This is a genomic window from Butyricimonas sp. DFI.6.44 (assembly GCF_022132345.1).
Taxonomy (GTDB): domain Bacteria; phylum Bacteroidota; class Bacteroidia; order Bacteroidales; family Marinifilaceae; genus Butyricimonas; species Butyricimonas muris.
The window spans coordinates 57,672-115,342 of the sequence record NZ_JAKNJD010000015.1; the positions used below are offsets into that span (position 1 = coordinate 57,672).

51 protein-coding genes and 1 tRNA gene (2 of these 52 cut by a window edge) are annotated in these 57,671 nt (G+C 46.2%); 29 read left to right on the forward strand and 23 right to left on the reverse strand.

Annotated elements, in window-relative coordinates:
* The 8 genes from L0M98_RS18985 to L0M98_RS19020 form a co-directional block, all read left to right on the forward strand.
* Positions 1-196 carry the end of a glycosyltransferase family 2 protein gene (locus L0M98_RS18985; RefSeq protein ID WP_227217292.1) on the forward strand. Its footprint begins 557 nt before the window's first position, so 196 of the gene's 753 nt are visible here — the last part of the coding sequence; its start codon lies off the left edge, out of view; it ends in the stop codon at positions 194-196.
* A gap of 46 nt (positions 197-242) precedes the next feature.
* Positions 243-851, forward strand: a complete 609-nt coding sequence (locus L0M98_RS18990; protein ID WP_099289812.1) for a sugar transferase — start codon at positions 243-245, stop codon at positions 849-851.
* A 4-nt stretch (positions 852-855) separates the two neighbouring features.
* A complete protein-coding gene (locus tag L0M98_RS18995) occupies positions 856-2,016 on the forward strand; it encodes a DegT/DnrJ/EryC1/StrS family aminotransferase (protein WP_227217291.1) in 1,161 nt (386 codons plus the stop codon).
* Positions 2,017-2,127: 111 nt separating this feature from the next.
* Complete coding sequence (locus tag L0M98_RS19000; protein WP_227217290.1) at positions 2,128-2,406, forward strand: hypothetical protein; 279 nt, start codon at positions 2,128-2,130, stop codon at positions 2,404-2,406.
* Positions 2,407-2,442: 36 nt separating this feature from the next.
* The gene (locus tag L0M98_RS19005; RefSeq protein ID WP_227217289.1) at positions 2,443-2,742 is read left to right on the forward strand and encodes an RteC domain-containing protein; all 300 of its coding nucleotides are present in this window, start codon (positions 2,443-2,445) and stop codon (positions 2,740-2,742) included.
* 153 nt (positions 2,743-2,895) lie between these two features.
* On the forward strand, positions 2,896-3,528 hold the full coding sequence (locus L0M98_RS19010; protein WP_227217288.1) for a hypothetical protein: 633 nt from the start codon (positions 2,896-2,898) through the stop codon (positions 3,526-3,528).
* Positions 3,525-3,662: a hypothetical protein gene (locus L0M98_RS19015; protein WP_227217287.1), complete on the forward strand. Its 138-nt coding sequence runs from the start codon at positions 3,525-3,527 to the stop codon at positions 3,660-3,662. Before L0M98_RS19010 ends, L0M98_RS19015 begins: the two co-directional genes overlap by 4 nt.
* On the forward strand, positions 3,659-3,796 hold the full coding sequence (locus tag L0M98_RS19020) for a hypothetical protein (RefSeq protein ID WP_227217286.1): 138 nt from the start codon (positions 3,659-3,661) through the stop codon (positions 3,794-3,796). The genes L0M98_RS19015 and L0M98_RS19020 overlap by 4 nt, the downstream gene beginning before the upstream one ends.
* Positions 3,797-3,847: 51 nt before the next feature.
* On the opposite strand, the gene L0M98_RS19025 is transcribed toward L0M98_RS19020, so the two are convergent.
* From L0M98_RS19025 to L0M98_RS19100, 16 genes are all read right to left on the reverse strand, one after another.
* Positions 3,848-4,840 carry an electron transfer flavoprotein subunit alpha/FixB family protein gene (locus L0M98_RS19025; RefSeq protein ID WP_099289817.1) on the reverse strand — a complete coding sequence of 331 codons (993 nt, stop codon included), beginning with the start codon at positions 4,838-4,840 and terminating at the stop codon, positions 3,848-3,850.
* A gap of 129 nt (positions 4,841-4,969) precedes the next feature.
* Positions 4,970-5,752: an electron transfer flavoprotein subunit beta/FixA family protein gene (locus L0M98_RS19030; protein WP_227217285.1), complete on the reverse strand. Its 783-nt coding sequence runs from the start codon at positions 5,750-5,752 to the stop codon at positions 4,970-4,972.
* A 12-nt stretch (positions 5,753-5,764) separates the two neighbouring features.
* Complete coding sequence (locus L0M98_RS19035) at positions 5,765-6,904, reverse strand: acyl-CoA dehydrogenase (RefSeq protein ID WP_099289819.1); 1,140 nt, start codon at positions 6,902-6,904, stop codon at positions 5,765-5,767.
* 47 nt (positions 6,905-6,951) lie between these two features.
* Complete coding sequence (locus tag L0M98_RS19040) at positions 6,952-8,154, reverse strand: acetyl-CoA C-acetyltransferase (RefSeq protein ID WP_227217284.1); 1,203 nt, start codon at positions 8,152-8,154, stop codon at positions 6,952-6,954.
* Positions 8,154-8,813, reverse strand: coding sequence for a 3-oxoacid CoA-transferase subunit B (locus L0M98_RS19045; protein WP_099289821.1), 660 nt, complete (start codon positions 8,811-8,813; stop codon positions 8,154-8,156). The genes L0M98_RS19040 and L0M98_RS19045 overlap by 1 nt, the downstream gene beginning before the upstream one ends.
* 82 nt (positions 8,814-8,895) lie before the next feature.
* Positions 8,896-9,684 (reverse strand): OAM dimerization domain-containing protein, encoded by a 789-nt coding sequence (locus L0M98_RS19050; RefSeq protein WP_227217283.1) that lies wholly within the window; start codon positions 9,682-9,684, stop codon positions 8,896-8,898.
* A 143-nt stretch (positions 9,685-9,827) separates the two neighbouring features.
* Positions 9,828-11,384, reverse strand: coding sequence for a lysine 5,6-aminomutase subunit alpha (locus L0M98_RS19055; RefSeq protein ID WP_227217282.1), 1,557 nt, complete (start codon positions 11,382-11,384; stop codon positions 9,828-9,830).
* 12 nt (positions 11,385-11,396) lie between these two features.
* Positions 11,397-12,797 (reverse strand): MutS-related protein, encoded by a 1,401-nt coding sequence (locus L0M98_RS19060; RefSeq protein WP_227217281.1) that lies wholly within the window; start codon positions 12,795-12,797, stop codon positions 11,397-11,399.
* Positions 12,798-12,849: 52 nt separating this feature from the next.
* On the reverse strand, positions 12,850-13,860 hold the full coding sequence (locus L0M98_RS19065) for a hypothetical protein (protein ID WP_227217280.1): 1,011 nt from the start codon (positions 13,858-13,860) through the stop codon (positions 12,850-12,852).
* An 88-nt stretch (positions 13,861-13,948) separates the two neighbouring features.
* Entirely contained in the window at positions 13,949-15,193 is a 1,245-nt protein-coding gene (gene ablA / locus L0M98_RS19070) for a lysine 2,3-aminomutase (RefSeq protein ID WP_099289824.1), read from the reverse strand.
* A gap of 67 nt (positions 15,194-15,260) precedes the next feature.
* Complete coding sequence (locus L0M98_RS19075) at positions 15,261-16,298, reverse strand: zinc-binding dehydrogenase (protein WP_099289825.1); 1,038 nt, start codon at positions 16,296-16,298, stop codon at positions 15,261-15,263.
* A 102-nt stretch (positions 16,299-16,400) separates the two neighbouring features.
* Entirely contained in the window at positions 16,401-17,444 is a 1,044-nt protein-coding gene (locus L0M98_RS19080) for a zinc-binding dehydrogenase (RefSeq protein ID WP_099289826.1), read from the reverse strand.
* A 31-nt stretch (positions 17,445-17,475) separates the two neighbouring features.
* Positions 17,476-18,303, reverse strand: a complete 828-nt coding sequence (locus L0M98_RS19085; RefSeq protein ID WP_186977520.1) for a 3-keto-5-aminohexanoate cleavage protein — start codon at positions 18,301-18,303, stop codon at positions 17,476-17,478.
* Positions 18,304-18,313: 10 nt separating this feature from the next.
* Positions 18,314-18,700: a hotdog domain-containing protein gene (locus tag L0M98_RS19090; protein ID WP_099289828.1), complete on the reverse strand. Its 387-nt coding sequence runs from the start codon at positions 18,698-18,700 to the stop codon at positions 18,314-18,316.
* Positions 18,701-18,764: 64 nt separating this feature from the next.
* The gene (locus L0M98_RS19095) at positions 18,765-19,412 is read right to left on the reverse strand and encodes a CoA transferase subunit A (protein ID WP_227217279.1); all 648 of its coding nucleotides are present in this window, start codon (positions 19,410-19,412) and stop codon (positions 18,765-18,767) included.
* 516 nt (positions 19,413-19,928) lie between these two features.
* Positions 19,929-20,465, reverse strand: coding sequence for a flavodoxin family protein (locus tag L0M98_RS19100; protein WP_099289830.1), 537 nt, complete (start codon positions 20,463-20,465; stop codon positions 19,929-19,931).
* Positions 20,466-20,635: 170 nt separating this feature from the next.
* Between L0M98_RS19100 and L0M98_RS19105 the strand changes: the two genes are divergently transcribed.
* A complete protein-coding gene (locus L0M98_RS19105) occupies positions 20,636-21,331 on the forward strand; it encodes a hypothetical protein (RefSeq protein ID WP_099289831.1) in 696 nt (231 codons plus the stop codon).
* Here L0M98_RS19105 and L0M98_RS19110 read toward each other — a convergent pair.
* Entirely contained in the window at positions 21,293-21,847 is a 555-nt protein-coding gene (locus L0M98_RS19110) for an RNA polymerase sigma factor (protein WP_227217278.1), read from the reverse strand. The genes L0M98_RS19105 and L0M98_RS19110 overlap by 39 nt on opposite strands.
* Before the next feature lie 102 nt (positions 21,848-21,949).
* On the opposite strand from L0M98_RS19110, the gene L0M98_RS19115 reads away from it, so the two are divergent.
* From L0M98_RS19115 to L0M98_RS19165, 11 genes are all read left to right on the forward strand, one after another.
* Complete coding sequence (locus tag L0M98_RS19115; RefSeq protein ID WP_227217277.1) at positions 21,950-23,092, forward strand: FecR family protein; 1,143 nt, start codon at positions 21,950-21,952, stop codon at positions 23,090-23,092.
* 117 nt (positions 23,093-23,209) lie between these two features.
* On the forward strand, positions 23,210-26,644 hold the full coding sequence (locus L0M98_RS19120) for a SusC/RagA family TonB-linked outer membrane protein (RefSeq protein ID WP_227217276.1): 3,435 nt from the start codon (positions 23,210-23,212) through the stop codon (positions 26,642-26,644).
* Positions 26,645-26,673: 29 nt separating this feature from the next.
* Entirely contained in the window at positions 26,674-28,113 is a 1,440-nt protein-coding gene (locus tag L0M98_RS19125) for a RagB/SusD family nutrient uptake outer membrane protein (RefSeq protein WP_227217275.1), read from the forward strand.
* A 15-nt stretch (positions 28,114-28,128) separates the two neighbouring features.
* A complete protein-coding gene (locus L0M98_RS19130; RefSeq protein WP_222621202.1) occupies positions 28,129-28,914 on the forward strand; it encodes a DUF4843 domain-containing protein in 786 nt (261 codons plus the stop codon).
* A 15-nt stretch (positions 28,915-28,929) separates the two neighbouring features.
* The gene (locus L0M98_RS19135; RefSeq protein ID WP_227217274.1) at positions 28,930-30,435 is read left to right on the forward strand and encodes a PKD-like family lipoprotein; all 1,506 of its coding nucleotides are present in this window, start codon (positions 28,930-28,932) and stop codon (positions 30,433-30,435) included.
* Between the two features lie 22 nt (positions 30,436-30,457).
* Positions 30,458-31,213 carry a hypothetical protein gene (locus L0M98_RS19140; RefSeq protein WP_227217273.1) on the forward strand — a complete coding sequence of 252 codons (756 nt, stop codon included), beginning with the start codon at positions 30,458-30,460 and terminating at the stop codon, positions 31,211-31,213.
* A 5-nt stretch (positions 31,214-31,218) separates the two neighbouring features.
* Positions 31,219-31,848 carry a hypothetical protein gene (locus tag L0M98_RS19145; RefSeq protein ID WP_227217272.1) on the forward strand — a complete coding sequence of 210 codons (630 nt, stop codon included), beginning with the start codon at positions 31,219-31,221 and terminating at the stop codon, positions 31,846-31,848.
* Positions 31,849-31,850: 2 nt separating this feature from the next.
* Positions 31,851-34,109, forward strand: a complete 2,259-nt coding sequence (locus tag L0M98_RS19150; RefSeq protein ID WP_227217271.1) for a zinc-dependent metalloprotease — start codon at positions 31,851-31,853, stop codon at positions 34,107-34,109.
* 15 nt (positions 34,110-34,124) lie between these two features.
* Entirely contained in the window at positions 34,125-36,299 is a 2,175-nt protein-coding gene (locus tag L0M98_RS19155; RefSeq protein ID WP_227217270.1) for a DUF5117 and DUF5118 domain-containing protein, read from the forward strand.
* A gap of 27 nt (positions 36,300-36,326) precedes the next feature.
* Positions 36,327-37,601, forward strand: coding sequence for a thioredoxin family protein (locus tag L0M98_RS19160; protein ID WP_227217269.1), 1,275 nt, complete (start codon positions 36,327-36,329; stop codon positions 37,599-37,601).
* A 7-nt stretch (positions 37,602-37,608) separates the two neighbouring features.
* Entirely contained in the window at positions 37,609-38,847 is a 1,239-nt protein-coding gene (locus L0M98_RS19165; RefSeq protein ID WP_099289841.1) for a thioredoxin family protein, read from the forward strand.
* Positions 38,848-38,910: 63 nt separating this feature from the next.
* Here L0M98_RS19165 and kbl read toward each other — a convergent pair whose 3' ends face one another.
* The 5 genes from kbl to L0M98_RS19190 all read right to left on the reverse strand — a co-directional run bounded on the left by kbl (position 38,911) and on the right by L0M98_RS19190 (position 43,963).
* Positions 38,911-40,101, reverse strand: a complete 1,191-nt coding sequence (gene kbl / locus L0M98_RS19170; RefSeq protein ID WP_227217268.1) for a glycine C-acetyltransferase — start codon at positions 40,099-40,101, stop codon at positions 38,911-38,913.
* 211 nt (positions 40,102-40,312) lie between these two features.
* Complete coding sequence (locus L0M98_RS19175) at positions 40,313-41,476, reverse strand: aminotransferase class V-fold PLP-dependent enzyme (protein WP_186977492.1); 1,164 nt, start codon at positions 41,474-41,476, stop codon at positions 40,313-40,315.
* 185 nt (positions 41,477-41,661) lie between these two features.
* Positions 41,662-42,984: a (Fe-S)-binding protein gene (locus L0M98_RS19180; protein WP_227217267.1), complete on the reverse strand. Its 1,323-nt coding sequence runs from the start codon at positions 42,982-42,984 to the stop codon at positions 41,662-41,664.
* Positions 42,981-43,634: a hypothetical protein gene (locus tag L0M98_RS19185; protein WP_227217266.1), complete on the reverse strand. Its 654-nt coding sequence runs from the start codon at positions 43,632-43,634 to the stop codon at positions 42,981-42,983. The genes L0M98_RS19180 and L0M98_RS19185 overlap by 4 nt, the downstream gene beginning before the upstream one ends.
* 11 nt (positions 43,635-43,645) lie before the next feature.
* Positions 43,646-43,963, reverse strand: a complete 318-nt coding sequence (locus tag L0M98_RS19190; RefSeq protein WP_186977488.1) for a TusE/DsrC/DsvC family sulfur relay protein — start codon at positions 43,961-43,963, stop codon at positions 43,646-43,648.
* A 430-nt stretch (positions 43,964-44,393) separates the two neighbouring features.
* Here L0M98_RS19190 and L0M98_RS19195 point away from each other — a divergent pair, with 430 nt between their 5' ends.
* The 3 genes from L0M98_RS19195 to L0M98_RS19205 all read left to right on the forward strand — a co-directional run bounded on the left by L0M98_RS19195 (position 44,394) and on the right by L0M98_RS19205 (position 47,917).
* The gene (locus tag L0M98_RS19195; protein WP_227217265.1) at positions 44,394-47,036 is read left to right on the forward strand and encodes a sensor histidine kinase; all 2,643 of its coding nucleotides are present in this window, start codon (positions 44,394-44,396) and stop codon (positions 47,034-47,036) included.
* 508 nt (positions 47,037-47,544) lie between these two features.
* Positions 47,545-47,712 (forward strand): hypothetical protein, encoded by a 168-nt coding sequence (locus tag L0M98_RS19200; RefSeq protein ID WP_227217264.1) that lies wholly within the window; start codon positions 47,545-47,547, stop codon positions 47,710-47,712.
* Positions 47,699-47,917: a hypothetical protein gene (locus L0M98_RS19205; protein ID WP_227217263.1), complete on the forward strand. Its 219-nt coding sequence runs from the start codon at positions 47,699-47,701 to the stop codon at positions 47,915-47,917. The genes L0M98_RS19200 and L0M98_RS19205 overlap by 14 nt, the downstream gene beginning before the upstream one ends.
* A 48-nt stretch (positions 47,918-47,965) precedes the next feature.
* Here L0M98_RS19205 and L0M98_RS19210 read toward each other — a convergent pair.
* A tRNA-Asn gene (locus L0M98_RS19210) sits at positions 47,966-48,042 on the reverse strand.
* Between the two features lie 234 nt (positions 48,043-48,276).
* Here L0M98_RS19210 and L0M98_RS19215 point away from each other — a divergent pair.
* From L0M98_RS19215 to L0M98_RS19240, 6 genes are all read left to right on the forward strand, one after another.
* On the forward strand, positions 48,277-48,849 hold the full coding sequence (locus L0M98_RS19215; RefSeq protein ID WP_186977480.1) for an RNA polymerase sigma factor: 573 nt from the start codon (positions 48,277-48,279) through the stop codon (positions 48,847-48,849).
* A gap of 204 nt (positions 48,850-49,053) precedes the next feature.
* Positions 49,054-50,217, forward strand: a complete 1,164-nt coding sequence (locus L0M98_RS19220; protein WP_186977478.1) for a FecR family protein — start codon at positions 49,054-49,056, stop codon at positions 50,215-50,217.
* Between the two features lie 103 nt (positions 50,218-50,320).
* Positions 50,321-53,731 carry a SusC/RagA family TonB-linked outer membrane protein gene (locus L0M98_RS19225; RefSeq protein ID WP_237961881.1) on the forward strand — a complete coding sequence of 1,137 codons (3,411 nt, stop codon included), beginning with the start codon at positions 50,321-50,323 and terminating at the stop codon, positions 53,729-53,731.
* A 15-nt stretch (positions 53,732-53,746) separates the two neighbouring features.
* Positions 53,747-55,315 carry a RagB/SusD family nutrient uptake outer membrane protein gene (locus L0M98_RS19230; protein ID WP_227217261.1) on the forward strand — a complete coding sequence of 523 codons (1,569 nt, stop codon included), beginning with the start codon at positions 53,747-53,749 and terminating at the stop codon, positions 55,313-55,315.
* A gap of 20 nt (positions 55,316-55,335) precedes the next feature.
* A complete protein-coding gene (locus L0M98_RS19235) occupies positions 55,336-56,076 on the forward strand; it encodes a DUF4843 domain-containing protein (protein WP_227217260.1) in 741 nt (246 codons plus the stop codon).
* A 19-nt stretch (positions 56,077-56,095) separates the two neighbouring features.
* Positions 56,096-57,671 carry the 5' portion of a PKD-like family lipoprotein gene (locus tag L0M98_RS19240; RefSeq protein WP_227217259.1) on the forward strand. 8 nt of this gene lie beyond the right edge of the window, so only the first 1,576 of its 1,584 coding nucleotides appear in the window; it begins with the start codon at positions 56,096-56,098; the stop codon falls past the right edge of the window.

Below are 57,671 nucleotides of genomic sequence, written 5' to 3' on the forward strand. Positions count from 1 at the left end.
AGGTTTTAAGGCGTATGGATTAAAGGAGTGTCTGGCAACTTATAGACTTGTTGCAACTTCTAATACTTCTAAAAAATGGAAAGCGGCAAAAGACGTATGGAAAGTGTATCGAGATATAGAACATTTGTCTGTTTTTTATTCCATGTATTGTTTTTGTGGATATACATTTAATGCGATATGCAAAAGGGTGTTGTGAAATTGTATTTGCGGTGATGTAATAATGTTGAGTTAATCTTTTTATTATGTTTCTAAAAGAGGTGTTTGACCGTTTCATGGCATTGCTCGGCTTAGGTGTGTTATGGCCTTTTTTATTAGTCGTCGTAATTTTGATACGGGTGAAAATGCCGGATGGTCCGGTGATATTTAGGCAGAAACGGATAGGTAAGGAGGGACGATTATTCACGATGTATAAATTTAGAAGTATGACAGTAATGCATACTGGTTCATCTGTGTCTGTGGCGGGAGAAAGTCGTATAACTCCATTAGGGGCGGTGTTAAGAAAATATAAATTGGATGAATTGCCGGAGTTATGGAATGTGTTGAAAGGAGATATGAGTTTCGTAGGGCCTCGACCGGATGTTCCCGGATACGTGGATTGTCTAACTGGGGAGGAGCGGGAAGTGTTGAAATTGAAACCGGGGATAACGGGACCTGCTAGTTTGAAGTACCGATGCGAGGAAGAGGTGTTAGCTAAGGTAGAAGATCCTCAAAAATATAATGATGAAGTGATTTTTCCGGATAAGGTGAGGATTAATAGAAATTATATTAAGCATTGGAGTTTCGTGTTGGATATGAAAATTATTATTTACACGATTATTAGAAAAGATTTGGAAGAAGAATTTTTGAAATAATGGTATGAAAGATAGAATTTGGCTTTCTCTCGCTCACATGGGTGGACGAGAGCAGGAGTTTATACGTGAGGCATTTGAAACGAATTGGGTGGTACCGCTGGGACCGAACGTGAATGCCTTCGAGAAATCCTTGAGGGATTTCTTAATTGAGAATGGAGAATTGAAAGTTGAAAATGAGGATAAGTGTGTGGTGGCGTTGAGTGCAGGGACGGCGGCGTTGCACCTGGGGTTGATACTTTTAGGTGTGGGAGAGAGGGATGAGGTGATTTGCCAGAGTTTCACGTTTTCGGCATCGGCGAACCCGATCGCTTATCAGGGGGCAACTCCGGTGTTCGTGGATAGTGAGGCGGATACTTGGAATATGGATCCGGTGTTGTTGGAGAAGGCGATAGAGGACAGGTTGAAGAAGACGGGGCGGTTGCCGAAAGCGATTATTCCAGTGCATTTGTACGGGATGCCGGGGAAGATGGATGAGATTTTGGAAGTTGCTGATAGATATAAAATACCCGTGTTGGAGGATTCGGCGGAGGCGTTGGGTTCGGAATACAAGGGACGGAAGTGCGGTACTTTTGGGGAGTATGCGGCGTTGTCGTTTAACGGGAATAAGATTATCACGACTTCGGGCGGTGGGGCATTGGTTTGCCCTTGTGAAGAGCGGGCGAAACGGGCGTTGTTTTACGCCACGCAGGCGAGGGAACAGGCTCCGCATTACCAGCACGAGAAGATCGGTTATAATTACCGAATGAGTAATATATGTGCGGGGATAGGTCGGGGGCAGATGTTCGTGTTGGAAGAGCACGTGAGGAGAAGGCGAGAGATACATGATTTGTACGTGAGGTTGCTGGAGGGGGTGAAAGGAGTGAACGTGATGTGTCAGCCGGGGGGTGGAGATTTTAATTCGAATTATTGGTTAACGTGTATCACGGTGGAACCGGAAAAGGCGGGCTTCACACGTGAGGACGTGAGGTTGGCTTTGGATGCGGATAATATAGAGAGCCGCCCGTTGTGGAAGCCGATGCATTTGCAGCCGGTGTTCAAGGATGCGCCTTTTTACGGGAACGGGACAAGCGAGAGGTTATTTGAGGTGGGGTTGTGTCTGCCTTCGGGACCGATGTTGACGGATAAAGATATTGAGAGTGTGGTTGGGGGAATTTTAGATTTATGATTTTGGGATTTAGTGATTGCTGACGATTTGATTAATTGATGAAGATAGAGGATACGCCTCGGGAGATGAGTTCCCGGGGCTTTTTTGTTTTATAAATTAAAATATAGAATTATGAGAAATTTAATGAAAGCGAGGTTATTCTCTTGGTTGGAGGATACTCAAGAAGAGATGACAAGGGAAGAGATTGGTTTGATGGTACAGGAGTTCATGGGGGATTTGGAGAGGTGGCTTGACGAGGGACGGGATTACAAGGTGGTTGCCCGTGGGTTGGAGCGGGTACGGGGCCGATTGGCGGTTTCGTGCGAGATGTTCCGGTCTGGTGACGAGATGGAAAAAAAAGAAGATAGTCAGTCGGTGTGCGGTTGCCGTGTTGGAATTGGTGGAACGTGAGAGCCAGCTGGTGCGGGAAGGATTGGAGTACCCGGAGTGGTTCGGGGCGAGGTTGAAGGGGGACCGCTTGCCGTTTGGCGCTCGGGTTCGTTTAAGATGGAGATTGTTGAATTGGCCTTGGGGCTTTTCTTGGCAAAGGTGTTGTGGACACCGGGTGGCAAGTTGATGGAATATGACGAGATTATCAAGTTGATGGAGTCTGTATTGGGAATAGAGTTGCCTAATTACCGGGAATTGAAGCGGGATATATTTAACCGGAAAAAAGAGTTGACGGTGTTCTTGAAGCGGTTGATCGTTTTGATTGAACGGGAAAGAGATGAGAAGGATGGTTTGTAGGGGTGAAAAATAGTGTTGATAGATAGTGCGTTATAAAGTAAGTTACTACACGTGTACTTCACGTGTAGTAATGAAGTATCAGGGCGGGTGTAATTTTGCATTCAGTAAAATGAGAGAGAATTAAAATTAGTATTCATTTAAAGCGAGAGTATTATGGCAGAAGTAAAAAATTGTTTGGGAATTAGGGGACGGATAGGGGATTATGTTCTGTTCCGGTTGGGGGGCAAGACGTTTTTAAAAAGGAGGGTGAAAGAGAATAAATCCAACACGGAAAAACAACAAGCGATGAGAGCAAGATTTCGGGCGGCAGTGTGTTTTTACCAGCGGTTGAAAGAGACGCCTTTGAAACAGGTGTTGAGTGTGGCGGCTAGAGGGAGATGTGTTAGCGGGTATGCTTTGTTCATGAAAATGAATCTGAAAGCTTTTGGGGCAGACGGGAGAATTGCGGACTTCGCATTGTTACAGTTCACGGTGGGAAAGCGTCAACGGGCTTATAGTTTGGAGGGATGGATTGATCCGGCGGGGAGGGTGACGTTGGAATGGAGAAACGGGTGGATTAGCGAGTTGAGAGAAGGACAGGCTCGATTGGAAGTGGTGGTATTGAAAGAAGAGTGTTCGTTTTCTCCGGAGTTGGTGAGCGAAGGTGTTACCCGGAATGACAGAGGAGCGTGTTTTTGGGTGGCGCATAAGCCGGGGCGGAAGGTACACGTCTATTGTTATTTTGTTTCCCCGGACGGGAAGGAGTTGTCGCAGAGTCAATATGTTTGTTTGAAAGAAAGAGTATGAATCCGGTGCAAGGTATGGTTAGTGCGGTCAGCGAGTTGATTGGGCGGCTGACCCTCCCGGCGAGGGAGAAGAAACAATTGGAAACGGATCTGTTGAAGGTTTTTATTTTTTTACCGGAATATTTTTCACGTTGAGTTTGAATGCATTTTTCACGCAATTGGCGGATAATTTGGTGGCAGGAATTTTGAGCGTCGTGGGAGGTGTGAGCAGTTCGGTTGTGGTGGCTTGGTGCAAATACCGATGGGAACGGAAGCGTTCCGGAAGGTGAGAAAGGGAGAATGAAAATGGAGCCCGTTACAGGCTCCATTTTTTATCGGTTTTATTTTTTCAGTCTTTCGGTGAGAAGAGGAACGATCTTGCGAACATCGCCAACGATACCCAAGTCTGCCACGTTGAAGATCGGGGCAAACTTGTCTTTGTTGATGGCGATGATGAAGTCGGATTCTTCCATACCGGCAAGGTGCTGGATGGCTCCGGAAATACCCATAGCGAAGTACAAGTCGGGACGTACGGTTTTACCGGTTTGTCCTACCTGACGTTCGTGACCGAGAACTCCGGCGTCAACCATTGCACGGGAAGCGGATACTTCCGCACCAATGGTACCTGCCATTGCACGCAACATATCGAATCCTTCGGCATTACCTACTCCGCGACCTCCGGAGATAAGAACTTTAGCCTCGGTGATGTCGATCAGATTTTTAGATTCTTTCACGGTTTCGATAACACGTACACGGAATTTAGATTTGTCGAAATTGATTTTCACGTCTTCAATGTTGCCTTTCCGGTTCAAGTCACGTTGTGCCATGCGCATTACCCCGGGACGTACGGTTGACATCTGCGGGCGGTGTTCTTTACAAATGATGGTGGCCATGAGGTTTCCCCCGAACGCGGGACGAGTCATTAACAGACCGCCGTCCTCGGCTATTTCCAATCCGGTACAGTCTGCCGTCAATCCGGTTTCAACCCGTGCGGACAGGCGGGGACCCAAGTCACGACCGATCGTGGTGGCTCCGATTAACACGATGCTCGGCTTGTTCTCGATGATGATTTGGTGGATTGCTTGGGCATAAGGTTCCGTCGTGTAGGTTTCGAGTTCCGGTGCGTCTACACGCAACACGGTGTCGGCACCGTAAGCAATACATTCTTGGGCTTGCGTGGAAAGGTTATGACCTAATAGCATGGCATACACTTTCTCGTTCAAGGCATCAGCTAATTCTCTGGCTTTGCTCAACAATTCCAGAGCCACGTTTTGGATAATGCCTTCTCTTTGCTCGATGAAGACATAAACGTTTTTATATTGTGCTTTATCCATCTTTCAATTTTAGATTTTAGATCCTATTAATTTCTTGATTTATGATTTTAGATTTTAGATTCCGGTCGCACAAATTCAATGTTTTGTTCAATCGTAAATCATAAATCATAAATCATAAATCCGAAATTTTTAAATAATAAATTTCTCTTTCAACTTGTTGATAATGATATCTGCGGCTTCCGCGGGCTCTACCTCGTAGATTTGTCCTGCTGCTTTCACTCCTTTCGTGAATGATTTGAATACACGGGTGGGAGAGCCGTTCAGACCGATCTTTTTCTCGTCAACAGTGATGTTGTCGAAGCCCCAGACTTCTATTTCTTTGTCGTAAGCTTCCACGATTCCTTTCACGGACATATAGCGGGGTTTTACGCCTGATGCCAAGGCGGTTAACACGCACGGGGTGTCAACTTCCACCATTTGGTAACCTTCTTCCGTTGACTTTTTCACGGTAAGGGTTTTATTACCGTCGAAAGTCAGTCTTTCCACGTAGGTTACTTGCGGTAAATCGAGGTGCTCCGCGATTTGCGGTCCTACCTGTGCGGTATCCCCGTCGATTGCCTGACGTCCGGTGATTACCAGATCAAAATCCAAAGTTTTTAAAGCGGCGGCAATGGTATTGGAAGTTGCCAATGTATCGGCTCCACCGAATTTCCGGTCGCTTAACAAGATGGCACGGTCTACCCCCATGGCGTAAGCCTCTCTCAAGATAGCCTCTGCCTGTGGCGGTCCCATGGTAAGAACTGTCACGTGTGCATCGTATTGGTCTTTTAATTGAAGGGCAAATTCAAGTCCTCCTTTATCGTCAGGATTCATGATACTGGGTACCCCGTCTCTGATAAGGGTTCCTGTAACGGGATCCAGTTTGATTTCCGTGGTATCCGGAACTTGTTTAATACAAACAACTATCTTCATTTCAATCTTCTTTTACTTTAATAAATTTGCAGCGATCACCATTCTTTGAACTTCTGATGTTCCCTCGTAGATTTCGGTGATCTTGGCATCTCTCATCATTCTTTCAACCGGGTATTCGCGGGTGTACCCGTATCCCCCGTGGAATTGTACCGCTTTGGTGGTAACTTCCATGGCTGTTTCGGCTGCAAATAATTTACACATAGCAGCATCCGTGGAATAAGCCTCTTTTTGGTCTTTTTTGTAAGCGGCTTGTCTTACCAGTAAACGGGATGCTTCAATTTTGGTCTGCAGGTCTGCCAGTTGGAATTGTGTATTCTGGAACTGACCGATGGCTTTCCCGAATTGTTTCCGTTCTTTCACGTATTTCACGGTTTCGTCCATAGCACCTTGTGCGATACCTAATGCCTGAGAAGCGATACCGATACGTCCGCCATCAAGTGTTTTCATGGCGATGCCGAATCCTTTACCTTCTTGCCCTAACAGGTTTTCAGCCGGAACGATGCAGTTTTCCATGATCAATTCGCAGGTTGCAGAACCGCGGATACCCAATTTTTTCTCTTTTTTACCCACGGAGAATCCCGGGAAATCTTTTTCCACGATAAACGCGGAGATTCCTCTGGTACCCTTGGATTTGTCGGTCATTGCCATGATGATGTACACGTGAGCGTAACCGGCGTTGGTAATGAATATCTTGGAGCCGTTAAGCACGTAATGATCTCCCTCTTTCACGGCAATGGTCTGTTGTGCGGACGCATCCGTACCGGCGTTTGGTTCGGTTAACCCGAATGCTCCGATCCATTCCCCGGAAGTTAGTTTGGGAAGATATTTGGCTCTTTGCTCGTTGGTTCCGTGTTCCATAATCGGGGCGCAGCACAATGACGTGTGTGCGGACACGATTACTCCCGTGGTGGCGCATACGCGGGACAATTCCTCTACTGCCATCGTGTAGAGTATGTTACTGCCTCCGGCTCCGCCGTATTCCACCGGGAATGGAATACCCATGATACCCAATTTCGCCATTTTTTCAACGGTTTCTATGGGGAATCTTTCTGATTCGTCCACTTCTGCCGCCAAGGGTTTTACCTCTTTTTCTGCGAACTCTCTTATCATTTGTAAGAAGAGTTGCTCTTTTTTTGATAGACTGAAATCCATTATTATTAATGTTTTTTTAGTTGAACGAAGCTAGTTGTAATTCTAAATCAGCATTTTTTTAGAATCAATGCCGTCCCCATGCCACCCCCTATACAGAGAGAGGCAAGCCCTACTTTAGCTTCACTGTTTAGCATTTCATATACAAGTGATACGATGATACGATTGCCGGATGCTCCGATGGGGTGCCCCAGAGCAATGGCACCACCGTTGACGTTTGTACGTTCGTTTATCCATTCTCTCGTTACGCCGTGTTGTGCCATCAACTCGTGAATTACTCCCAGTGATTGTGCCGCAAATGCCTCGTTTAGTTCAATCACGTCGATGTCGGATAATTTTATTCCGGCATTCTTCAACGCGTTGGCGATTGCGGGCACGGGTCCCATGCCCATGATAGCAGGATCCACACCACCCTGTCCGACACCGATGATCTCGCATAGAGGAGTCAGGTTGTTTTGTTTAACAGCCTCTTCCGAAGCGATCATCACGAAGGATGCACCGTCGTTGATTCCGGACGCGTTACCGGCTGTGACGGAGCCCTCTTTTTTGAAAGCGGGACGTAAAGTCGATAATTTTTCCAGAGATGTCTTTCTGTTGGGAAATTCGTCTGTGTCGAATTGTAAAGTCTCTTTTTTGACTTTATACTCGATAGGCACAATTTCAGCTTTGAAGTTACCGTTATCGATAGCAGCTATAGCACGCTTCTGCGATTCCATGGCAAATTCATCCTGTTCTTCGCGGCTGATAGAATATTTTTCCGCTATATTCTCTGCCGTTATTCCCATGTGGTATCCTTCGAAAGCATCCGTGAGGCCATCGAATACCATGTGGTCGATAACGGTTACATCTCCCATGCGATGTCCGTCACGGACATGCCCGGGGAGAATATATCCCGCTTTGGACATGGATTCGGTACCTCCCGCGATGATCAGATTCGCCAATCCCGCTTTGATAGCGCTTACACCGTTTAACACGGCTTTCATTCCGCTACCGCATATCATGTTGATACCATAGGCCGGTACTTCCTGAGGGATTCCCCCTTTGATAGATGCCTGACGGGCTACACCTTGACCCTGTCCGGCGGATAGTACGTTACCCACGATTACTTCATCGATATTTGCAGGGTTTACTCCGGTTTCCGCGATTATATTTTTGATTACCGCTGCACCGAGGTCTGCTGCTGATAATGAAAGAGTACTTCCTAAAAATTTGCCGATCGCTGTTCTTTTTGCTGCTACGATATATGTCTTCATTATTGAGGCATGGGTTTTAAGTTTTTAGAAACGATTAATTCACAGCCTGTTGCTGCTTTGATGTCATCTAATGTAAATTCACTGTTCAATTCTACCAGTTCGATTCCTGCCGGGGTTACGTTCATCACGCCCATCTCGGTGATGATCATGTCAACTTCGCCCGCGGCGGTCAACGGTAGGGTACATTCTTTTAGTATTTTGTGATTTCCTTTTGCCGTGTGTTCCATGGCAAGGATTACTTTTTTAGCGCCTACCAGAAGGTCCATGGCTCCACCCATACCCGGTGCTTTTTTGCCGGGGATAATCCAGTTTGCCAAGTTTCCTTTCTCGTCTACCTGTAAAGCACCAAGGATAGTTACATCCACGTGTCCGCCCCGGATGATGCCGAAAGAAGTGGCGCTGTCAAAGCTACAAGCTCCGTCTACAGCCGTGATGTATCCACCACCGGCATCCGTCAATTCCGGATTTTCTTTTCCTGCTTCCGGTTTCGGTCCCATGCCTAACAATCCGTTTTCGGATTGCAGCACCACGTGTACGTCACTTTGCAAGTAATTAGGAACCATTGTCGGTAATCCGATACCCAAGTTTACCACGTCGCCGTCTTTTAATTCGAGAGCTACCCGTTTGGCGATAACTTCTCTTACTTGATCTTTATCCATAACCGTTTTAATTTTTGATTTCAGATTTCGGATTTTAGATTAATGGTAATCATAAATCGTAAATCTCAAATCGTAAATGTAATTATTTATTTTTTCTTCTAACAAATTCCTGTGCGATAAATGAAGCCACGTCATCGGCATAAGTATTCATACCGAATCCGGCATCATAACCCAGTTCTTTCGCTAATTCGTGGGAGATACGGGGTCCCCCGCAAGCCAAGATTACCTTGTCCCGCAAGCCTTCCGCTTCGAGCATTTCCACGAGTTCAATCAAGTTTTGGATGTGAACGTCTTTTTGCGTAACGGTTTGTGAAACCAGAAGAGCGTCCGCTTTCAACTCGATAGCCTTGGCGATAAACTCTTCGTTGGGTACTTGACTTCCCAAGTTGTGAGCCTCTACCATCTCGTACCGTTCCAAGCCGTAGTGTCCGGCGAAGCCTTTCATGTTCATGATGGCGTCGATTCCCACGGTATGGGCGTCGGTTCCGGTACTGGCACCCACGACAATCAACGGGCGTCCGATGTTTTCACGGATAAATTCGTCCGTTTCGTGCATATCCCATTTCGTCCCTTCCACTTTAGGCACATGAATATTCGTGAAGTCCACAGTGTGCGTGCAACTTCCGTAGCAGTTGAAGAAGGTGTATCCTTCGGTCAATTCCTTGTGGAATACGACTTGCGGGTTCTCGAATCCCATTTTCTTCAATAATTGTTTAGCGGCTTCGATAGCCTCATCCCCGGCAGGTACGGGTAACGTGAAACTCAATTGAGTTTTCCCGTCGTTCATCGTGTCACCGTAGGGTTTTATTTTTTTCAGATCCAGTGTCTGGTCAAAATCATTTTTATCGGTAGAATATAATCCTCCACTCATAATTAATTGAAAATTGAAAATGCAAAATTGAAAGTTATCAATTGCATAATTGGTTAAATTTTATTTTATTCACTCTTTTGAAAACTTGAAATTAAAAATGATAGTCATAGGACATCTCATTTTCAATTTTCAATTCTCAATTTTCAATTGCTTTTCAGCATTAGCTCAATAAATGGGTTATAGTAATTGGCACCCTTGGCGGCAACTCCGTCAAGTCCTTTACCACCATTCTTCGGGCGTTTCACGTCACCGAAGATACCTTTTTCCAGCGCGGTGAAAAGTCCTTCACGCTCGATGTTTTCGAGTAGAGCGATTGCGTTGTCCAATACTTCTTTGGCACGACTCTGGATGATACCGTCCTTTTTAAATTCTACCTCGTCGCCGATGTTTTTCATGTTACTGAAAATGTATTTGGCATTCTCGATAGAGAGGTAACGGTCGGACATGAAAGGCGTGTGGATTGCTTCTGTCGGCATTCCCAACAATTGGATACCTTGTGAAGTCCATATTCCGATCATGTTGAAGAGTGCATCCTGTATGTGTCCGCGGAAGATATTTCCCGTCATGAACTTGGTTGGAGGCATATATTTTAACGTGGCTTTCGGGAAAATTTCACGAGTCATTTGTGCTTGGGAAAGCTCCAGCAGGAATCCGTTTTCCAGTGACGGGTCCATCTCAAAAGCGTGTCCCAATCCCATTTGTTCTTCTTTCAGTCCCGCGAGTAAAGCCAATTGTTCGTTGATAAGGTCAGAAGCCAGCACGGTATGCGCTTGCTCCACGGCATCGGCGGTAGTCAGATAGTTGTCCTCACCCGTGTTGATGATCACTCCGGCAAACCCGTTGATTACACGTGACATGAACTGGTCAACCAGCGTGCGTTGCATGTTGATGTCGCGGAAAAGAATCCCGTAAAGAGCATCATTCAACATCACGTCCAAGCCTTCCAAGGCTCCCATGGCGGCAATTTCCGGCATACATAACCCGGAACAGTAGTTGCACAAGCGGATGTAGCGTCCGACTTCTTCGCCCACTTCGTCCAGTGCTTTACGCATGATGCGGAAGTTTTCCTGTGTCGCGAAAGTTCCCCCGAATCCTTCTGTTGTTGCTCCATAAGGCACGTAATCCAACAAACTCTGCCCTGTTGTACGGATTACGGCGATAACGTCAGCACCCTGCCGTGCGGCTGCTTGAGCTTGTACCACGTCTTCGTAGATATTTCCGGTAGCGACGATCACGTACAGGTAAGGTTTCGGGCCTTCGCCTATCGTTTTCAGGTAATGTTCTTTTTTCGCCCGCCGGTCACTGATACGCTTGATACTTGCATCCACGTATGGTTTCAAGGCCGCTTTGATTTTCTCCATCGAGTGAACGGGTAACGTGGTCATATCCAGCTGTCCCTCCGCGACTTTCTCTGCTATTTGTTGCGGGTTCATTCCGGTTTCCACGATGGTGTTCCCGAGGAAAAAGAGAATACCTTGTCCCAATACTCCTTTGTCTTTGATCTCGTCTACCAACACGTTGGGGAGCGGTACCGTGTTGGCATCCACGCCATCGATGCCGAGTAAACGGCATAAAGTACGCTCAACGGCAACGGTCGAGTACTGATCCACGAATTTCTGTACGTCGTCGGCTATCTTTCGTGACACTTCTTTTGCGTGTGCCACTTTGTTGAAATCTAACCCTAATTTACTGTTCTGCATATTTTTGTTCTGTTATAAATTCTGTTCCAAATAGTTCTCCGCTTTGTCCAACAATTCCTCGTCTACACCCAGAATACGGGCAATTCTCATCGCTTCATGCGGCACGGAGTCTTGAGTCTCCTCGATTAGCGAATAATCGATAAACTCGTTTATGTTATTGATGGTCAACCGACCGTCTGTTTTGTCTTTAATAAATCCTTTTACCCGCATCTTTTTGCATCCGGCTTTGATGCCGCTGTAATGTGAGGTAATGAGGGAACGGACACCTTTACCCGTGAGAAAGTCGAGCACCGCGTTGACGATGGCCTTTCCTTCCGTGGGATTGGTTGTTCTTGCCAGTTCATCAATCAAGATAAGAGCGTTTTTCCCTGCTTTTACATCTTGAATGATGGTATTGAGCCTTAGCATCTCCGAGGCAAATGAAGAGAGGCCGCTAAGTTCCGATTGCTCGTCACCGATGCACAAAAGAACTTCGTCTACCAAAGCGATTTCAGCGTGTTCTGCCGGAACGTAGAAACCGAATTGGAATAAGGTTTGTGCCAGAGCCACGGTTTTGAGGATGACACTTTTACCTGCCATGTTTGCCCCGGTAATCAAGCATGCCCCGGGGGCGATGTCAATGTCGATAGCTTGAAATTTCTTACCTTCCGTCTTCAGGACTTCTTTTACCTGCGGGTTGAAGATGTTTTTGTAACGGGTGACTGTTTCCGAAATCTCCGGTTTACACAATTGCATCTCGATGGCCTGCTTTGCTTTGGCGAGCAAGATGTCAAGCGTGGCAATATTGGCGAGCGCTTCGTTGATTTCAAGTTTATACGGGTGTATTCGTGCGGACAATTTTTCCCGGATGCGGTCTTCCAGCACGGTATGCTCGAATTGTAACTGCTCCAGCACCTTGCTGTCGGTTCGCTCGTTCATTTTTAGCGTTTTTATTTTTACCCGCAAGGCTGCCAGTTCTTCGGAATAAGCATCATAAACGTAAAAATGAGGTATACGCATTCTTTCCGGGTCCAGCGTGTTGACTACCGGTTCCAAGTCCGGAAGTGATACCACGTCGATACGGGCGGCAATGAGCAGTTGCCGGATATCCATAACGAGTAAAGAGAATGCCTTTAATTCAAACAGTTCAATGTCGTCCAATGCTTGTGCTTCTGTTATCCGGTTTGCTGTACCCCGGATATCTTTCACTTGCATGAGCTTTACATTGATCTTGGTAATGGTGTCCGTCAACAAGGAATCACGCGAGATGTTGATTGTCGCTTCCGTTTTATCCAATTCGGCGATAATCTCTTCCCTCGTGTGTAAGTACGGTAGTGTGTTCAATACACGTTTTGCCAGACCGGATTGAATTTCCAGTTTGTCGATCATGTATCTGAACCCGTTTACTTCTTCTATTGCGCCGCGTAAAAACACCTTAATTCAATTTTAGATTTAATGATTTTAGATTTTAGATTGAGAATTATTTTCAATTTTCAATCCTTTTCACATCGTATACCGGGATGCCTAAACTCGTTTGCATGGCGACCCGTAGTTCGTCCGAATCCAGACAATATCCATCCGGTGATTGGGGATTTATACAGACTGCCAGTAGTTTACTTTTTTGCAAAACCTGTATGGTACCGCCTTTTTTCACGAAGGCGTAATAGGTTTCCATGGAAGCGAACATTTTCGTGAAATCCCGCATGATTAGAGTGATTTCCCGGATTTGTTTTTGCTGCCGCAGGAATTGCAATAATTTGTCACTTATGGCGCCTGCCACGTATAACGTGTTCCCGTGCTTGAAAATATCGTCTTTTTTATTTTCAAGCATAAACACGGAGGGGATGTCTAAATCGTAGATGTTCCCTTCATCATCTATCGACCACACACCTTGCTCGATTGCCATCAGCTTCCGCACGATGTCGGGTGCTGCTTCATTCAGGCAGATGAGGTCGTAAACGTATTTTGTTTTTCTTACCAGTTGAGGAATATTACAGGATAAAGCTGCTCCCGTGGCAAGTACCATCGCTTCAGTCACTGCCGGAGAGCTCAGACTGAGGCGGGAGAGAGCTCCGTCCACGATTGTCGTGTCGACATCCCAACGCTTCATATCATGAATCAAGGTACGCAGCGAACCCGTGTCAGCGGGTCCGGATAGCAACACTTTTCCCGACGAAACGGCTCTGGCGGTAACCAAGCGTCCCAAAGAGGTTTGTTGTGTGCTGACATCCATGATTTCTGCCACCAGCCTTTTGTCTCGGTAGTGCATCTCGGACGTGATGAATATCATATCCTCGAATACCTCTATTTCCGGTTTGGGCGTTTGGCAGACCTGATCTCTGCTTTCCCCGTCAATGCCTATGGAGGTGAGGGCAAAACGCTTCCCCGTATTCTTCACTCGCCGAAGAATGTAGTTCAAGCATTCTGTCTTACCGGCGTTTTTTGCCAGTCCCACGATTGCAATACTGTTGTATTTTAATATTTCCTCGATAAACACGGTTTCAATTTTAGATTTTAGATTTTAAATTTTAAATTTATTATTCCGTGAAGAATTTAAAATCTAAAATTTAAAATCTAAAATTAGTTTATTCGTGGTGATTTCTCTCGTTACGTGCCAAATGTTTCGGCTCGATAGAGAGGGCATCACCATTTAACAGGGCGGCTACCCCTTCTTTGCGAGCTTTTTCGCATTCCGGGCAGTGGCACTCTTCTTCGTATCTTTCCGGTTCCGTGTAAGTGGTAATAACACCCTCGTAGTTTCTCAACACGATGCGTTTGGGTGATTGAGAAAGGATATACGTCGGCATTACCGGGGTTTTACCTCCTCCTCCGGGAGCGTCAACCACGAACGTGGGAACGGCATATCCGGAAGTATGTCCTCGCAAGTTCTCGATGATCTCGATACCTTTGGATACAGGAGTACGGAAGTGTTCGATACCCATGGAAAGGTCACATTGGTAGATATAGTACGGGCGAACACGCATTTTCACCAATTCGTGCATCAATTTCTTCATCACGTAAGTGCAGTCATTGATACCTCTCAGTAACACGGTCTGGTTTCCTAGAGGGATTCCGGCGTCAGCCAAGCGGGCGCATGCTGCCTTTGACTCTTCCGTAACCTCGTTCGGGTGATTGAAATGAGTGTTCAACCAGATCGGGTGATATTTCTTCAGCATGTTTACCAGTTCCGGGGTAATACGTTGCGGTAATACAACCGGGGTACGGCTTCCGATACGGATAATCTCCACGTGCGGGATAGCTCTCAATTTGCTGATGATGTATTCCAAACGGTCGTCGCTAACCAACAGGGCGTCACCTCCGGAAAGCAATACGTCGCGTACTTGCGGGGTTTTCGCGATGTAATCGATACATCTGTCGATGCGCTCGGTCGGGGATGCACAGTCATGTTGTCCCGCGAAGCGTCTGCGGGTGCAGTGACGGCAATACATGGAGCATTGGTCGGTAATCAGGAATAATACCCGGTCCGGATAACGGTGTGTCAATCCCGGGACAGGAGAATCGCTATCCTCGTGTAACGGATCTTCCAGATCGGCTGCTGATTTGTGCAATTCGAGAGCCGAGGGTACGGATTGTTTCCGTATCGGGCAATGCGGATTGTTCTTGTCAATCAAGCTCAAATAGTAAGGGGTAATCGCCATTCTCAGCGTCTTTAAAGACTCGCGTATACCATCCTCTTCTTCTTTGGTTAACTCGATGTATTTCTTTAATTGATCGAGTGTTTCAATTCTGTTTTTCACTTGCCATTTCCAATCGTTCCATTGTTCGTCGGTAACTTCCGGGAAAAACTCTTTTCGTCTGCTTTCTGACATCACTTTATTTATTTTAGATTTTAAATTTTAGATTTTAGATTCCAGCCGCACAAGGCTGGCACTTTATTTATTTTACATACAGTTTTTCAAATAACTCGCGAATTTCTGCGGACTCTCGGATAATATTCAGGGTTAGTTCCGCATGTCCTTTCGCGTATCCGTTTCCTACGATTAAATTTATATCTTTTCCTACTCCCTCGGCTCCCAACGCCGCTTTCGTGAAGCTGGTCGCCATAGAGAAGAAGTAAACACATCCTTGTCCTTTGGTGACTAGAATAGAGGTCATTTCTGTCGAGGGCACGTTCACGTTGTTGATTGTCACCTCGCAACCTCTTTCGCCCGCTATGGCGGTCACTTTCTTATACACGTCCATCACTTTTGTCGCATCGGCGACAATCACGTGAGTGGCGAGATTCATTTCTTTTATTCTTCGGGCGTTCTCTTCCGAGTATTCCACCACGATGACCTTTCCGTAAGGTCCCACGTTTTTCATTGCCTGATAGCAGCAAAGTACTCCTGACTTGCCGCCTCCCCCGATGATACATACCGTATCACCTTCTTTTACCAGACGAGCCACTTGAGCCGGGGCTCCTGCCACGTCCAACACGGCTAATGCCAGTTTTTCCGGTATATCGTCAGGCAGTACGGCGTACAAGCCGCTTTCGAAAAGAATGGCTTGCGCTTCCACGTCGACCTGATCCGATGCCGGGTCAAGATTCTTGATTTTATTAATTTTCAATGGGGTAAGGGAAAGAGAAACCAACGTGGCGATTTTGTCGCCCACTCTTAATGATTTATCCGGGAATGCCGGACCTATTTCGTTTACCGTACCGATTAACATTCCCCCCGAACCGGTCACCGGGTTTTGCATCTTGCCCCGTTCTTCCACGATGGAAAGAATCATTTCTTTCATTTTTGACGCATCCTTTCCGCAAGCACCTTTGATCTGCGTGTAACTGGCAGAGTCTATATTCAGTGTTTGCACGTCTATCAACAACTCGTTGTCATAAATGCTCATCGTGTTATCCAGCTTTTGTGCCGGTTGAGGAAGTGTTCCTTCCGGGATAATTACCCTGTGTGTACCGTATCTACAACCCTTGTCCATCGAATAATTTTAGATTTATGATTTTAGATTTCAGATTATGATTTACGATTGATAATTACCGTGAAAGCAATCATAAATCGTAAATCATAAATTGTAAATTAATTAAGCGTAAAGTTCCGTAAAGATTTTTCTTAAAGCTTCTGATTCTCTCAGTTCTTGAAGAGTGATCTCGGCATGACCTTTCGTGTAGCCGTTACCCACGATCATGGTTACGTCGCTTCCCACTCCTTCGGCACCTAGAGCTGCTTTCGTGAAGCTGGTCGCCATAGAGAAGAAGTAAACGACACCCGTGTTTTTCGTGCAAAGGATAGAGGTCATTTCAGTGTCGGTGATGTTCACGTTGTTGATGGTCACGTCGCACATCTCGCCATTCGTCAATTCCTCGATTTTTTCCATCACGGGAACGGGTTGAGTTGCGTCTGCGGAGAATACATAGTCGCAGAAACCGAGTTTCTGTAAACGTTCGGTACTCTTCTGGCTGTGGCACAATCCGATTACTTTACCGGTAACTCCTGCACGTTTTTTTGCCTCGTAACAGCACAACATACCTGATTTACCACCCGCGCCGATGATTAAAACGGTATCACCCGGTTTAACCAATTTGGCAGTCTGGGCGGGAGCTCCGGCAACGTCCAATGCTGACAGTGCCAAATTCTCGGGAAGGTCTGCCGGAATCTTGGCGTAGATACCGCTCTCGAAAAGGATTGCTTTCCCGTCGATGTCAACTTGGTCAATGTCCGGACGGATATCTTTAATCTTGTCGATGCGTAGCGGAGTTAAAGAAAGAGAAACCAAGGTCGCGATTTTGTCGCCTTCCTTCAAGTCGATTTTACCTTTCAATGCATCACCTATTTTTTCAACCGTACCCAACAACATACCGCCTGATCCGGTTACCGGGTTGCGGTGTTTACCTTGTTTTGCCACGATGTCCAACATGATTTCGGCAATCTTGGCTTTGTCGCCGCCTGCTTGTTGCTCGATCTGGGTGAAGCTGGCTGAGTCGATATTCAAGGTTTGTACATCAATCAAGATCTCGTTGTCATAGATCTCGTCCATGTTGTTGTCAATCTTGTTAGCGGGTTGGGGTAACACACCTTTCGGTTCAATCACACGGTGAGTTCCGTATTTGTTTCCTTTCTTTTGCATAGTATTTAAAATTTATAAGTTTGAAAATGAATTACTTTAAAGGTTTTAATCCTAAAATTTCTCTTGCTTCGGCGGGAGTAGCGATTCCGCGGCCTAATTCTTTGGCTATGCGAACCACTTTCTCTACCAATTCGCCATTGGATTTAGCGAGTACTCCTCTTTCGAGATACAGGTTATCTTCAAAACCTACTCTCACGTTACCGCCCATGGCAATAGCCGCAGCAGCAAGAGGGAAAGCGTGACGTCCGATTCCGGTTGCCGTCCAAGTAGAGCCTGCCGGAATAGCGTTTACTAACCAGCAGAGATTCGGTACAGTGGCAGGGGTACATCCGGGAACGCCGAGAACGAAATTGAATTGCATGGGAGCCCCGGGAACCTGACCTTTTCTGGCCATGGTTAGTATCGTGTCGAGATGTCCCATTTCAAAACATTCGTATTCCGGTTTGATATTGTTTTCTATCATTCTCTTGCCAAAATCCCGCATCATGGGCATGGTGTTCTCGAAAACATCGTCACCGAAATTGCAAGTACCGCAATCGAGGGTAGCCATTTCGGGGAAAAGTTCAGTCGGTTGAAGACGTTCTTCAGCGGTCATACCTACGGCGCCTCCCGTGGAGGGGATAAGGATCACATCGGGGCATACCTTGTAGATAGCGTCGATGCACTCTTTGAAGCGTGCTTTGCTTTGGGTAGGAGTACCGTCGTCTTCACGAACGTGAATGTGAACAATGGCTGCTCCCGCATCCACTGCTGATTTGGCTTCTCTCACGATCTCTTCTACCGTGTATGGAACGGCGGGATTTTGTTCTTTGGTTACTTCAGCCCCGCAAATGGCTGCTGTGATAATTAATTTCTCCATAAATAGTCATTTAATTTTTTCTCTGGTCTTCTTTTTTGACAACGCAAGTCCCACTGGCACGGCACACCACGATCGGTTCTTCCAACACGTCGGCGGCGGAAGCCGAGATGTCCGGACGGGCTACAACCACTTTCTTTGCCTCGAAAACCATCTTGCGAGAAGTGTTTCCTACTTTCACGATTTCTCCGGTAGCCTCGATGTAATCCCCGGCGTAAACCGGCGCAAGGAATTCGATGTTGTCGTAAGCAACAAACAGGCCTTCGTCCCCGTCATGCATGATTAACAATTCCGTGGCAACGTCACCGAACAAGTGAACCATGTGTGCACCGTCTACTAAATTTCCACCATAATGAGCATCTTTAGCACTCATTCTTAAACGTATCATTGTTTTTTCCATTTTTCTTGATTTTAGATTTTAAATTTTAGATTTTAGATTGAGAAGCATTTTCAATTTTCAATTCTCAATTTTCAATTATATAGTCTACCATGATAGACGGCGTCTTCACGTTTTCGGCAGCGATTTCTCCTACTTCCACGAGTTCATTCACCTCGGCAATCACCAAATCGGCGGCGGCAGCCATCAGCGGATTGAAGTTTTGCGACGTTCCCCGGTAGACCAGATTTCCGGCTTTATCCCCGAGGCTCGCGCCCACGAGGGCGATGTCCGCTCTCAACGGTTTCTCGAGCAAATAATCTTTGCCGTCCACGTTGATCACTTGTTTTCCCTCGGCAACGATGGTTCCCATTCCGGTTTGAGTCAGGATACCACCCAATCCGCAACCGCCTGCACGCACGCGTTCAGCTAAAGAACCTTGCGGGCAAAATTCGATTTCCAGTTCGCCGCTATTCATTTGCTCGCTCGTGCAAGGGTTTGTCCCGATATGTGACACGAAAAGTTTTTTTACTTGCTTGTTAGCGATCAACTGACCTACCCCTCTGTCCGGGAATGCCGTGTCGTTGCAGATTAACGTAAGGTTCTTCACGCCGGACTTTGCCAAGGCGTCAACGAGCTTGTTAGGGGTTCCGTTTGCAAGGAATCCGCCAACCATAATGGTCATACCATCCTTTACTTTTGATACAGCCTCTTCGATAGAAATAAATTTACTCATAAGGAAGCATTTTTATATTGTTTCAGTTAAATATTTAACACATTCACATTGATTTGTCAAATTTATATCGTTTTCGGGAATAAATGAAATATTTTCAACACAAAAACGGAAAAAATTCTTTATTGAGAATCATTTTACGTAGTCGAAAACATCCTTTACCCGTTCTCTCACACTTCACGGCTATAAATTTACACAATTTGTAACGTGTTTCCAATTTTTTTTCGCGTATTATTTTATTCGAGCAAAAAGGGAGTAATACGGAAGAAAGCAGGATAATAGTAGGATAACTTACGGGTATTTGGCATGTCGATAGGATATATTCTAGTGCGAAGATACAGTAGCAGGTAGCGAATTTCCAAATAACAGGCATGAATATTTTATGCTGATAGGAGGTTGATAGGGGTTTCGTGGGAGTATCATAGAAGTATTTCCCACGAAACCCTAATGGAAATGTATTTTATATTGTGCGAAAAGGTATTTCTTCTCCTGTATATCCCTTGATTGTTGGTAGGAATATCAGCATCGCTTGCCCATCGTCAAGGCTTGTTCCATGGCTTTCGTTTGTTTGATTTCGCCGATTTGCCAAGCTCCCACGCCATAGATTACTCCTTTTTCTTTTGCCTCTTCCAGACAATCGGTAAAGCCCCGGAAGCCTTCGACGGTGCGTTCCATGGCGGGGATGCTCGTGTCGGCAGCTGTCACGATAAAGTAGAATTCCTTGTTACTGATTTCGGTGTAACGGGAACATGTCCGGTCTATCAGGGTTTTCATCTGGGCATCCATCGTGTAGAAATAGACGGGAGTGGCCATTACGATGACATCTGCGGCGATCATCTTTTCCAGAATTTCGGACATGTCATCCTTTTGCGGGCAAGGCTTTCCCGCGTTACAGATGCCGCAGCCCGTGCAATAATGAATCGTCCGGTCTTTTAGAAATATCTTTTCTACTTGGTGTCCGGCCTCTTGTGCGCCTTGCATGAATTGGTCGCATAATAAGTCGGAGTTTCCGCCTTTCCGTGGGCTTCCGGATAAAATAAGTACTTTCTTGTTCATGTCGTTTTTGTTTTTTACAAAGATATGGAAAAATAGGGTGTCGGTTGTTATATATATTACGGGTATATATACCCTAATTACTGATTCCTGTTAATAATAAGGGGATGAGTGATGACATCTTGAAACGATTTCTTAGATTTGCATGGTTGATTAAGAGTTAATGAAACGATATGCGAGAAGTAATGGTTCAATATTTACAACACCGTCTGTTACGGTGGTTTGATGAGAATCAGCGGGTGTTCCCGTGGAGGGAAGCTCGTGCGACGAAGTATCAGCAGATCGTATCCGAGATTCTGTTGCAAAGGACGAAGGCGGAGACCGTGGCGAGATATTATGATACTTTTTTCTCGAAATATCCGGATTGGGAAGCTCTTTGCGGCGCAACGCTGGAGGAATTGGAAGAGGTGATGAGGCCGTTGGGATTATACCGGCATCGAGCGCGGAGGCTTTATAAGCTGACGGAAGATTTGCGTCGCAGGGGAGGGCAACTTCCGGGGGACGCGAACGAGTTGAGGGATTCCGGTTTCGTGGGTTTATACGTGACGAACGCTTTCGAGTTGTTTATATTGAGAAATCGTAAACCGTTGCTGGACGTGAATATGTCCCGTTTATTGAAGCGTTATTTTGAACCGGGTGATTTTATCGACGTGCGTTTTGATAAAGAAGTGCAGGAGTTGGCGAATGACATAATCGAGGTGCGGCGCTGCAAGGAGTTGAACTGGGCGATACTGGATTATGCCGCTATGGTATGCCGGAAGAGAAACCCGTTGTGCGGGGAGTGCGTGTTGAACAAGTATTGCAAGTATTACGCCCAGAGCCGGGAGAGGTCAGATCAATCCGGTCGTGGTGAACACGAAGCAGGATAATGTCCCGAGTGATTTTTTTAGCTTCTCGATACCGAGTGCTTTCAATCTTTTCACGTTGGCGACGGTGACTTCCATTTGTTCGGCAATTTCCTCTTGTTTCAGTCCTTCCAGACTGAGCCGGATCACTTCTGCCATGCGGGGTGGCAGTTGTTCGATGGATTCATTCAAGAGGCGCAAGGCTTCTTCCTGTATGATATAGTTTAACGTGGACGATTCGTTTTCTTCCGTGAGGTGTTTATAGCGTTCGTTTTCTCTTTTTGCGGAACGGATATAATTGTATACCAAGTTTCGAGTGGACACGTAGAGCAGGCTTTTCGTGGATTCCCCGAAGGTGATCTTTTTCCGGTTTAGCCATAGATTAACGAATACATCCTGCACGATATCTTCCGCTGCTTCTTTGTCTTTGAGAATGTTGAATGCGAAAGCGTTCAGCGATTCGTTGTATTGCAAAACGAGTTCGTCAAAGGCTTTACGGTTATCCTTTTGTATTTCTTGTAAGAGGGTGTCCAACTCCATAGTACGAGGGGATTGTAAATATTACAATACAAATGTATAATTTTTTTTTATTCGATGTATACTTTTTCTGAATGGTGGTGTTTTAGTGATAAAAAATGAGATATGAATTATTTGGACGGAATCGAACTCGCCGAGATCATGGTAAAAAAGGTGGTTGGGAATATTTCCCCGAGGGAGGAGGAGCGTTTGCAGCGTTGGTTGGACTCTTCCCTCGAGCATCGGGAGATGTATGAGGCGTTCGTGTCCGGGCGGAGTTTCGCGGAGCGTAAACGGAATTTCGGACATCTGAAATACGAGAAGACGATAGGGGCAATTCATGAAAAGATTCGTCGTAAGGTGCGGCGCAGACTGTACATGAAGATTTCTTCGGTGGCGGCGGTGTTGTTGGTTGCTGTTTTGAGTACGGTTATTATTTTTTCGCTTCGGACGGAAAAAGCGGGGATGCAGCCTATTCTTCCGGTGGAAAGTAAGCATTACGCGTTTTTATCCGTGGATGACGGGTGCAAGGTAGTGTTGAAAGAAAATGACACGGGTACGGAGTGGAAGGAACACGTGAAAGAGAAGGCTGGCGAGAATGTGGTCGCGGAGGAGAAGGTGCAGATGATCCGTGTAGAAGTTCCGAGGGGAAGCGAGTATTGGTTGCGATTGAACGATAGTACCGAGGTTTGGTTGAATTCGGAAACGGTGCTGACATATCCGGATCGGTTCGCGGAAGATAAACGGGAGGTGACGTTACGCGGAGAGGCTTTCTTCAAAGTGAGGACTAATCCTATCCGCCCTTTTGAAGTGCGGACGGATGAGAATTTGCAGATATGGGTGACGGGGACGGAACTGAACGTGCGGGATTATGCCGATGAACAATTTTTGAAAGTGACTTTGTTGAAAGGTGTCGTGCACGTGGGGAATGATTCGATATACAAAATATTGTCGCCTAGTGAACAGGCCGTGTTTGACAGGGAAACGGGAGATCTTGAAGTGGTAGAATTGGATGATCCGTCAACTTGTGTTGCTTGGCGGGATGGTATGTTTGCCTTTGAGGGAGAGCCTATAGGGGTGATTCTTGCAGCTATGGCGCAGTGGTATGATGTAGAATTTGTTATCGAGAATAAAGTTGCCACGCCCGGTGGTAGTGTGACTTTCCACGCCATGCGTGACGAGAAAGTGGAAGAGTTATTGAGTGTGTTGCAGAGTTTAATTGATTTTAAATATAGAATAGAAGGAAAGAAAATATATATCCGTTTCTAAAGGTATAATCAAAAAAACGGGGAAGAGTCTAGCCCACTCTTCCCGATGTTTCAAGATTATTGATGAATCTGTTAATTTAATAACCTTAAAAACAAAGGTATGGAAAAAAATCATTTTATGAGAAGGAAAGGACGAAAAAAGATGGTTTGGAAGGGTCTTTTTCTAATCTTTTACATTTTCGCGAGTAGTTTTTGGTGTCCGGGGATGGTTTCTGCCCAGACGGACCAGCGCGTGACATTGAGCATGAAGCAAGTGTTGGTGGAAGAGGTATTTAAGCGGTTGCAGGAAACGACACGTTATCGGTTTACTTATCTGAAAGAGGATTTGCCTGATGCTCCCCGGAAAGATTACGAGTTCAAGGATGCCTCGATTAGCGAGGTAATGGACGAGTTGTTGAAAGGAACGAAATTACAATGGAAGTTCCAAAGTGGCGCTATCGTGGTAAGTAAGGCGAAAGAAACATCGGTAACTAAAAAGGTGATACAACGAGTGCGTGGTCGGGTGGTGGATGCCAAGAACGAGTCGATTCCCGGAGTGACGGTTTCAGTGGTGGGCGAGTACCGGGGAACCACGTCGGATATTGACGGGCATTTTATGTTGACGGAGGTTTTCGAGGGAAGTAAGATTGAATTTAGTTTTATCGGTTACGAGAAGAAGACGTTGACAGCCAAGGCGGAGATGGGTACCGTGATTCTGGATTCTCTGGCCTATGCTATCGAGGAGGTGACGGTAATCAATAACGGTATTTTTACCCGTCCGAAAGAGAACTTTACCGGTGCCGCAACTCAATACACGGGAGAGGATATCCGTGCGATCAGTAAAACGAGTATTCTGAGTGCCTTGAAGGTGTTGGATGCCTCGTTCCAGATGCCGGACGACGTGGTGAACGGTTCCAACCCGAACGTGTTGCCGAAGGTACAGTTGAGGGGTACGAACAGTATCATGCAGACGGACATGGAGAGCGAATACGGGTATATCAGCAACCCGCCGTTGATTATTATTGACGGTTTCGAGTCCGATTTGCAGACTTTGTTTGACATGAGTCCCAATATCGTGAAGTCAGTCACGTTGTTGAAAGATGCTGCTGCGACAGCGATTTACGGTTCCAAGTCCGCAAACGGGGTATTGGTTGTGGAAACGATTCAGCCGGAAGAGGGAAAAACGCAAGTGTTTTACACGGGTACTTATGGAGTGAATATACCGGATTTATCTAGTTTTAACTTGATGAATGCCAAGCAAAAGTTGGAGGTTGAGGAGATTGGTGGTTACTATCGTAGCCGTGATTTTTCGACACAGAAGCAGTTGGATGATTTGCACAACTTGGTCAAACACAATGTAGCCCGAGGCATTAATACATATTGGTTGTCCCAACCTTTGCGTACGGAATTTACTCATTCCCATACAGCGCGGGTTTCTTACGGGACCAAAAAAGTGTTGTTGCAGGGAACGGTGAATTATTCCAATAACGGCGGTATCATGAAAGGTTCTTACCGGAATGTACTCGGGGGTGACGTCCGGGTAAAGTACACGACTTTGGATAAGAAATTAAGTTTCCAGTATGCGCTAAAGATCAGTTCTTCCAAGGGGTCGGAATCACCTTACGGGGATTTCGGTCAATATGCCCAGATGAATCCTTACTGGCTACCGAAGGATGAGAACGGTAATGTCACTAAATACGTGGATATTTATCCCACGGAGGGGAGTAATGGTTTAATCTCTTCATCCCATACCCCTGCCGAGAAGAATCCGCTTTGGAATGCCCATTTGCATATGGTGAATACAAATTCCAGTCTTTCTATCGGTAACGAGTTCTGGTCGGAAGTGACTTTCGTGAAAGGTTTGAAGTTGAACACGACGTTTACCTATACACACGGGACAACGGAACGGGATAATTTTATACCGGGAACGGCGTCCGAATTTTTCACGTCGGCTTTTTCCGAAAGAGGATCTTATACCAAGAATAATGGAAAGACGAAAAAGTGGCAGCTGACTTCCACGTTGAATTACGGGCAAAACTTTGGGAATCACACGATTTATATTTCTGCGGGAGCGCAGTTGAATCACGATGAGTCCAATTCTTTCGGGTTGGTGGTTAAAGGATTCCCGAATGACCGCTTGGATGATTTGTTGTTCGGGCTGCAATACAGTAACACGAAACCGTCCGGGAGTTATAGTATGAAACGAACGGCGGGTTTTTACGGGAACTTGAGTTATGCTTACGGTAATCGTTATTTGTTGGATGGTTCTATTCGGGCGGACGGTTCATCCGTGTTCGGGCGGAAAAAAAGATTCGGGGATTTGGGCTCTGTCGGTATCGGTTGGAATTTCCATAACGAGAAATTTATGCTGGGGCAGAATATTATCAGCCAGTTGAAGTTCCGGGTTTCATGGGGATTTACCGGAAGCGTGAATTTCCCGGCTTATGCGGGAGCCACAACGTACAAGTATCAAACGGACGGACGATACCTTGATTTTATCCCTGCTACGTTGATGGGGTTGGGGAATACGGCATTGAAGTGGCAGCAAACGCAAAAATGGAATTATGGTGTGGATTTGGGATTGTTCGATGGACGGGTGACGGCGAACTTCAATTATTACCGGGAAACCACGGACGATTTAATCATGTCGACTTCCACGGTTCCTTCCAATGGTTTTGATTCTTATCACGATAATTTGGGTAAGAGCCAGAACGTGGGATTCGATTTGGGGGTTCGGGTGGTAGTGCTGCAAGCACCTAAAAGAGAGTTGTTTTGGGCCGTATCTACTTCATTCTATCATAACGAGAATAAATTGTTGGAGATCACGGATAATTTGAAAGCACAAAATCAAGCTGCCTTGAATCAACAGATAACAAATGGAGCCACGACTCCGGTGCTTCAATACGTGGAAGGTACCAGCGTGAGCGGATTGTATGCCGTGCGTTCTTTGGGAATTGATGCGAGTAACGGTTACGAGGTATTCCTGACGAAAGACGGGCGGCAAACTTACGTGTGGAGACAGGAGGATATGGTGTATATGGGAGATATGCAACCGAAATTGAACTTCACGATTTATAATAATTTCCAATACAAATGGATCCGTTTGAACTTCGGGTTGACTTTCCGCACGGGAGGTGTGTTGTATAACAGTACGCTGGCAAGTAAAGTGGAGAATTTCAATTTGAAACAAAATATGGATAAACGGGTGTTGAAAGATCGTTGGATGGAACCGGGTAAACCTGCTGATTATAAAGGATTGGTGGATTTGGAAGGTTATACGCGTACGGAAAAATCGACGAAAGTGACTTCTCGTTTCGTGCAGAAAGCAAATTCGTTCGAGATTACGGGATTGACGATTGACCCGGGTATTTTGGTGGAGCGTTGGTTGAACCGGTTGGTAACCAAAGCTGTGCAGAAAGTGAATGATACATCGAGAGAAGCGATTAACAGCGACCGTTTTAGCGTGAGTTTTTCGATGCAGAATGTATTGCGTATTTCAAGTATGAAACGCGAGTCCGGTACGTCTTACCCGTTCAATCGTAGTTTCCTGTTTACGCTGTCGGCTAGATTGTAGTGTTTGTAAAAAATGAAAAAAGGTAGATTATGAAGAAATATATTTTTTATATCATGTTGGTTTTCGGGCTTTCCTTGGGGGCGTGCAACGATTGGTTGGATGTACCCTCGAAGACGGAAGTGATTGATTACGAGATGTTCGAGACGGAACAGGGATTTATGGACGGCATGGCGGGTGTGTATTACCTAATGACGGACGATGCCTTGTACGGGGATATACTGAGTATGACTTATCTGGATGTGTTGGCTCGGCGTTTTAAAATATTCGACACTTATGATGTCAGTGGTTTAGGAAAAGATCTGGGGGAAGTCAATTATTATCAGGGGTCTGAAGTTGTCAGTGTGATTGATAATATTTGGAGCAAAGGTTATAATGTTATCGCTAACGTGAATAGCCTGTTGGAACAGATTGAAAATTACAAATCGGTATTTACTTATGACAATTACCGGATGATAAAGGGGGAAGCGTTAGGCGTCCGTGCTTTTATGCATTTCGATTTGATGCGGTTGTTCGGGAAGCCGTATGCGTTGGCTGGGGATGAATTGACGATTCCTTACGTGACGAAACTATCCGGGCGTGAATGGCCTTTGTTTAATACGGAGGATGAGGTGATCGGGTTGGCTCTTCGGGATTTACAGGAGGCGGATAGTTTGTTGTCGGTAGACAATATGTATTCGTCTTCCGTGGAGAATAGTTGGTTGAACAGCCGCCGTTCTCATTTTAACCGTTGGGCGGTATATGCGACGATGGCTCGGGTTTACCACTGGAAGGGGGACACGGAAAATGCTTTGTTGTATGCCCAAAAAGTGATAGAGTCGCAACAATTCAGGTTTATGGATCCGTTGGTGGACTGTAAAGATTTGCAATCAAGGGATGTTGCATTTTACACGGAATGTATATTTACTTTGAATAAAACTAATTTGAAAGACGTGTACAACAAAAGAGTAGGGCTTGATCGAAATGGCTTGCTTAATGATGTGGAAGATATCGAAAAACTTTATGGAAAAACGTCGGGGGGAAGTACGGATTATCGGTTCACGTACTTGTGGTACCTTACTGAAACTAATCAGGTGGGCGGTCAGAAGTATACATTTTATAGGTATAACGGGGGTGTTGCCAGCAGGGGAGATTTGGTTACTTTGATGCGTTGGTCTGAGATGTATTATATCGCCGCCGAATGTTGTGGTAACACGGCGGAAGGGCGTGCTTATCTGAACAAGGTTTTGGTGAACAGGGGATTGAAAAAGATAGAAGATTCCATATCGGACGAAGAGTTCCGGAACGGGATACTGAACGAGTACAAGAAAGAATTTTTCAGTGAAGGGCATTTATTCTATTATTATAAGCGGTTGAATATAACGAAGGTTTTGGATCACGATCAAGAAACATACGTGGATGTTGCGACTCCCGGTTACGTGTTCCCCATACCGGAGAAAGAGCTTGAATTAAGGCGTGGAGTTACAGAATAATCAACAAGAACAGTTATGAAAATGAAAACGTTATATAATATACGAATCATGTTGGCGGTGATGTTATTCGGGATTGTTGCCGCTTGTGAAGATGATGACAAGATTCCCGGAGCTTCTTATGATGCAGGGGTGTGGTTTTACGGAACGGGAACTGTCATTAAACAGAATAAATTTGACATGGACGAGTTCAACAAGATATTCAGCGGTTTTTATTCGTTCTATTTTTTCCCGGGGGTAGAGGAACATACTTTTGAACTTCCGGAGATTCGTTTGATGGGGAAGCCCGTGGATTACGATCGTGAAGTGAATTTAGTTGCGGGAGAGGGAAGCACAGCCGTGGAAGGCGAGCATTTTATAATTGAGGATAACGTGTTACCTGCCAATGCGGTTTCATTTACCCCGAAGGTGCTGTTACTCAAAAAGAATTTGGGTGACGAAGAGAAAATTGTCAAGTTCGTGCTTGAACCTTCCGAAGAATTTCCCGCACGGGTGTTCGGGGATACGGTATCGGACGACAAGACATTTTTGATTTCTTTGCGCTACGAGTTGAAGTTTTCCAACTTGGTGTCGGAGCCGCCTTATTGGTCACAGTGCGGTATTTTTGGTGATTGGAGCCGGGTGAAGTTTGATTTCATGTACGAGAAATTGGGGAAATACTGGGGTGTAGAACCGGTGTCCCCCGCGGATAGAAATTATATGTATGATGACTTGTTGCGTATGCGTCGTGAATTACAATTGTGGCAAGAAGAACATCCCGGCGAAAAGATGCTGGATGAAAATGGGGAACAAGTTACTTTTTAATTTAAACACGAAAGTATGAAAAATTGGTTTAGATATAGTCTTATCGGGATGCTGGGCGTATTGCTTTTGGCGTCGTGTTACAAGGATAAGGGAAATTATTCTTATCGGGATTTAAATGAGATTTCGATTGATTTACCGGAAATCGTATCTGTGCAACAGGGGATGGTACTGGAAGTATTTCCCAAACTCTCTTTTGCTTTGGAAGAGAATGAGGAAAACTTGAGTTACGAGTGGGTGGTTTCTATTCCTACCTCTTCGGATTCTGTGAATGTGGTATTATCCACGGATCGGGACTTTGCCGAGCAGGTTGATTATGCTTCCGGTAATTCTTACCCGTTCGATTTTAAGGTGACGGATAATAACACGGGTGTCACTTATCGTAAGGGGATGAAATTGGAGGTGCGGACGAACTATCAGCCCGGTTATTTTGTCGTGGAGCAATATGACAATCATTCGGATATCAGTTTTTACAACACATCGACGGATACTGTGTTTCATAGTATATTCTCGGAGGTAAACCCGGAAGTCGTGTTGAAACCGAATGTAACGGATTTGTTTACGGTCGATTTTAGCGGGTATTCATCTCCGGACGGGAAGGTTGCTGCGGGGAATATGACGATGATTTTCGGAGAAGATTGGGGATACGTGATAGATTATCGTTCTTGTCGGGTGCTTGCCGATATAGAGCAGATGTTTGCAACGCGTCCGGAAGTTATTCGTCCACAGGTTTTGGCAAATTATATCGAGAAGAATTCTACATTTGTTTTGATAAATGATGGAAAGGTTTACCGGATGCATCAAGATCAGGGGCAAACTTTATTTGGAGAACCTATGGTTGCGTCAGATGGTTTGGAAACCGGTTGTGCTTCCTTTATCGGTTCGGGAATGAATTACAGGGGGCAATTGATGGGAATTTTGTATTTTGACGAGGTGAATCACCGTTTTTATTCCCGGTACCAAGCAACTAACGTGGTTTTTACGGATGTGAGAGGTGTTTATGTTTCTGCGGGAGATACCTTGTTTAATGCGGCGAAAGTAGATGAAGATTGGGAATTGATCGGAATGCCGACCGGAGGTGCGGGAAATTACTATTATAATATGGTGTTTCGGGATGCGGACAATGCTTACGTGATACGTTATACGATGGCGGGAGTAGGATTTAATGGTGGTCCTTTTCATGTTGTTAGCGAAGAGGCGTGTCCCGGTATGAAAGATAGTCCGGTGTTTGTGTCCCCGTACGGTAGGCAGCAGATATATTATGCCAATGGAAACGAAATTCGCTTGTATGACGCAGACGCGAATACTTCCCGGTTGCTTTATGCTTTTCCGGCGGGTGAAGAGGTGGTTTCTATAGTCTTGCCGACAAACGACGGGCTGAACCTGACTGCCGCCACGTATAACGGGAGCAAGGGAGCGCTCTATGCTTTCACGTTGGTGAATACCGGGGATTTGAAAGACGCAGAGCCTAAGTTGTTGGCAACCGATTTCGGGAAGATAAAGAAGATCGTGTATAAAAAATAATGAAATTAAGGTGGATAGGATTATGAAAATACTAAAATTGTTATTGATTGTATTTGGGATATTCTTTATCTCTTGTGAACAATATGATACCAAGCCCAGTTTAGATATTCATGGAGAAAGTATATCTTCATTAGGACGTAGTACTTTTATAAATGATAGTGCAGAATTTATGCCTTTAGGTGTTATTCCTGAATGGGTAAAAGATTCGCTTTCTTCGGAAAATTATGAGCTACTAAAAAAACTTAGTACAAAATTTAAAATAAAGTATTACTTATTGAAAAAAAACAAGTCTTCGGACTCGTGTGTTGCCGAAAGAAATCAACAACTGAATAGATTATTGGCAAATGGGAAATTAGATACAATAATTGTTTCTTCAAAAGAGCAAATAAAAACAAATGTTCTAGACAGGATTGAGGTATTATCAAGAGGCGAAAGTGGAGATATTAATCCGGGGTATGATTACGCTTCAACAATATTGAATATAGAAACAATTACTCATGGTGCGGCTAATTTGATTGTAAAAGCTTATTTAACATGGCAGAAAAATGTTTCAACGAGAGATTTCAAAGATATTTCCTTGAGAGCAGATATGGTTGGCAATGGACTTGTCGGAGGTTCTCACCGTTGGGTGGACGGAGGTTCAAGGGCAGATAAACAAGCTGACCGTATTCGTTATGTTGTGATAGGAACAGCAGAAATCTTTTCCGGTTTAAATAATGTGGGGTTGGTTTTGTCCCGAGATATAAATAGAATAAGCTCAATAAATCCTTTTAATTGAATTCTATGAAGTACAATGCTTGTTTTTGGATGAAACTGCTAATTCTATTATTGTGTTTAGGTGGGCTTTATAGATGTGGCGCTAACAATAAATCTTCAGATTTATTTGTGTTGACATGTGGAGAACAGCGAACATTAGCTCAAGAAAAAGAAAGGTTGAAGTATGGAAAATTATTGCAACCGGAAGTGAGCGGGGATTCGTTAGTTGTTCCAAGAACTGAAGATGTACCAATTATATACAAGAAATACGTGAATGTATTTGTAGATTCTTTAAATAAGTTCTTGAAAAAGATGCCTGAAGAAGATAAATATGCGCTTTTAATTTCTTTCAGATTAAATACGATAGGGATTTCTTTAATAAATTCTTACGTGGAAAAAGAAGATTCTTTATACGTGTTGAAAATCACGAGAGAAAGTGCTATTTTTTTAGGTTTAGAAGATGAATACGATGAGATTCAAAATTTTGTAGGTAATCTTAACTTGTTTCTTCCCAATTATTCACAAGATATTGTAGAAGCTATTGAAAAGAGTTATGAAAAACCGAGAAGTATATTTTGGGCTTCCCATTATTTTAATGGGACGATAAAAGATTTCTATGAGATTAGAAATTGTATTTTAAATTTAGGTAAATCATAATTATGAATTTATTGAAATGTTGTGCAGCGGGGAGGAAAACATTCCAGTTTTCCTTCCTTCTCTTCCTCTTGCTGCCTGTTTTTTCGGCGGGTAAGGGGAAAGAGAAAGATTATTTCAAGATATACCGGGAAGGAGATCGGGTGATTTGGGAATTGTCTGCATCTCTCGTGGGGAGGGAATGGTTGCTGGTGAACCAGATCGCGGCGGTGGGGAACGGTTATTACGCCCAAGTGGGGGATATGTCCGGAGAGCCGAGAATCTTGCAGTTGCGGGAGAGAGAGAATGGTAGGATGGTGTTGATACAGAAAGCGGTGATGAGTAAGAATGCGGGTTCCAATATGACGGGACTGCCTAAGGTTCCTCATGAGATTGCCGATTTTCAGAGCGAGGAGAGCGGCAACGGGAAGGCTTTGCGTTTGGATATCACGTCGTGGGTGGTGAGCGACACGGGGATGGTAGACGGTAAATTGCGGACCCCGACGCTGAAAATCATTTCTCATCCGGATTGCATGGAGATTGTCGGTTGGCGGGAGAGAAAGGGAGGGCAGGTACAGGCGAGTAGTTGTCTGTTTTTGATGTCCGGGCAATTGATGCGGCTTCGTTATGAAGATCAGCGGGTGGGGTATTTCAGGAGCAAGCATTTGGTATGCGACGATACGACGGCGAAAGAGGAAGAGGCGTATTGCATCTCCCGTTGGCGGTTGGAACCCCGCCCGGAAGATATGAAGAAGTATCAGAAGGGAATACTCGTGGAACCTCGGGAACCTATTCTGTTTTATATTGATCCGTTGACTCCGGCAAAATGGGTTCCCTATATTGAAATGGCAATCAATAACTGGAAGCCCGTTTTCGAGCGAGCCGGGTTTAAAAATGCCATTGAGGCGAGGGTGGCACCGTCGACCGATTCGACTTGGACGTTGGAGTCTTGTCGGGCGGCTATCGTGTATAAGCCGCTCCCGGAAGAAAACGCCTTCGGGGAACGGTATGCCGACCCGAGGAGCGGGCAGATATATCACGCTCGTATCCAGTGGGGACACGGGTTGGTGGAGTGGTTGAAGGGGAATTACATGATGCAGGCGGGAGCGAGTGATCCGGGGGTATTCACGGAAGGGATTTCGGATGAATGGTTGGGTGCATTGCTATCGGTGATTGTTTCGCACGAGGTGGGACACACGTTGGGACTGACTCATAACATGGGGGCGAGTTCCGTTGTGCCTGTGGAGAAGTTGCGGGATAACGAATGGTTGACGGAAAACGGTATTTCCACTTCTCTTATGGATTATTCGAGGTTTAATTACGTGGCACAACCCGGGGACGGCATCGAGCGGAAAAATTTGATTCCTCGGATAAACATGTATGATTACTGGGCTATCGAATGGGGCTATCGTTTGTTCCCGAAAATAAAGACATTGGAGGAAGAGCACACGCGCGTGTCCGCTTGGGTCGGAGAGGAGCAAAAGAAGTGGGGACAATGGTTCGGGGCTCAGAATACTTCGGGAGATCCCCGTTGCCAATCGGAAGATTTGGGGGATGATTTGGTGGAAGCGAATACTTACGGGATAGCCAATTTGAAGCGGGTGTTGGAGCAATTGGAGAGGTGGGGCCCGGATGCAGATGGCAGTTACACGACTTTCCGGAATATGTATGACCGGATCATCTTTATCGGAGAGCAAAATGTACCCCGGGGACAGTTTTATTTTTACATGCAACAGGTGGTGAATATCGTGGGCGGCAGTTATGTAAATTATGACGAGAAGGAACAAGCAGTGAGAACGCCGGTGGAGAGGGAGTATCAGCGTCGGGCGATGATGTTTTTGGGAGAACAGGTGTTTACCACTCCCGAATGGTTGTTGAAACCGATGTTGTCGGGAAAAGTGGAGAATGATCCGTTACGTTTCATCGAATTGGTGCAAAGCGGGGTTTTGACGATGTTGGTTGGCAAAGGGAGTGGCTTACCGGAGAGGGATTCCGTTGGAAATTATACACGGACGGACTTTTTCGAGGATTTAAATCGGATCATCTGGCAAGACGTGTTGTCGGGAGAGATGCCGGATGTTTACAGGCAGAACTTGCAACACAGTTTCTTGCGGCAAGTCAGTTCTTACGGTTCGAGAGGCGGGCCGCAGGCAATCCGATTCTACAAAGGGTATATGGCAGATATGCAGGGAAAATTGAAACAAGTTAGTGTGGCAAACACGGACGAGCGATTCGGTGTCTATTGCCGGGATTTGATTCAGCGTATGAATAGGTTTTTAAAGTAAAAGGAGATGTATTGTATGTATCGGAAAATATTTTGTATTCTGTTGCTTATCCGGGTGTTGTGCATCGGTGATGGTTATGCGTCTGCTTTTCGAGTGTACGCTTCCGGGGAGAAATGTCTGTTGGAAATGCCCCGGGAGATGTTGGGAAGGACTTTTTTGGTCGTGAGTCGTTTGGATTCCGTGCACGAGAATCGTACCTATCAGCTGGGGAGCCGATGGGGAAAGGAGAGAACCGTCATTTTCAGACCGGGGGAAGCCGGGAAGGTGGATGTGTATCTGCCGGATTATCGTTTTGACGAAAGAGAAACTTCTCCGGGGATGAGGAGATTGTTAGCCCGTGGCAAGGTGGAGTTGCCTGCCATGAATTGCCCGATTCTGAATGAATCTTCCGATTATATCGTGATAGATGTGACGGGGATGATGAAAGGGGGACAACCGTTGTTTGATGGCGAGGGAAAGGAAATTGTGCGTTTTCGTGGAGAGAATGATCGTTTCTATTGCACGGTAACGCGGGAAATGCCTGCCATACGTCGTGAGTGGAAACGGGAAGGAGATAAAATGACCGGGATGCCGGTGACAACCACGTTTTTCCTGTTACCGGATGTCCCGTGGCAAGCACGGGAAAGAGACAGGAGAGTGGGGTTTTCTTCTGTTTCGTACGATTATTTTAAGGATGAGAGTACGGGCGTGCGTACTCGCCATGTTGTGAGGAGATGGGCGTTAGAGCCTCGTGACATGGGGGCGTACGAGCAGGGGAAGTTGACGGAACCTCACGAGCCGATAGTGTTTTATCTCGATCCTGCGATTCCTGCTTGTTGGCGACCTTATTTTGTCCGGGCTGTCGAGGACTGGCAGCGGGCTTTTGAGGCTACCGGATTCAAGAATGCTATCGTTGCACGGGAATTGCCGGGAGAACTGTCGCGGGAAATATCGTCGTTGAGCGGGGTAATTCTTTATCAGGATTCCTTGCGGGGAGAGGTCGTGGATGTGAATGTCGATCCCCGGAGCGGGCAAATTGTACAAGCCCGGGTGCATTGGTCGCCGCAAGCGTTGGATTCTTTGAGATACGAATGGATCGCAAGGAGTGCTCTATGGAAAGCGGGAGATCATTCCGGGGAAACGGAGAAACAAATCACGGGTAATCTGATCCGTGTAACGGTAGGACAAAGGGTAGGTATAGCTTTGGGGTTATTGCCGAACAGGCTTGCCTCTGCATGGATTCCCGTGGAGAATTTGCGGGATAGAGTTGGGGAAATGTCATCCTCTATCATGGGGGGTGTCATGCTGAACACGGTGGCACAGCCGGAAGATATGGTCGGAATGGCGGGTATGTTTCCCGTGGTGGGGGAGTATGATTGTTGGGCGATCAATTGGGGATATCGTTACGGGGAAAAGGAATGTGCCGCGGCATTGTTGGCAAATATGGCACGACCGGAGTTCCGGTGGTGTGACAATTCACGGGCTGTTGCTAATTTAGAGAATCAAGGAGATGATCCGATAGCGAGTGTGGGCTACACTTTGGAGAACGTGAAGCGGATGTTCGCGGGCAAGCGTGACACGACGGGGTGGGTGTCATGGGTACGACACGCCGGAGAGAAAACAGGAGTATTGTACACTACCGTGTTGCCCGCTCTTCAGCAATTTGGCGGTATGGAGGTCCGACCGGAAGCCTCTTGCGCGTATGTACCCGTGCTTTTCCCCGTGGGACGGGAGCGACAGGAAAAAGCGATGGAGTTTCTAGTTCGGGAGGTTTTTGCCACGCCGCAATGGTTGATACGTTCGGCGTTAATCCGAAAAGCCGGAATCGATCCGGTAGAAATGATTACAAGTTGGCAAAGCGCCGTGCTTGAGTTTTTATTTGAAACAAGTATAAGCCGGTTTGCTTTGAATAACATCATGTCCGGGGAGGATTCCCCCTACACGGCAGATGAATTTTTAGACGGTCTGTATCGGGCTATATGGGTTGATGCGGGACATGAAGATGCTTGTATGAAGGCTTTGCGGTTGCGTTACTTGGAGATCGTTGGGAAAGTTGCGCGAGGGTATGCCAAAAGTAATGAGTCGGTAGCTTTGCGGGTGCATTTGCGTAAACTGCACGGAAGGATTGAACAAGCCTTGTCCGGAACGGTTGGCGGGGTGGAACGGGAGAGTTGGATGAGTTATAAAACTAAAATAGAGGATGTATTATAGTATGTTGTAAATTAAAAAAAGAAACGTATGAAATTGATTATTATTATTGCATTGGTGCTTTGTATGCCGGGCCTTACGAGGGCACAAGAACAGGGAATCCGCTTTGACAAGAGCATGAGTTGGCGGGAAGTGGTTGAAAAGGCCACGCGGGAGAATAAATATATCTACGTGGACGTTATGGCCACGTGGTGCGGACCTTGTCAAGCTATGGTCAAGAATATCTTTCCTCAAAAGGAGGTCGGAGATTTCTACAACGAGCATTTTATCTGCGTCAAATTGCAAACGGACAAAACCGCCAAGGACGACGAGTACGTGAAGGCTTGGCACAAGGAGGTGAACGATATATGCACGAAAGCGAAAATCAAGGTGTTGCCCACGTCTTTATACTATAACCCGCAAGGGGAGTTGGTGCATATCATCCCGGGCGGGATGCCTGATGCCGGGCGTTTCGTGGAGGCGGGCAAAATAGCCTTGGACGAGAACCGGCAAATATTCACGTGTTTGAAAAAATACGAGGCAGGGGAGCGTGACGTGGAGTTCCTGTATGAATTGTCCGTGAACTTCTTGATGTTGGGCGATAAGGTGATGGCGAGAAAGGTGGGTAATACTTTTTGGCAGACGATAACCCCGGAAGAACGGTTACTGGACAAGGGTATCCGTTATGCCGCCGATTTTTTCGAGAGTGTTGACGACTCCATGCTCCCTCTTTTCATGGATCACCCGGAGCGGGTCGATGCCGTACTCGGGAAAGGAGTGGCGGATCAGAAAGTAATACGGGCAATCGAGGCGAAATACATCAATCCGCTGATGAAGGATTCCGTGAATATACCCGATTGGGACGGGCTTTACCGGGAATTAACGGAGAGATACCCGAAGAAACAAGAGAGTATCCGGAAAATGTTATTGAACCGGAAATTAGGATACGGGCAACGGTATCATAATGATGGGCTTTGTGCCGCCGCGCTGAAAGAGTTGTTGCCTATCTGTTGGGAGGAAGGGAGTGAGGTGTTGATTCCTAATTACGCGTACGAATTGGGACGCAAGGCTCAAGACAAAGAAGCGGGTAAAATTGCCCTCGAGTGGCTGGAGCGCACGTTGGATGAAACGAACGCTTATCAGTTGTTGAATTACGCGGATATCCTTTTCTTGAACAAACAAAAGGGGAAAGGGTTGAAATGCGTGAACACGGCGTTGAAGCTGACCGAGGAAGGGAGTAAACTACACGAGAGGGCAATGGAAATGAAAAAAAAGAACGCCCGGGAGATGAAGTTTTTAAAGCAAGTGATGAATGAAATTAATTAAAACAGTTATGAGGTTTAAAGTGCTCGTGTTATTGGCTTTATTGTTTCCGGTGGGGACAATTGCCCAAGAGAATAAAGGTATCCGGTTTGATAAAAGCATGAGTTGGGAAGAGGTCGTGAAAAAGGCAACACGAGAGAATAAATACATCTTTATGGATGTCATGGCGACGTGGTGCGGACCTTGTCAAGCCATGGCACAAGCCGTTTTCCCGAACGAGGAAGTCGGGAACTTTTTTAACGAGCATTTTGTTTGCGTGAAGCTACAACTTAATAAAACGGCAAACGATGACGAGTATGTCAAAGCATGGTATCAAGAAGCGGAAAAGATACAAAAGACCTACAAGATACAGAGTGTACCGACTTTACTTTTCTTTAATTCCAAAGGGGAGATTGTGCATTCCATGCCGGGAGCGACGAATAATGCCGGTGCTTTTATCGAGTTGGGAAAGAATGCTTTGGACGAGAAGCAACAGTTGTACACCCGTTTACGTGCATTTGAGGCGGGAGAACGGGACGTGGAATTTCTCTACGACCTGTCAATTGATTTCGCCATGCGGCGGGATGGGGTGAATGCCATGAAGGTCGCCAATGTCTTCTGGCAGACCATTACTCCCGAGGAGCGGGTTTTGGAGAAAGGAATCCGTTATGCCAATGATTTCATGTCCGGTACGCGGGATGAAACTTTTAGGTTCTTTCTGGAACACCCGGAAGAAGTGGATGCCGTTCTGGGGGAAGGCAGTGCCAAGAAAAAAGTGGTGGGGCTTATCGAGCGGGAAATGGTTCTGCCTCTCGTGAATGACTCCGCTAGAATGCCGGAATGGGACGGTATTTATAACGACTTGTGTGTGAAATACCCTTCATTAGAGAAGAATTTTAAAGAAATGGTATCTAACCGGAAAATGTATTATGCCCAAAGATACCGCAAAGACGATCTGTATTTGGAAGCTTTGTTGGAATTAATCCCCATATACGGGGAACAGGAAAACGGTACATTGGCAAGATCGTACGCCCATCAATTGGGGAAAAAGGCACAGAATCGGGAACAAAGAAATATAGCCTTGAAATGGTTGAAAGAGAAGTTGGACGAAAAAGATGCGGTAGGGATGGCGTATTATGCGGAGATACTTTTCTTGTCCGGGCAGAAGAAAGAGGGTAGAAAATACATCGACTTAGCTGTCAAGTCCATGAGTCAGGGGGATTTTGTTTACACGGAAGTGAAAAGGATAAAAGAGGAATACGGCAATTAAAAAGCGGGTAATGAAAAAAGGGCGTGCACAATCACGCCCTTTTTGTATATAAGATAATCTCGTTTACTTGATGACCCCGAGTTTCTTACCGATCTTGATAAAGGCAGCCAAGGCACGATCCAGTTGCTCGCGAGTGTGTGCGGCTGACAATTGGATACGGATGCGGGCTTGTCCTTTCGGTACAACCGGGTAGTAGAATCCTGTAACGTAGATGTTTTCTTTTTGCAGTTCGGCAGCGAATTGTTGTGAAAGCACTGCATCGTAAAGCATCAAGGCACAGATGGCTGATTCGGACGGTTTCAAGTCAAATCCGGCTTCCGTCAATTTAGTGCGGAAGTAGTTGGCGTTGTCCATCACGCGGTCTCTCAATTCGGTGCTCTTTGTCAGCATGTCGAATACGGCGATAGATGCACCGCAAATTGCCGGGGACAAGGAGTTGGAGAACAGGTAAGGTCTTGAACGTTGGCGCAACATATCGATCACTTCTTTCTTACCGGTCGTGTATCCGCCCATGGCACCGCCGAGAGCTTTACCGAGGGTTCCGGTGAAGATATCTACCCGGTTCATGCAATTGTGGTGTTCGGCTGAACCGCGTCCAGTCTTACCGATGAATCCGGCAGCATGGCTGTCGTCAACCATTACGAGTGCGTTGTATTTTTCAGCCAAGTCGCAGATTTCGTTCATCTTGGCGATATCCCCGTCCATGGAGAACACACCGTCGGTAACGATGATGCGGTAGCGTTGAGCCTGAGAAATCTTCAATTGTTCCTCTAGGTCAGCCATGTTGGCATGTTTGTATCTGTAACGTACGGCTTTGCAAAGACGAACTCCGTCGATGATGGAAGCGTGGTTCAACTCGTCGGAGATGATGGCATCTTCCTGTCCAAATAACGGTTCGAATACCCCGCCGTTAGCGTCGAAACAAGCGGCGTAGAGGATCGTGTCTTCCGTGCCGAAGAATTGAGAAATTTTAGCTTCCAGTTCCTTGTGTATATCTTGAGTTCCGCAAATAAAACGTACAGAAGACATACCGTAACCGCGGCTGTCCAATGCTTTCTTGGCACCCTCGATGACCGTCGGGTCGGAAGAAAGTCCTAAATAGTTGTTCGCGCAAAAGTTTAACACTGTTTCTCCCGTGGCAAGTTTAATCTCCGCGTCTTGCGGGGTCACGATAATTCTTTCGCTTTTGTATAAGCCGGCGTCTTTTATCGACTGTAATTCAGTCTTTAAAAAGTCTTGAAATTTTCCGTACATATCGCTAATTTTAATGTTTGTTTTAATGGCCTCAAAAGTAATCATTTTTTACTTATAACGTATTCGAAAATGAATATATCGTACTTTATTCGGGGAAAAAATTCGAAAGTGTTATTTGCTTGAAAACAAGAGAGGTGTCAAAAGTCATTTTGACACCCCCTTCTAGTAAAGTCCATAAAGTCGACCTTTGGTTCCTAAAATTTCCCTTGCGTTAGTTTCTGATAGCGGCAATTTCCTTTACTGCCTCGATCGCCGTGTTCACGTCTTTTTCCGTGGTGAAGGCGCCGATGCTCATGCGAACGGTGCCGTGGAGGTCGAACGTGCCGATCACCTCGTGTACTTTCGGGGCACACTGCAATCCGGTGCGAACGGCAATATTGTAGTCCACGTCGAGCATGGTACCCACGTCAGCGGAATCGAATCCGTTGATGTTGAAACTAAGTACCGGGTTTTTGTTCTCGGGGCTATTGGCGCAATAAGTGGTAACACCTTCGATGTCCTGTAACGCTTTGCGCAGTTTATCCCATAATTGGATTTCCCGGTGGTGTATATTCATGATACCCTGTTCTTGAATCCATTTTACCCCGGCATTCAATCCGGCAACGCCTAACAGGTTCAACGTTCCGTATTCCAAACGATACGGGTATTCATCCAGATGCACGGGATAAGCGGAACGTACTCCGGTACCTCCGGCGCGGGTATGTTTGATCTCGATGCCTTCACGCACGTATGAACCGCCGATTCCCGTCGGGCCCATGAGGCATTTATGTCCGGTGAAGCAATACACGTCGATATTCGAGGCTTGCATATCCAGATCCACGGCTCCGGCACCCTGACTGCCGTCAACCACGAATATTACACCTTTTTCTTTACATACCTTCCCGATCTCAGCCAAGGGTTGGATTGTTCCCAGTACGTTGGAACAATGGGTAACCACCACGAATTTGGTATTCGGTCGAATCGCTTTTTTGATGTCGTCGGGATGCACGTAACCGTTCTCGTCAAAAGAAACGTAAGTCACGTCAATCGTACCGTTTTGATGGTGCATGTTGAGGGGACGCAATACCGAGTTGTGTTCCAGCATGGTGGAAACCACGTGAATGCCTTTCTCCACCAGACCGTTGATGATGAGGTTTAATGAATCTGTGGCGTTGTAGCTGAACGTCAAACGGTTGTGGTCTGTTCCCCCGTTGAAGAGTTTCGTCAGCATCTTGCGGGTGCTGTTCACCACTTCTTCCGTTTCAACGGCAGCATCGAATCCGGAGCGTCCGGGATTAACACCATGTTTGCGATAGAAGTCGTTCATGAAATCATAAACTACGTCCGGCTTCGGGAAGCTGGTTGCTGAATTGTCTAAGTAGATTAATTTGCTCATAACTTGTATTAATTTTAGATCCTAATTAATTTTAGATTTTAAATTTTAGATTTTAAATTCCAACCGCACAAGCCGACCATTTTTTTGTTCAAAATTTGAATTACTCACGACCTTCGAATTAGTCACCAGCTCCTCCTCTGTTTATAGAGGAGGTGGCACGGAGTGCCGGAGGAGTTTCTTTATTTTTAATTTCCAATTTTCAATTCTCCATTTTCAATAATCAGGGCATCTGCGACCAGTTCCGCCACGGTCTTTATGGTAATGCCCAGATTGTACGTGTGATTGATTTGCGTTAATTGGTCCACGCAGTTGTGACAAGGGGTGACCACGATTTGTGCCCCGGTGGCGGTAATTTGGTCGGCTTTGACTTTACCGATTTTGAGGCGTCGTTCGTTGTACTCGCTCATGGCAAGAGCCCCGCCGCCGCCGCCGCAACAGAAGTTGTCGGTGCCGTAGGGCGTCATTTCCACCACGTGGGCTGCCGCCGCATTCACGACGAAACGGATTTCATCGAGTAATCCGCCGTTGCGCACGAGATTGCAGGGGTCGTGTATGGTGACCACTTTATCGTTGAGCGTCTTGTCCAGTTTGATGCGTCCGCCACGGATATATTCCCCGATCAATTCAACCACGGTAATCGTGTCGAAATCGTACTTCGTTTTGAGGTAGTTCGGGCCTTCCCAGCGCATGGCACGGGAACCGTGACCGCATTCTCCCAGCACGAGGCGTTTGCAATTGAGTTTGTGTATCTCGTCGTAGAGGTTACGGGCGATTTGGGTTGCCTCGGCGTTGTTGCCGTTGAAGTAGCCGTAATTCGTCACATCGTAGTACTTGGACGAGAGCGTCCAGTCCTCGCCGGCGGCGTAGAACACTTTGCCCATGGCGGCGATGGAGAGCGGGAAGAACTTCGGTTCGCGCGGGTTCACGGTGTAAAACACGTTTTTGTCCGTCCGGTCGAGGAACAAGCCTGCTTTCGGGTCTTCCATTTCGTCCTGCAATTCTTCTTCCATCCATTGAATCGTGTCCACGAATTCTTCCGTGGGGATAGCCATGTTGTTGCCCGTGTTAACCGCCGCGTCAACCGTGGATTGCAGGGTTTTCGGCACCATGCCCATCTCGGCGAGCATTTCCCTTCCTTTCTTCACCACGAAGGGAATATCTACCCCGATAGAGCAATGTTTCACGCAGCGCCCGCACATGGTGCAAGCCCCGAAAAGGGAATCGATCATCTCGTCGCACATCTCCCGGTTCAATTCCCGGGCGCGGAACAATTTTGGGAACGCGGCTCCCTGCCATGTCCGGTAGCGCCTGTAAATGGAGCTGACGAGGTCTACTTTTCTCGCCGGGATGAACTTGCTTGCTTTCATGGTGAGATAGTACATGCAACTATCTGCGCACAGCCCGCAACGCACGCATGAGTTCAAGTGGGTTTCCAGCTTGCTGTCCTTCGTCTTGTCGAGGACGGCAAGGGCTTTGGCTTTTTGTTCGTTCGTGATATTGTTCATCATACGGTAGCTTTTTTAGGAGGCCATGTTCCACGCCAGCCGTAGAAAAAGCCTAAATGGTATCTCGCGAAGAAGAAATAAAGCACGTGTTTGATCTTACCGATCGGCATCCATATAAAAAGGAGTGCCATCGTGACGAAGTATACCGCCCCGAATTGGAACATCCACAGGGAATACGCCGAAACGAAGAGCATGACCGTGCAGAGAAAATTGGAAATGTAATCGTCCGCGCAGGATAGCTCCCGGAGTTCTTTTTTCACGATACGTTTAATGAATAAGGATAGTCCACAGATGCCGGCAACTAGAATCGCGGCTGCCGGCACGATGATGAACAAGTTCGTTACGCTTTCAACAGGAATCACGAGGCTGAAGATTGCCGATGCGGCGATAATCACGTACACGAGCAATGCCAAGAAGTTTCCTATATGAAAAATAATACCTGCCGAATAGGTGGGCAGGTGTAAATAAGCTGATTCTTTTTGCACGGGTGACATGGCTCCGATACAAGAGTAACAGACTGCTTGAGCAATATTCTCGGATTTTTGGGAAAGGTCTTTCGGCGACCCTTTTTTCAAAAGCCGTAGGAAATATCCCCCTAACAGCACCACGCAAAAGAGAAGTGCAGCCAACGAGGTCCAAATATACCAAGACATAGTCGTGTATTTTAAACGCACCCGTCCGGTTTCGGCAGACCTGCTACCCGACATGCGCCGCGGGCTGGTCCTAACGGGAATAATTCATAAATTTCTTTCAGTTTCAATCCGGTTTCTTTGCAGATTGTCCGGACCATCGGTGCGTTCCCCTTCTCCTCGAAATTGTTGCGGATAATCTTGATGATAGCCCAATGTTTATCCGTCAACTCGTTGATTCCGTCCGCTTCGGCAAATAGTTGTGCTACCTCATCGTTCCAGATTGCAGGATCGGTGAGGAAACCGTCACCATCCACTTCAAACATCTTTCCTTTAATTTCTAGTGTTGCCATAATGTTTATTTGGTTTTAGATTGTCCTGCAATATAATAAATATTTGAAAAAACAACAATGATTTTAATATGTGTTTCAAGCAATATAGGGGGAATATGATATGAACCGGGTTGGATAGTAGGCTTGAGTAGTGGTATATTTTGCTGTATGCCAGATTGATATATAATATTTGGAATTACTTGAAAGAGAATATTTATGGTACGTCTTGATGATAGGATTTTATCTTTAGTATAATGTATTAATTATTTTTTTGCGGTGATAGCTGCTTTGTTTTTACCTTTTTTAAGTAGCTGTATGGCGAGTTTATTTGGATGTATAAATAATTTACACGAGCGAAGAAATAACAAAATAGGCTATTTTTGGATAATTGTTGACTAAAAAACATTACCTTTACAAAATAAATATTGTGGTTGTTATAAAATATTCCTTGATGAAAATAATCCGATTATTATTGGTAATATTTTTAAGTGGATTCGTGTTTGGTGCCCAAGGAGGAGCGACGGTTGCTCCCGCGAGCGAGAGAATATTGTTTATTAGCTCGAATCAAGCAGGGCAAGCCGCAAATCAAAGGATGTCGGTATCTTTCATCCAACAATTCCGTTCAGCCCCGTTTAAGATGGAACTGGAAGAAATCTATCTGGGAGCCAAGAAAGTGTTGAGCGCGGAAGAGAGGCGTCGGGTGTTGGATTCCTGCTTGAGGGATATAAAAGGGGATATGGATTTAATCGTGGCGTCGGACGAAGAGGCTGCCGCCGCTCTTTTTTCTTTGAATATTCCTTTGACCCGGGAGATTCCCGTTATCTTTTGCGGGATGACCGATTACCGGCGTGTATCCGGTCGGGATAACGTGACGGGAGTGGTTTATCCGGTTGATTACGAGAGTGTATTCTTGTCCGGACGCAAGTTGTTCCCTGAGGTGCAGCAAGTATATGTCTATTCGGACCGGACGGAGGAGGGACAGGTTCAAGCTCGTCTGGCAAGGAAACAACTGGAGAAGTACACGAAAGATTTTCCCCTTTATTTCGTGAGCGATACCACGATGGGAGTGGATGCTTTCGCGAGTGAATTGCAGAATATATTCCCGCTTTCATTTGTTATTTTGACCACTTGGCAACAGGGGGAGAACGGGGACTATCTTAATCCGGATATTTATTACGCCACGTATGCGAACGAGTCCGCGGTACCGGTTTTCACGGCTTTTGACCGCGGTCTGGGGAAAGGGGTTTTCGGTGGGTACGTTACTACATTAGGACAGCAGGGTACCCGGCTGGGGGAAATGGCGGTGGACGTGTTGAAAGGGAAATCTGTTCGCTCTATTCCTGTCGACACATTGAAGCCGGTTCACGTGTTCGATGACAATCTGTTAAGAATGTGGCGTTTGAAACATTCCGAACTACCGTCAGACAAGGTGATTTTGAATAACCGGGGTACGTTTTGGATCACGTATAAAACTTACATCGTGGCTATATGCTTGGTCTTCTGTGTTCTGGTATTTATGTTGGTATGTTTGGTCTTGTACCAGTTGCGTTACCGGAAAATGTTACGCCGGAGCGGGTATCTCGAAAAGGCAGCCCAGCAAATGGCAACCATGTTAAAAGAAAAAACGGAAATCTTATCGAACACCTTATCTTCCATGAGTGAAGGTATTTTGGTCGTGGATAGAGAATTGCGGATTATCGAGTTGAATCGCGCTACGGTCGAGGGATTGGGACTCGCGGGGAAGATTATCGGGAAGCCGCTTCACGAGGTTTGTGAAGTTGCCAGAGATAAAGTGGGGCATGGTATCGAGGAGTTGGCGGAAGGTGTGATGCGGGAGAAAGCGCGTAAGGATCTGGCTTTGGATACCGTGTTGATTCCCGGTGGGGATGCCCCGATACAAAAGGTGGCGGGTAGCATCTCTCCTTTGTTGAACTTCGATAACGAGGTTTACGGTGCGGTGATTATGTTCCGGGATATAACGAGGGAGTGGCAGCAACAGAAATTCCTGCGTATTTCGGTGAACGCTCTACAGGCGTTCTCGTGGTATTACGATGTCGAGAATGATATATTGAATATCGGCGAGGGCTTTGCCGAAGACGAGTTCGTGAAGGAAAACCTGAATACTTTGAACAAGTTTGTGGCACATATTCACCCGGATGACAGGGATAGCGTCATCTCTGTTTTTCAGCGAGTGTTGGAGGGGAAGATGAAGGAATTTGCCATTGAATGTCGGGTCGATTTCTCGCGAACGGGGAATTATCACTGGTGGGCAAGCCGGGGTGTCATGGAAATAGTCGTGATGGCAGACGGGAAGAAGGTGCAGTATCTTTACGGGATGGGCATAAGCATCGACAAGCATAAAGAGGCGGAAGAGGAGTTGGCGAGCGCCCTGCGGCGGGCGGAGGAGTCGGACAGGTTGAAATCCGCTTTCGTGGCAAATATCTCACACGAGATCAGAACACCGTTGAACAGTATTGTCGGCTTCACCAATTTGATGACGGAGGAAGGGTATTCGGACGAGGAGAGAAAGTTGTTCAGGGATTCAATTTCAAATAACAGCAGGGATTTGTTGGGGTTGCTGGATGACGTGCTTGACTTGTCGCGTCTGGAAGCGGGGCAGGAAACGTGTTACCCGGGTGTGTGTGATATGCGTTTTCTCGTGCATTCGGTGTTGGATATCGGGCATTTGAACGCCGCGGAAGGAGTAGAATTTATTGAACGGGGACCACGGGAAGAGTTGCTGGTTATAACTGACGAGATTAAGTTGACAAAGGTATTTTTGAATCTGGTAAGAAACGCAAAGAAATTCACTTCCCGCGGGCATGTTGCTGTCGGTGCGAAAGTATCGGATGACGGAAACTGGATCGAGTGTTTCGTGGAGGATACGGGTATCGGAATATCAAAAGAATCTCTCGGGCGTGTTTTCGACAGGTTTTTCAAGGCGAACGAGTTCGTGCAGGGAACGGGACTCGGTCTGCCGATATGCAAGGCGATTATCGAGTTGTTGGGCGGAGAAATTTATTTGACCTCGGAACCTGGTAAGGGAACGACGGTTTATTTTAGAATACCTTATAAAAGACCGGAGACAGTGTAGTTTTCGCCTTCGGCGAGTTGCAAGTTACATGTTGCATTTGCCTTCGGCAAGTTGCAGGTTATTTTATTGTTTCTTGTTTATTTACAGGGGGGGACGGTACTGTTGCGCTTCACGTAAACCTGCTTTTAACCTGCCCTTGAATTGCCGCTAACCCGACAAGGCGGTTTAACAGCACGATAACAGCACATTCACGGTACTCCCCGGAAAAACGTGACATCCTCGCGAACTCCTTGAGCGAGCGGGCGACCTGTTAGCCTCACCCCGGGCATTCAAACGGGAGAAATACCCCCTTGCCAGGCAGAAAATCAAAAAAAACATCCCGTTTTTATTTTTTTTACGTTATAAAGGGGGGGTATTTTTTACGAAAAATCTATTATATAAGAAAAGAGAGTATCATGATAAGAACAGATTTAGAATTATTACATGGGAAAAAACGGTCAGGGGAACCACCGCCACTCTCTACTGGCGGCTGGGCAATCCCGTTATCCGGAGAAGGAGAAACAGGAACGTGTCCGGCAAAAAATGGAAACGTACCCCCGGACGGGAACAAGCGATAAACAAATTCACCAACGGGAAACGACTGGTGACTGAGTTCCTGCTGGAACTGGGAGAGGTATCCTCGTGGAGGCGGGCGGCAAGGCTGTACAGCAAGAACGGGCGGGGTGTGGAGAGGTGACGGAAAAGCCGTGTTCTCCCTTGACCCGGCGCGGGGAACATGCGTGCACCTGTACCCTTTCTTCGAGCGGGAGGATAATTCGAAATTTTCGGAGAACGATTATTTCACGTGCGAGATAACCCCCTATCTTCCCCTGCAGACGCTCGTTCTACACGTCTTTCTTCGCGAGAATATCCCGACTCTTTCAAAAAGGAGGTTGGAATGAAGAATTGTATAAAAGAAAAAACCGACATTTCTGTCGGTTCACCCTGCTTGGCTCCTCAGGTAGGACTTGAACCTACGACCTACGGATTAACAGTCCGCCGCTCTAACCAACTGAGCTACTAAGGAATTTTTTTCAAAAGCGATGCAAATATAGGGGTTTTGTACTATCGAGCAAAATTATTTGGAGAAAAAATTGTTGAATGATACAAAATATTTTTAGTGTCTTGTCAGGTGATTAAAAATCAAAGAAATAGGATTTCGTTTGAATTGGAGGTAAGTATATTTTATTTTGGTTTCTGTATAAAGTATTAGGTTTTTTTATATATTTGTGAGAATTAGCGAAAGAACGTAATGGTTGATATGGAGATAAATATACTTCGGGATTTGAATCAAGGTAAGGAAAAGGCGTTAAAGGAGGTTTACCGCTTATTTTTTCATGCCTTATGTGCCTTCGGGAGTCGCTTTGTCAAAGATGATGCAGCCGTTGCCGATATCGTGCAGGAAGTATTTATAAAGGTGTGGGCTCGCCGGGAGGATTTCGAGGCGATTTATTCTTTGCGTTCGTTCATGTATCTTTCGGTGCGTAATGCCTGCTTGAATTATAATCGGGATCGGGCGCGGGTGAAAAAGATTTCCTTGAATGATACGGTTCCGGAAACTTTTGTCGAGGAGGATGATTGTTTCGTGATCGAGGAAGAGTTACATCGCCGGATCCGGAACGAGGTGGAGCGTTTGCCCGAGGCAATGAAGAAAGTTTTTAACCTTACCTTGCTGGATATGTCCATATCGGAGATCGCCGAAGTGTTGGAAGTGTCGGAAAACACGGTACGCAATCAGCGTGCCCGTGCCCGGGAGATTCTCCGTGCTCGGTTGAAAGACAAGATATTCCTGTTGTTTCTTTTTTATTTTGTCGATGTAAATCATATTAATTAATTCAAGTTTTTTTCCTGCTCGATGAACAGAGGAGGAGTTAAAATACCGTCTTGAAAAGCAACCTGTAACTTGCCGAAGGCAAATGCAACCTGCAACTTTTCCAACTCTCAATTGTAAGGACAATTGAGAGTTGGAAAAAAAATGTGGGTATGGATAGTATGCCGTGTACTTTTTCGTGTTATAGGGTTAAAAAGAGAATAGAATATGTCGGAAGAGAATTTGAAAATCGCGGATATTATTTATGCTTATATTGACGGTTCGATCACGGAGGGGCAACTTGGGGAATTGACCCGATGGTTGGGAGCTGCCGCAGAACACCGGGAGGTATTTGAACGGTTGATTGCGGCTGCTTCATACCGGGACAAGGAGGCCATTTACCGACGGTTCGACGAGTATTATAATTTTGATCGGTTGAGGCGTGCTATACGGCATCAGCGGCGTATCGAGTGGAGGCGTATTGCAGCCGCGGCAGCCGTGGTGATTCTGCCGTTGCTGGTGACTTTTTTCTTGTTGGAACAGCGGGTGGACTCCGTGCGGCAGGAGTACCCGGGAGAGATGACTTTATTGCCGGGCAAGTCGATGGCGACGTTGACGCTGTCAGACGGGAGTAGCAAGGCGTTGAACCGGGAGAATTTTACGGTGGTGGACGGGAGTAAGCGAATCGTGAGTAACCGGGGTGGGTTGGTTTATACCGGGAAGGACACGAGTTCTGTCGAGGAGGAAGTGTACAACACGATACGGGTTCCCCGCGGGGCGGAGTTCAACGTGACTTTGGACGACGGGACGAAGGTATGGTTGAATTCGGAAAGTTCAATCCGTTTTCCCGTTGCATTCTTGGGGGAAGAACGCAGGATATGGGTGAGCGGGGAGGTATTCGCAGAGGTGGCGGAAGATGCCGGGCGACCTTTTATCATGAACACGGGGAAGATTGATATAAAAGTGCTTGGAACGAAGTTTAACGTACGGGCGTACAGTGACGAGGAGTGTATTATGACGACACTGGTGGAAGGTGCCGTGCAAGTGGACGATTCATCGGGAGAGGTTGCCGTGTTGAGCCCGTCGGAACAACTGGTGTATGATAAGGCGAGCGGGAGGAACGATGTGCGGAAAGTGGACGTCGAGTTGTTCGTGTCTTGGAAAGACGGGGTGTATTTGTTTGAATCCCAACGTTTGGAGGATATCATGACGTTGATATCCAAGTGGTATGATGTCGAGGTATTTTACCAGAATGCGGGGGTGAAGGATATTATATTCTCCGGAAGATTGAAACGTTACGAGAATGCGGAAACGTTGCTGAACGTGTTCGAGAGTTTGGGTGGAGTGCGGTTTACCGTGCAAGGGAAGACCGTTGTTGTAGAGGCTGAGTAAAGCAAATGAGCGATAGGAAGGTGCAACTTCTAACCGCTCATGTATGACTCCCGACCGGGTGCAACCGGGCGGGCATTGTTTAATCATATAATGGTACAAATGTATGAAAAAAAATCGAGAATGTTATCTCCGTTGGTCGGGGATACGAAAAATCTTATTAACTATGCGTTTTCTAGCTCTTTTCCTTTTTTGTACGGCTATGCATTTATCTGCGGCAGTACATTCGCAACATGTGGTGTTCAGTTTTAACCTGAAGAACGCGACATTCGAGGATTTAATGAAAGAGATTCGCCAGCACAGTGATTATTATTTTATTTACAAGGACAGCGAGGTGGCGAGTGTCAACAAGTTGAACAAGCGGTTTAAGGCGGTGGAAATAGACGAGATTCTCCGCGAATGCTTGAAAGGTACGGGGTTGACTTATTTCGTGGAGGATAAATTGATTGTTATCCGGAAAACGAACGAGGTGCTTGCCTGCGACACGACCGACAAGAAAAATGTTGCCCAGTCGGTGAAAGGTACGGTGGTGGACGAAACGGGGAAGCCGTTGCCGGGGGTAACGGTGGTGATCAGGGGAACGACCGTGGGTGTCGCTACTGATATCGATGGCGGGTTCAGTATTGTTTTGCCTGTTGATACGGCAACGCTGGTTTTTACTTTTGTCGGGATGGAAACGCGATACGTGAAGATCGCTGCCCTAAAGAAAGGCGAAACTCGCAAGGCTCTCCGGGTGGTGATGAAAGAGGATAAGATCGCATTGGAAGATGTTGTGGTGACGGGATATGCGAATATCCGAAAATCGAGTTTCACGGGTAACGTGACTTCCGTGGACCGGGATCAGTTGCTAAAGGCGAATAACCAGAATATGATTTCGGCGTTACAGAATTTTGACCCTTCTTTCCGTATCCGGCCTAATTCATTGTGGGGGTCAGACCCGAACGCCTTGCCGGAGATTAATATCCGCGGCGAGTCGAGTATCGGGATGAATAAAAGTTTGGAAACGGAGTATATGAAACAGACGCAACGGACGAATCTGACGGATAATCCTAATTTGCCCGTGTTTATTCTGGATGGTTTCGAGGTGAGCGTGCAGAAGATTTACGACATGGATATGAACCGGGTGGAGAATGTCACGATATTGAAGGATGCCGCGGCGACCGCCATGTATGGTTCCCGTGCGGCCAACGGTGTGGTGGTCGTTACGACGATAGCCCCGAAACCGGGAGAAATGCGTATTTCTTATAATTTCACGGGCGGTGCCGTGTTGCCGGATTTGTCCGATTATAATATGTGTAATGCCGTCGAGAAATTGGAAGCGGAGCGGCTCGCGGGCGTGTACACGTCGGATAACACGAGTACTCAAGCCAGTTTGGATATTGATTATAACACGGTGAAGAACAAGATACTGAGAGGGGTTGACACGGATTGGTTGGCTCGACCTTTACGTAACGTGTTCAATCACAAGCACACGTTATATGTAGAAGGTGGGGTGGAGAGCATCCGATACTCTATTGATTTTAATTATGACAGTAACGGGGGAGCGATGAAAGGCTCTTATCGTGACCGCATGGGGGCGGGGATGTCTTTGGATTACCGTTACAAGAAGTTGCAAATCCGGAATTACGTGTCCTACAATTCTACCCGTTCGGAGGATTCTCCTTATGGATTGTTCAGTACGTACGTTAATTTACTTCCCTATTACGAGATTTATGACGATTTCGGGAATTTGCTGAAGAATTTCTCGGGGTTTGCGGGGGCGATAAACCCGTTGTGGAAGGTTAAAAATTTGCGAAGTTATTCGGGACGGAGCCGTTACCACGAGTTTATGGATAATTTCAGTATTAATCTGTACATACTGGAAGGGTTACAGTTCAAGGGACAATTCAGTATAACGAAGACCGAACAGACGACGGAGAGTTTCTCTGACCCGAACGATCCGACTTATGATTATTATGACGCACAGGAAAAGGGGCGTTTGACCAAAAACCTGAGTAGCGGGTATAATTGGAACGTGAACGCCATGTTCTATTACAACAGGGCGCTGGGCAAGCATTTTATAAACGCCACGTTGGGGATCAACGCGAAACAGGATCATTCGGAAAGTCATAATATGGGTTTTAGAGGATTTCAGTTGGGTAACCTGCATAGTGCGGCATTCGCGGCTTTACAACCGGATAAGACTACCGTTGGCAAGACGGAAAGCCGTTTATTCGGTTTCTTGGCATCTGTGAACTATTCCTTTAACGATATCTATCTGTTCGACGGTTCGTTCCGGTTGGACGGTTCCTCTCAGTTCGGCTCGGACAAGCGTTTTGCCCCGTTCTGGTCATTTGGCGCGGGTATTAACGTGCATAATTACAGCTGGCTGAAAGATAACGGGATATTGAGCAAGTTGCGGGTACGTGCATCGTATGGAAGTACGGGTAAGGTGAATTTCCCCTCGTACACGGCTGTAACCACTTACGAGATTGACGCGGATGGTTGGTATTACACGGGGCCTGCCGCTTATCTGGTGTACTTGGGTAACCCGAAGTTGAAATGGGAAACGACGAAAACATTAGATGCCGGTATCGAGTTGGGATTCCTGAATGATCGTATTACTTTCTCTGCCAATTATTATAACAAGAAAACAGAGGATTTGATCGATCAGATTTCTATACGCCCTTCTTCCGGTTTTTCCGAGTATCGTTCTAATTCGGGTGCAGTGGTGAACAAAGGTTTTGAGTTGGATTTGATGGCAACCGTTTACAGGGATAAAGATTGGGTGATTACTTTGATCGGGAATCTGGGTGCGAATAAAAACGAGATTACGGAACTGGGTGCTGCTTCTGAAGCTTATAACAAGGCTATTGACGAGAATTACGAGGCCCGCTACGGGTACAGTGCGTTGAAAGCGACCCCCCTCCGGAAGTATTACAAGGGAGCCTCGACAACGGCAATTTATGCTGTTCGTTCTGCGGGAATTGATCCGGCAAACGGGAAAGAGAAGTTTATTAAAAAAGGAGGAACCAGTACTTACACGTGGTGCGCGGACGATCAGGTAGTGGTGGGAGATGAGTCTCCGGATGCTCAGGGTACTTTTGCCATTAACGTGGGGTTCAAGGGGATTTATCTGAATGCCGCTTTCCGGTACCAGTGGGGAGGACAGACGTATAACGAAACGTTGTTGAAGAAGGTAGAAGAGGTTGATATCAAAACTAGTAACGTGGACAAAAGGGTGCTTTCCGACAGGTGGAGGAAACCGGGAGACATAGCTCCGTTCTATGACTTGGGACAGCAGATATCAACCCGCCCGACGACTCGTTTCGTTCAGGATGAAAATATTGTGGAGTTTGCCAGTTTGTCCGTCGGTTATGATTTCAGGAGAGAGATGATCTCGAAATGGAGATTGACTTCATTGGGATTGCGGTTTAACGCTAATGACTTGTGCCGGTGGTCGACGGTGAAAGAGGAACGGGGTATTAATTACCCGTATGCCAAGAATTACAGTTTTACCTTGAGTATTGGTTTTTAATTAAAAGTTAGAGATATGAAAACCTGTATAAATATAATTATTATATCATCGTTATTCTTCCTCGTGTCTTGTGATTCTTGGTTGGATTTGAAGCCGGAAACGCAGGTGACGGAGGACGAGCTTTTTAATTCCGGGGACGGGTACCGTGCCTCGCTGAACGGATTGTATAAAACTATGGGAACTGCCAGTTTGTACGGGCGGGAGTTGTCGTTCGGGATGGTGGATTGTATTTCCCAACAGTACCAGATGGATTTGGGTACTACTATCACTTATGACCAGAAATACGTGGATATCGCCGGATTTAATTACATGACGACGGATGCGATCGCGCTGATAGAAAGTACATGGAGACAAGCCTTTAACGTGGTGGCGAATGCAAATAATCTGATACAGAACGTGGCGAACGAGTCGCCGGACTTGTTCGCGCAGGGGGAAATGGAGAAGAATCTGATCTTGGGAGAGGCTTATGCGTGCCGGGCTTTGATGCATTTTGATATGTTGAGGTTGTTTGCCCCGTCACCGGTGAATGATGACGGGAAAATCTATGTTCCTTACGTGGAAACTTATCCCGATATCACGGCTATCCCGATAGCGGTCAAACCGTTTCTGGACAAGGTGATCACGGATTTGGAGTATGCCAGAACGCTGGTCGCGGAATGGGATACCTGTAACGTGGGCGTAGGGACGTTGATTACCGGGAAAGCGCGTTTCTATAACACGTTTTCGTTCGGTACGGAAATCTATGACAATAGTAATTTGAGAATCGAGAATTTCTTCAAGGGGCGGGGGTATCGGTTGAATTACTACGCGATAACGGCATTGCTGGCACGGGTATGTCAATACGCCGAGTTGGAACAAAAGGCTTTCGAATACGCCCGGGAAGTGATGGCTTTCGAGGTGAAGGATTATTACGGTTGGCAGAAGGCTTTCGCCGTCGATGATTATTCCGGAGTGACCAGCACGAACTGGAACTCAAAGAGTGATCTGCGGGTGGTGAGTAATTTGATTTTTGCCGTTTATAATGAAAAGGCTTATGATGAATTGAGTTTGTCGAAGTTCTTTACCCCGCAATCGAACGGGTACCCGACGTGGTTGGTCATAAACAGGACGAATCAGAAGACGTTTGAAACCCGCGAGGGTACGGATGAGTCTGTCCTTGACTATCGTTCTTTGAATATGATCTTTTACGGGAACGGTCAATATCCTCTCTCCGGAAAATGGTATTATAGCGAGAACGAGTCAGTGAGAGATAATAACGTGACGATACTTCCCGTTATCCGCGCTACCGAGATGCGTTATATTATGGCTGAATATTATGCCCGGCAAGGAAATTTTGCAGAGGCTAAAAGTATCTTGATGGAGATCAGGAGCCGGAGAGGTTGTTCCGAGGCAATTTCCATATCGAATTGGGCGGAATTCGAGGAGGAACTGATACGTGATGCCCGCCGGGAGTGGATTGCCGAGGGACAGTTGTTTTATTTATATAAACGGTTGAACGCCGCGGTGAATTTTGGTAGAAATGTTATTCGACCGCTAAACAGGTCTGAATATTTGTTACCGATACCAACGAATGAATCATTGTAATAATTTTTCAATTGAGAGATATGAAAAAGTGTATATTATTTATATTACCGGCTTTGCTTTTTGCTTGTACGGAAAAGAAGATTCCGACTTTTAACGACGGGCGAGAAATCTTTTTCGAGAAATTTTATATGGACGAAGTATACCCGGGTACGGCCTCGGCTGATTCCACGGTTATTTCTTATTTCTTTTATCCGGACGGTACGCGGGATATAGAGATTCCTCTGGTCGTGTGTTTATCCGGACGACTTCTGACGTCTGATGTCACTTTCGGGTTGAAAACGGTGGCAGACGGGACGACAGCCGTTGGGGAGGAATACACGCTGGAACCAGTGTACACGTTTAAATCGACCACAGTCGGGGAGGACGCCACGGAAGTGAAAGACACGGTTTTCGTGAAAATACACCGTAGTGCCCGGATGGACGACGCTCCCGTGAGGTTGATCGTGGAATTGGTACCGAATGAGATGATAGGGTTAGGGCAGTATGAACGTTGTCGGGCAAAAATTATTGTATCGACAATAGCGATAAAACCGGATTGGTGGACAACCGAAGTGACAAATAATCTGTTGGGTACTTATTCCGAGAAGAAATACAAGTTGTTCCTGAACGAGATTGACACGAATGCGGAGATGAGTGCCCGTTTGATACAGGAGCGTCCGGATCAGGCGATCAAGCTGGTGATGAAATTCAAGGCTTGGTTGAGTGAGCAAAATCCGCCGGTTACCGAAGAGGACGGAAGTATAATGAAGGTCGCAATTTAATTATCAAAAACGAGAGAGTATGAAGAATCTGATAACAATAGGATGTTTCCTTTTTATCTTCTTCCTGACGGGATGTTTTGAAGACGAGGGAAATTATGATCTGAAAGAGACAAACGAGCCGACATGGTTGTGGAACTACACGCAAAGTCCTTTATACATTACCACGTATGCGGGGGATACGATTAACGTGAATGTGCCGTTCCGTTTTGATAAAGATTCGGCGACGGCATTGGCAAACGCCCGCTACGAGTGGAGGTTTAACGGGACTCTTTTCTCCGAAGACCGGAATCTGAGAATGCCGGCGGATACTATCGTGAAGAAGTTGAATCTGCCTTTTTCCGAAACATCGGGCGGAAGCGGTACTTACGCGATTATAGACAAAACAACCGATATAAAGTATATGGTTCGCACGTGGTTGACTATCCGCCCCATGTATTACAAGGGAGATTGGCTGATTCTTTCGGAAAACGGGGCGGACTCGAAACTTTCTTTTTATAAAATAAAGAGAAGGACTGTCGGGGGAATGTCGACGACGACTTACACGTTGTATGATAACGTTTATGAAGAGTTGAACCCCGGGATGAAATTGCCGGGCACTCCTCGCAGATTGCGTTACCACGTGGCAAAGCATATATCTGCACCCATGGGGGCGACCACGATTGTCACGAGTCAGTCCGGTTACACGTTGAATAATGAGAATTTATTGGCGGTGGGGGACGTGAAAGAGGAATTTGAAGACGGGATTCCGGCGAACTTTAATATTTCCAACGTGTTCCACGGGGGACAGGTGTCATGGATAGCGACGGAGGACGGACGTTTGTTCCGACGGATTATGAGTGATAACTGGTTGGGCGGTAAGTATCTGGCAGACCCGTACGTGGTAGACGAGAAGGGATACAAGGTGACGGATTTCGGTCAGGGAAGAACCCCTTCAAATATTACTTCCCCGTGTTACGACGAGTTGAATAGGAGGGTGTTGATGATTCGGATGAGAGCTCCTTTCAGTATATTACCGGTAACGTATATTGCGGGAACAAATCATCCGCTTCCCGTGTGGGATATGCCCGCTGGAACGGAAGTGTTGCATTTGTACGCCTCTTCTCATAAAAATCTACCATACGGTGATAATCAGATGTATTCTATGATATTTAATGATGCGAATGGCGATACATGGATGGCTGATTTCGTGTTGAATAAGAATAACGGACTTTGCGTGGAGCATGAACACGCCAGTTTGATACGTTTCCCGGGTGGGAATTTGCCTAAGGGAACGAAATTCCTGACGGCAGCTGCCGATTATAAACCTTATTCGAATATTTACACGTTTTATACCAAGGGAAACGAGTTGCGTTACGTGAATCGGGTGAACGACGTGGATTACCCGTTTATGACTTTCGACCACGAGATTACGGTGGTCCGTTATAATGCGTATAATATTAATTATAACAGGTTGGGAATCGGGTTGGAGAACGGAGATTTCTTTTTGGTTGATCTGACGGATATCGCGAATCCCGTGATTATGGAGGAAACAAGGGTAAACGTGGGTGGTAAGGTCGTGGATTTGATGGAGTTTGCCACGGATACGTATGTGGATT

Excerpts from the sequence above, each read along its gene's own strand:
- L0M98_RS19045 (WP_099289821.1), bottom strand. The coding sequence starts at position 8,813 with ATGGATAAAGATCAAGTAAGAGAAGTTATCGCCAAACGGGTAGCTCTC.
- L0M98_RS19100 (WP_099289830.1), bottom strand. The coding sequence starts at position 20,465 with ATGAACAAGAAAGTACTTATTTTATCCGGAAGCCCACGGAAAGGCGGA.
- L0M98_RS19000 (WP_227217290.1), top strand. The coding sequence starts at position 2,128 with ATGAGAAATTTAATGAAAGCGAGGTTATTCTCTTGGTTGGAGGATACT.
- L0M98_RS19160 (WP_227217269.1), top strand. The coding sequence starts at position 36,327 with ATGAAATTGATTATTATTATTGCATTGGTGCTTTGTATGCCGGGCCTT.
- L0M98_RS19095 (WP_227217279.1), bottom strand. The coding sequence starts at position 19,412 with ATGAGTAAATTTATTTCTATCGAAGAGGCTGTATCAAAAGTAAAGGAT.
- L0M98_RS19225 (WP_237961881.1), top strand. The coding sequence starts at position 50,321 with ATGAAAAAAAATCGAGAATGTTATCTCCGTTGGTCGGGGATACGAAAA.
- L0M98_RS19110 (WP_227217278.1), bottom strand. The coding sequence starts at position 21,847 with ATGGAGTTGGACACCCTCTTACAAGAAATACAAAAGGATAACCGTAAA.
- L0M98_RS19215 (WP_186977480.1), top strand. The coding sequence starts at position 48,277 with ATGGAGATAAATATACTTCGGGATTTGAATCAAGGTAAGGAAAAGGCG.
- L0M98_RS19220 (WP_186977478.1), top strand. The coding sequence starts at position 49,054 with ATGTCGGAAGAGAATTTGAAAATCGCGGATATTATTTATGCTTATATT.
- L0M98_RS19025 (WP_099289817.1), bottom strand. The coding sequence starts at position 4,840 with ATGGATAAAGCACAATATAAAAACGTTTATGTCTTCATCGAGCAAAGA.
- L0M98_RS19165 (WP_099289841.1), top strand. The coding sequence starts at position 37,609 with ATGAGGTTTAAAGTGCTCGTGTTATTGGCTTTATTGTTTCCGGTGGGG.
- L0M98_RS19180 (WP_227217267.1), bottom strand. The coding sequence starts at position 42,984 with ATGATGAACAATATCACGAACGAACAAAAAGCCAAAGCCCTTGCCGTC.
- kbl (WP_227217268.1), bottom strand. The coding sequence starts at position 40,101 with ATGTACGGAAAATTTCAAGACTTTTTAAAGACTGAATTACAGTCGATA.
- L0M98_RS19155 (WP_227217270.1), top strand. The coding sequence starts at position 34,125 with ATGTATCGGAAAATATTTTGTATTCTGTTGCTTATCCGGGTGTTGTGC.
- L0M98_RS18990 (WP_099289812.1), top strand. The coding sequence starts at position 243 with ATGTTTCTAAAAGAGGTGTTTGACCGTTTCATGGCATTGCTCGGCTTA.
- L0M98_RS19055 (WP_227217282.1), bottom strand. The coding sequence starts at position 11,384 with ATGCAGAACAGTAAATTAGGGTTAGATTTCAACAAAGTGGCACACGCA.
- ablA (WP_099289824.1), bottom strand. The coding sequence starts at position 15,193 with ATGTCAGAAAGCAGACGAAAAGAGTTTTTCCCGGAAGTTACCGACGAA.
- L0M98_RS18995 (WP_227217291.1), top strand. The coding sequence starts at position 856 with ATGAAAGATAGAATTTGGCTTTCTCTCGCTCACATGGGTGGACGAGAG.
- L0M98_RS19185 (WP_227217266.1), bottom strand. The coding sequence starts at position 43,634 with ATGTCTTGGTATATTTGGACCTCGTTGGCTGCACTTCTCTTTTGCGTG.
- L0M98_RS19040 (WP_227217284.1), bottom strand. The coding sequence starts at position 8,154 with ATGAAGACATATATCGTAGCAGCAAAAAGAACAGCGATCGGCAAATTT.
- L0M98_RS19105 (WP_099289831.1), top strand. The coding sequence starts at position 20,636 with ATGCGAGAAGTAATGGTTCAATATTTACAACACCGTCTGTTACGGTGG.
- L0M98_RS19080 (WP_099289826.1), bottom strand. The coding sequence starts at position 17,444 with ATGCAAAAGAAAGGAAACAAATACGGAACTCACCGTGTGATTGAACCG.
- L0M98_RS19235 (WP_227217260.1), top strand. The coding sequence starts at position 55,336 with ATGAAAAAGTGTATATTATTTATATTACCGGCTTTGCTTTTTGCTTGT.
- L0M98_RS19130 (WP_222621202.1), top strand. The coding sequence starts at position 28,129 with ATGAAAATGAAAACGTTATATAATATACGAATCATGTTGGCGGTGATG.
- L0M98_RS19190 (WP_186977488.1), bottom strand. The coding sequence starts at position 43,963 with ATGGCAACACTAGAAATTAAAGGAAAGATGTTTGAAGTGGATGGTGAC.
- L0M98_RS19050 (WP_227217283.1), bottom strand. The coding sequence starts at position 9,684 with ATGAGTGGAGGATTATATTCTACCGATAAAAATGATTTTGACCAGACA.
- L0M98_RS19010 (WP_227217288.1), top strand. The coding sequence starts at position 2,896 with ATGGCAGAAGTAAAAAATTGTTTGGGAATTAGGGGACGGATAGGGGAT.
- L0M98_RS19120 (WP_227217276.1), top strand. The coding sequence starts at position 23,210 with ATGAGAAGGAAAGGACGAAAAAAGATGGTTTGGAAGGGTCTTTTTCTA.
- L0M98_RS19030 (WP_227217285.1), bottom strand. The coding sequence starts at position 5,752 with ATGAAGATAGTTGTTTGTATTAAACAAGTTCCGGATACCACGGAAATC.
- L0M98_RS19090 (WP_099289828.1), bottom strand. The coding sequence starts at position 18,700 with ATGGAAAAAACAATGATACGTTTAAGAATGAGTGCTAAAGATGCTCAT.
- L0M98_RS19035 (WP_099289819.1), bottom strand. The coding sequence starts at position 6,904 with ATGGATTTCAGTCTATCAAAAAAAGAGCAACTCTTCTTACAAATGATA.
- L0M98_RS19125 (WP_227217275.1), top strand. The coding sequence starts at position 26,674 with ATGAAGAAATATATTTTTTATATCATGTTGGTTTTCGGGCTTTCCTTG.
- L0M98_RS19115 (WP_227217277.1), top strand. The coding sequence starts at position 21,950 with ATGAATTATTTGGACGGAATCGAACTCGCCGAGATCATGGTAAAAAAG.
- L0M98_RS19015 (WP_227217287.1), top strand. The coding sequence starts at position 3,525 with ATGAATCCGGTGCAAGGTATGGTTAGTGCGGTCAGCGAGTTGATTGGG.
- L0M98_RS19140 (WP_227217273.1), top strand. The coding sequence starts at position 30,458 with ATGAAAATACTAAAATTGTTATTGATTGTATTTGGGATATTCTTTATC.
- L0M98_RS19145 (WP_227217272.1), top strand. The coding sequence starts at position 31,219 with ATGAAGTACAATGCTTGTTTTTGGATGAAACTGCTAATTCTATTATTG.
- L0M98_RS19230 (WP_227217261.1), top strand. The coding sequence starts at position 53,747 with ATGAAAACCTGTATAAATATAATTATTATATCATCGTTATTCTTCCTC.
- L0M98_RS19075 (WP_099289825.1), bottom strand. The coding sequence starts at position 16,298 with ATGGACAAGGGTTGTAGATACGGTACACACAGGGTAATTATCCCGGAA.
- L0M98_RS19150 (WP_227217271.1), top strand. The coding sequence starts at position 31,851 with ATGAATTTATTGAAATGTTGTGCAGCGGGGAGGAAAACATTCCAGTTT.
- L0M98_RS19135 (WP_227217274.1), top strand. The coding sequence starts at position 28,930 with ATGAAAAATTGGTTTAGATATAGTCTTATCGGGATGCTGGGCGTATTG.
- L0M98_RS19085 (WP_186977520.1), bottom strand. The coding sequence starts at position 18,303 with ATGGAGAAATTAATTATCACAGCAGCCATTTGCGGGGCTGAAGTAACC.
- L0M98_RS19175 (WP_186977492.1), bottom strand. The coding sequence starts at position 41,476 with ATGAGCAAATTAATCTACTTAGACAATTCAGCAACCAGCTTCCCGAAG.
- L0M98_RS19195 (WP_227217265.1), top strand. The coding sequence starts at position 44,394 with ATGAAAATAATCCGATTATTATTGGTAATATTTTTAAGTGGATTCGTG.